We start from the raw sequence: 57,671 nt of genomic DNA, 5'->3' as shown, positions 1-57,671 counted from the left end.
CCACTTTACTTACTTCACCATTCTCGTTAGCTTCGAAACCATTTACTGTTTGGTTTAGAGCTAATTTAATGCCACGCTCTTGCAAGTCGTGTTCTAATACATCTGTAAGTTCTGCATCTAAATATTTATTTAAGATTCTGTCTAATCCATCAATCAAAGTAACATCTTTACCAGATTCAGCAAATGCTTCAACTAATTCAATACCAATATATCCTCCACCAACAATAACAACTTTTTGTTTGTCTTTAGCTTGGCGAATGATTTCGTTGGCTTGATTGTAGTTTTTGCACAATAAGATATTTTTAGAATCGATTCCAGAGATTGGAGGAACGATTGGCCATGAACCTGTCGTATTAACTAGTTTGTCGTAAGATTCTTCAAAAACTTCTCCAGTTTTGATGTTTTCTACAACTACTTTTTTAGCTGCAGTATCAATTTTTGTAACATTATGCTCCATGTGTACTGATGCACCCATTGAAGCTAATTCTTCAGGATTTGAGTAAAACAACCCTGCTGGATCTTTCACAACCCCACCTACATAAAGGGCAATTCCACAAGATAAGAATGACACATTGTCATTACGTTCAAAAACAGTTACTTCTACATTTGGGTTGTCATTTAGAATTGTTTTTACAGCTGATGTTCCAGCATGCGTACAACCTACTACTATTACTTTCATTGTGAATCCTCCTGATGGACCTCATCTTGGTCTAATTTCGGTATTTGATGAATAAAAGTTGTTCTTATTCACAGGTCACAGAATACTACATCTTTCACAAACTTGTCAATGCTTTATTCAGAAGTTCGTGTATTTTTTTTCAAATTTCGATATTTGTATTCTTTTCTAAGCTTGTACATATTGTGAAGATAGCTAATAATAGTTTTGGTCACTGCATAAGTCGGAACAGCTATGATCATTCCCAGCACACCTGATAGATTTCCTGCCACCAATAACAATACGATGATGGTCAGTGGATGGATATCTAAGGATTTCCCTATGATATTAGGTGAAACCAGATTGCTTTCAATTTGTTGAATGACCAATACTACTAGAGCTACTTTCAAAGCTTGAACAGGTGAGATGGTCAGAGCCAAGACAACGGCTGGAGCAGCACCGATAAATGGTCCAAGATAAGGAATGATATTCGTTACGCCGGCAATCAGTCCTAACAGCAATGCATAAGGCTGCCCAACGAGTAAATACCCTAAATAAGTAAAGATACCAATGAATAAACACACTAAAGCTTGTCCACTAATATAAGAAGAAATGGTATTGTTCATCTGTCCCATTAAACCAATCATTTCTGTCCGGTACTCAAAAGGTAAAAACCGAGAGATGGCTTGGGGCAATTTACTGCCATCACGGAACATATAAAATAACATAATCGGTACGGTAACAATAAAAATCGCTGCATTGGTTACGATACCGACTAGAGAGCCCAAACTTGTGGTGACATTTGTGATCAAGAAATTCGAAACACTTCTTATCGTCAATCCAAAAGAATCCACGATTTCAGTAACATCAATTTCCTTAAACCACTCTTGCTCTTCTAATTTGGCTAATTGCATTTCTAAATTATTGACTACTTTTGGCAAGTTCTCCAGTAATTGCCCGATTTGTGTCAGAATGGCTGGAATCAATGTCAAAACCAAAATGATTACAATGCTAATAAAAACCAAGAGTACGATAGGAGTAGCGATTTTTCTTTTGATATTGATTTTTTCCAGTAAAGATACAATCGGAGTCAGCAGGTAATACAGAAATCCAGCAGTTAGAATCGGCATAAACAGTGTAGCTATAAATGTTGTGACGGGGAAAAATAGGAAGTCGATTTTTGTCATAATAAAAATAATGGTGACGACTACCAATAGCCACACTGTCCAGAACATCAACTTAGAATCTTTCATTTTATTCATATTTTGCATTCCTCTTTCGCGAAGGGTCATAAATTTTTTAATTCATTTTTGAGAACAGGTACTTTTCCACTAATTGTTCGGTGGCAACTATCGAGTCATTATGCGTTCTTTCATAGGCGTGGCTAGCATCAATTCCAGCTCCGATCAAGGCATGTCGTACGTCGGCTCCTGCTTTCATAGCTGCTGAAGCATCGCTTCCATAATAAGGATAAATATCTAATTGGTACGGGATTTGATTTTTTTCACACAAGTTAGTCAAGTTTTTTCTAAATTCATAGTGATATGGACCACTCGCATCTTTCACACAAATGGAAACAGAATATTCATCTGTTTGTTGGTCATCGCCCATAGCTCCCATATCAACTGCTAAATACTCCACTACTTTATCTGAAATATTGGAGTTGCCGCCATATCCGATTTCTTCATTGTTCGAGATAAAAAAATGCGTCGTATACGGCAATTTTCTATTGTCTGTCTTTAATTTCTTCAAGAATTGGATCAAGATTGCTACGCTCACTTTGTCATCTAAGTGACGCGACTTGATAAAACCTGTTTCTGTAATTTCGGTACGAGCATCGAAGCTGATAAAGTCTCCGACTGAAATTCCAAGAGCTTTAGTTTCTTCAGCGTTTGTGATTTTTTCGTCTATTCTAACTTCGATGTTGTCTTGGTTCCTTTCTGCTTCTCCGGCATCTTTATACACATGAACGCTCGTTTGGTGCATCAGGATTGTGCCAGAGTAAGTAGTATCATTCGCAGTATGAATAGTGCAGTATTCTCCTTCAATAGCATTGAATCGAAATCCACCAATCAAATCGATTTTCAAACGGCCATCTGGTTTGATGGCGCGGACCATCGCTCCTAATGTATCTACATGAGCAGTGATGAAGCGTTCTTGTTCCTTGGTTTCGCCCTCTACGGTAACAATTAAACTCCCTTTTCGATTAATAGTCGGTTGATACCCTGCTTTTACCAAGGTAGATTGGATTGACGCAATGATTTCGTATGTATTGCCTGTTGGAGAAGGAATCGTAGTTAGTTTTTTAACGACATCAATTGTTTTTTCAGACATTTATTTAACTCCATTCTATGTAATTTTTTATAATTTTAGTATAAGCTAAAGAGTTTGAGAATGAAAGGCAGGTTTTTGTTTTCAAATTTCTTTTCTTTCGCAAAATCAGTTCTGATCATTTTCCATAACCCCTTTTTAAAAACGATAGCAAAAACCCTTCAACATTTGCCGTTGAAGGGTTTCCTTACAAGTTGCTTACTTATTTATCCGCTTTTTCGTACGGTTTAAATGTCAACTTATACTCTTCATTTAGTATCAGAGCAGCTGAAAATAGTTGTCCATTTTTTTTCTTAAATCCTTTTAATAGTGCAGACTCTCTCTGAGACAGCAGCTTTTTGATGGTAGCTTCAGACAACGTTTTTCCTATAAAACGTTTCGGCAAGGTAAATGAACAACCGTTACTGTATCCCTGACAACCATAAAATTTTCCTTTATCCATTATCGATTTCCCGCATACAGGGCATATTCCAACTTCTTTTTTTGCAGAGGTCGAAGCGCTTATCTGGTCAGACCAGTCACTGCTTTCCATCACTTCAGCACTTGAAACGATGGTATGATGAATAAATTTTTGGATATTCGTCAAGAAAGCTTGTTGCGTACCTTCTTCTTTCTTTATTTTCTTTAAATAGGTTTCCCACTTAGCTGTCATCTCAGGGCTGCTTAGTAAGGTGTTTTCCACTGCTTGACAGAGTATGACCCCTTTTGGAGTGATCGTCACATTATTTTTTTGAATATCAATGTAGGTTTGTTTTTTTAGTGTTTCAAGGACGTTCGCCCTTGTCGCCTCTGTGCCTATTCCTTCAGTCGCTTTTAAAATTTCTTTTTCTTCTTCATTTTCCAACTCTTTGCCACACGTCTTCATTGCTGTGATCAAAGTTCCCTCTGTGTATGCTTTTGGCGGAGATGTAAATCCTTCTGTTGTTTTTAATTCAGTATCAACAGATTCTTTTTCTCTCAGCAAAGGCAGCTCTGTATTCTCTTCCTTCTCTGTTTTCTGGCTCATCGAAAATTCCAGTCTTCGCCAGCCTTTATCCAGTACCGTTTTCCCTTTACTGATAAAAGGCACTCCCTTAATATCTACAGTAACAACGGTTTCATCATATTGATAATCTGTTTCGAACATGGCTACTGTTCGTTTCAACACCGTAAAGTAAATTTCTTTTTGAATAGAAGAAAGTTTCGTTAATTCTTTTTGTGTCGGTACTTTTTTTGTGGGAATAATGGCATAGTGTTCTTGTACTTTCGATCCATCAACATAACGCTTGCGTTTGCTTTTATTAGGCTGATCAATAGCGTAGTTTAGTACACTTTGATAGCCTTCCAATCTGTCAAGCAGATAATAGAACTCTGAATCTGTAATATACCGGCAATCACTTCGCGGATAACTCAGTAATTTAGCCTCATAAAGTGACTGTACATGTTTTAACGTATCTGAAGGGCTCACTTTATATTTCTTATTGACAAGACTCTGCAAGTCGCTTAAAGAAAATAAATATGGCGACGGCTGTGAGATTCTTTTTGTTTTTATATCCGTGATCGTACCTGGATTATTAGCTAGTAATAGATGCATTTGTATCAATTCTTGCAATTCTTTTTTTGTTTGAAATTTTTTAGTATATTTGGCTTTAAAGGTTCCATTTTCAGCAGTTACCATAGCGTGTAATTCATAAAAAGGTTGAGGAACAAACGTGTCAATTTCTTTTTGACGATTATAAATCATATACAAGGTTGGTGTTTGAACACGTCCTACACTAAATACCCCTTCGTTAATACCTTTTTTCTGTAGCGATAACGTATACAGGCGAGATAAATTAATGCCCACTAACCAGTCGCTGATTTGTCTAGTTTGTGCTTCAATATAAGCAGAATAAAAGTCTCTCCCTTCTCTTAGAGCATTAAACCCTTTTTGGATTTCATCTGCTTCCAAAGAATTAATCCATAATCGCTTGATTTCTTTATTCTCCACTTTTGCTTGATGGATAATTGATCTCGCAATATTTTCCCCTTCTCGATCGCTATCGGTTGCTATAACAATTTGGTCAGCGTCTTTTAATAACTTTTTTACTACTTGAAATTGCTTGGTTTTTCCTCGGCCTACTTTGAATTTAAATTGTTCTGGGATGATAGGCAATTCTCTCATATCCCATTTTTTCCATTTTTCTTTGTATTCATCAGGAGCAGCCAATTCCACCAGATGCCCAAATCCCCATGTGATAATATCAGTGGATGAGTGCAACACGATATAGCCGTCTTTTTTGGAGTATTTGCCAAATGACTCAGCATAGGCTTGTGCTTGTGAAGGTTTCTCTGCTAAAATAACACGTTTCATACTTTTCACATTCCTTAATTCTCTATTTTAATAAATGATTTTTCCTTCATTTTTTTAGACTTCACTTTACCAACTTGAAAATTCTTTTCTAAGTATATAGTACACTTTTTTTACTTTATTTTTGTAAATTCTATCGACATTTAAAATGAATATCCCTTTTTTCAAAAAAATTGAAAGCAGCTACACTATTTTTTATATAGACCTGTACCAGTTTTTTGAATTGTTCTTTTTTTCTGATTGTGTTACTCTAAATAACAACTAATAAGAAAACGGGGCTGATAAAAATGAAGTTCGAATGGACGACTGATCTTGAATCTATTACATATACGGACGCATTATCCATCCGTAAGAAAGTTTTCGTTGAAGAACAAAAGGTACCAATGGACTTAGAAATTGATGAATTAGAAGATAAGACACTTCATGTTGTGGGCTACTCTAATCACGCTGCAGTTGCTACAGCTCGGATGTATGAAAAATCTCCAAAGACTTATAAAATACAGCGCGTTGCAGTAGACTCAGATTTGCGCGGACAGCAATTAGGCGCTCAATTAATGCACGAAGTAGGACGCTATGCTGCTCAATTGGGTGGAGAAGCTATGGTACTTGATGCACAAGACTATGCTATACCATTTTATGAAAAGATCGGATTCCAAATCACGGACAGTGAAGGTTTTATGGATGCGGGAATTCCCCACCATTCAATGAAAAAAGAACTACACCCATCAGAAATTTAAAGATGACGGGAAATTTTTATATTGTAAAACCACCACAAAGGTCGAGCTACAACAGCTCCACCCTTTGTGGTGGTTTTTAATTAGCGGATCAGAGAAAATTTAAAAAATAAGCGGCAATATTAAAATAAATAAATACACTGGTCAAATCACTTAATGTCGTTATAAACGGACCACTCGCTACTGCCGGATCAAATCCCAACTTATCCATCAATACTGGAATCAGGCTTCCTGCTAGATTGGCGATAGTGATTGCAAACAGCATTGCTACTCCAATAACCAGGCCTAGCACAAAGTTTGATTGCCAAATACCGATCAATAAGAAAACAGTGATTCCGGTCACTAGTCCAGTAATGAGTCCTGAAGAAAGTTCTCCCCAAATCATCCGGCCAATTTTGTTTTGTCGATCTTCTTTTTCAGCCAATCTGCGAACAGCTACAGCCAACGATTGTGTTCCTGCATTCCCTGCAGTCCCAGTAATCAATGAAATAAAAACGGCTAAAATACTTGCTTTGCTGACCATAATCTCATAATTGCTGATAAGCGTTGAAGTTCCCATTCCTAAAAATAATAAGGTCACTAACCATGGCAAGCGTTTAGAAGCTACTATAAAGGGATTTTCTGATTTTTCATCTACGTCTACCCCAGCCAAACCAGAGTAGTCACTGGTTGCTTCTTCATCAATAACATCAATAATATCATCAACCGTGATGATTCCCACTAAGCGATCCACTAAATCGATAACAGGAACCGCTAAGAAGTCATAGTCACGAATAGCGTGTGCTACTTCTTCTTGATGATCTGTTACCGTTACAGATTTCAAGCGAGTTCCCATGACATTTCCAACGAGCTCGTCATCTTTACGCGTAATCAAATCTCTTAAAGAAAGTACTCCAACCAGCTGTCTTTTTGCATTTGTCACATATAAATAATAAATGGTTTCGGCTTCTTCTGCTTGTCGCTTAACCTCTACTAAGGCTTCTTTGATCGTTTGATTTGCTGAAATGGAGACAAATTCAGTCGTCATAATCGATCCAGCTGTATTGTCTTCATAAACTAATAAATCACTGATTTCTTCCGCCTCATCAAGAGGCATCAAGTCTAGAAATTCTTTTTGTTGTTTTTGCTCCAGCTGATTTAGAATATCAACGGCGTTATCCGTGTACATCTCACTTAACATATCCGCAGCATATTGGATATTCATTTCTTGCAAATAATCTTCGATAAACTCTTCATCTTCCTCTATGGTATCAAATAAATCCGCCATTTCCTCAGGAGAAAGAAAATTATACATCCGTTTTCTTTCTTCTTCTTCTAAGGATAAATAAAATTGGCCTTGATCATAAGTATGCAGTGAAAGAAAATACCTTCTAAAATTATTGATATCGCCGTCTGCTAAATACTGTTTTAAAAATTGTAATTTATCCTCTAATCTTTCAGGGGTTTCTTTCACTTTGTTTCTTCCTTTCTACGAGGTGATGCCATGAATCTGTTGTAATCTCCAGTTTTGAATATCTTTAGGGTAGTCTGCTATCAGAACAATTCTTTCTTTTAAGAACGGATGATAAAAAGACAGCTCTCGACAATGCAGAGCTTGCCTTTGAACACACTTATTTTCTTTTCCTCCGTATAATGAATCCCCCATCAATGGAAAACCTACTGAACTAAAATGGACTCTAATTTGATGTGTACGTCCTGTATGCAGTTGGATGTCAACTAAAGTATTTTTTTCAAATTCTTCCTTTACCCAATACTCCGTTAAAGCTGGTTTGCCACTTTCATGGACTCTCCGTGTAATAATAGAATCACTTGTACGGGCGATTGGTGCGTCTATATGTCCATGCTGCTTTTTTAAGTGCCCAGATATGATGGCAGTATATTTTTTTATGACTCGTTTATCTCTCAGCTCTTGATCAATCAGTGCATGAGCGTAGCGATGTTTAGCGAAAAACATCAAACCTGATGTATCGCGATCCAACCGTGAAACGATATGAATCACTTTATTCGGGTATTCTTTTTGATTAAAATATCCTTTTACTCGATTAGCCATGGTATCTTTTGGATGGACGTTCGAAGGAATAGAAGCTACTCCTGCTGGTTTATTGACAATCAAAAAGTGATCGTCTTCAAACGCGATATCTATTGGCAGATCCGAGGGTTCGATATTAGGCGTTCCTTCATCATCCGGAACGGTGATTTGTATATGATCATTAAATGACAGCTTATAAATAGACTTTGTTTCTTTCTGATTGACTTCTATTTTGCCGCCTTGAAATTTCACTTGAGCCAACAAGCCTTTAGAAACACCTTGCTGTTTTAAAAAAGTTTTTACTTGCATCGGTTCTTTTTCTTTGTATTGCCAACTAAACATCATACTTTTGTTTCGCTCCTAAAAATCCTGCTTCTACGCGGTTCCAAAAATGGGTATGGCGGTAGCGTGCAAAATGTATTCTTTCTTCAGCCACACGATAAGACAATTCTACGATGTTTTTCTCTGAAGAGGTGAGGTGATCAATCGTTAACACAAATCCTTCAGAAGTTACTGGTTTTAACGTCAACCATTCATCTGTAGGGATAATCATCGGTGAACTTAATGTGCGAAATACGCGATTGTTTATCGAAGCTATTTCTGCGATTTGGATAGCATTGATTCTGGGATGAATAACAGCTCCCCCAACAGATTTATTGTATCCAGTCGATCCTGTAGGTGTTGAAACACACATTCCGTCACCTCTAAAACGTTCAAAAAATTCATCCTTAATATAAACATCACAGACCATCGTACCATCAACACGCTTAATGGCAGATTCATTCAATGCTAAAAAGTGAGAAGGTTCTTTACGGCTTTGGTAAGTTGCGGACACATCTAGTAAAGGATAGCTCACACTTTCACCTTTATCTCTGATCAAACTTTCCACAAGTTCTTTGATTTCAAAGTCTCGCCAATCCGTATAGAACCCTAAGTGTCCAGTATGCACCCCTACAAATCGAACTTGATTCAACATATGGGCATAGCGGTGAAAAGCAGACAACAATGTCCCATCTCCTCCTACTGTTACGACTACATCTGGATTTTTATTGTCTAATTTCAAACCAGCTTTTAAAGCTAATTCACGAAATTGTTTTACTAATGCAACTGATTTTTCACTCTCATTACTTACAATCCCTATATTCACAGTTGACCTCCTTATGTCCAATTATTTTGTGACTGTCGGTGCTTATCCTATAAGAATTTCAGACACATTTTATCGTATTTCTTCTCTGATTTGCGACATCTCTTCATCCAATCTGAATGCTGCTTCAGCTGCTCTTTCAAGACGAGATCTAAGCTCTTCAGGTAAATCATCTTGGTATTTATAGTTTAACGAATGCTCAATAGTCGCCCAAAAATTCATCGCCAACGTTCGAATTTGGATTTCCACTAAGATGTTTTTTTCCCCATCTATCAACTGAACAGGATACTCTATAATAATATGATACGAGCGGTAGCCGCTATCTTTTTTGTGTAAAATATAATCTTTTTCTTCTATAATCGTCATATCTTTTCGTTTTTGAATCAACGCTACTATATCGTGAATATCGTCTACAAATTGGCACATTATACGCAATCCAGCAATGTCTTGCATTTCATTTTCTAAATTTTCAAACGAAATGTTCCGCAATTCCATTTTACCTAAAATACTGTCAACTGGTTTGACCCTGCCAGTGACAAATTCTATTGGATTATGCATATTTTCTGCATGGTATTGTCTCCGCAATCCTCTTAGTTTCACTTTCAACTCTTCTACAGCTTGTGAATAAGGAGATAAAAATTCAGTCCAATTTTCAATCATAGCAACAACCTTCTTTATCGTTCTTGTCTTTTAAGCTTTCATAAGCTTCCAATAATATTAGTTTACCATATTTTGAATTAAAGAAGAAACTTCGCGTAGCCTTATTCTATGTTAAACTAATTTAGATAGCAAAACCTGACTAGAGATATGAAGGAGAGTTTATAATGAGCGAAGAACTAGAAATTGAATTTAAAAATCTATTGACTGAAACTGAATATTTATCTTTACTCCATTCGCTAGGAGCCAAACAATCCGATTTTTTCACTCAAGAAAATTATTATTTTGATACTCCTACTGAGGCATTGAAAACTTTGAATGCCGGACTTAGAATACGGATTTTACCGTTTGCAGCAGAATTGACGTTAAAGACTCCCTATGGACTTCACTTATTGGAAACCACAGATAACTTAACACTCGCTGAAGCTTCTCATCACATCACCAACCACACGATCAAAGCAGATGGAGCTGTAGGAACTAAGCTTTCTGAATTAGGAGTGGGCGTGAACGATCTCTATTGCTTTGGTTCTTTAAAGACTGTCCGATTTGAAAAAAAAGTTCCTGAAGGATTGATCGTCTTGGACAAAAGTTCGTATGTTGGCAAAACTGACTATGAATTGGAGTATGAAGCACCTGATCATGAAAGCGGAATAGCCTTTTTTAATGCCTTTTTAACCAAGAATCACCTTTCGAGAAGAATCGGAAAAAACAAAATAGCTCGTATGAAAGATGCCTTAAATAATTAATTGTCAAAACTTGTGACTTCATCAAAGCATTGGTATATCGGTACTTTACCAATAATTGTGGCAAGTTTGTTACAAGGCTGACAACTTTTTTCAAAAATCAGTTCAGTCAATTACTATTTTTCTTCTATTTTTGATAAAGTGTCTATGTTGCCACAAAGAGTAGGCACAAACAAAAATATAAAATGTAAGGTGAAGATGAATGCTTACTACAAACCAAGTGATTGAATTTTATTTATTTATTAACCCTATGGACAAAGACAGTTTTGAAAACATCCAAAATATATTAACCTTTACAAAAACGAGACAAGAAAAAGTCAAATTGCACATTTTGCCGCTTTTAAATTTACCAAGTTTTAATCACTTTATGTACAAAAACAATCTATCAGAAAAAGATTTGGATATGAGAAATCAATTATTCTCTCAAACTTACGATATGTGTTTAACTTTTATTGCTGCTTCCATGCAAGGCAAGAAAAAAGGACGCAATTTTTTATTGCATTTACAAGAAGCCCTATTTGACCAAAACCGTTCTTATTCTGAACAATTGATTCTAGAAATTGCAGATCAAACAAAAGTCGATATTCCAATGTTCATTGAAGACAAAGCATCTGACTTTGTAAAAGCAACTTTCTCTTCTGATCAAAAAGTTGCTCGTGAAATGAACGTTGAAACTACTCCTTCTTGTGTGATGTTTAATGATTCTATGTATGAATATGGTTTATTATTAGAAAACAAAGTTTCTTACTCATTATTGAATAACTTATATTCTATTGCTCCAAATCAATTGGATACGGTTATTGAAAAAAATATTTTTCCAACATTAAGAGTGTTAAACTAATCCATTATTCCACTAGAACTGTTTCTTGCTATAATTCTTCGCAGACTTTGATTTAGCCAATCGAAGTCTTTTTTTATTCTTCAAAAAAAGGATTGAGACAAGTATCTCAATCCTTTTTAATATCTATTTTAGTTATCATCAGTAAAAAAACTTATTCCTCATTCTTCAGTTCTTTGACTAATGCTTCTAATTCATTTAAGCGTCTTTCAAAGACGTTCATGGCTTTTTGAATGTATTCTTTTTCTGTCATGTCTACGCCGGCTTTTTTCATCACTTCGATCGGGTAATCACTATTTCCGGATTTTAGATAAGTTAAGTATTTATCTAATGCTCCTTCTTCTCCATGAATGATTTTATCTGCTAAAGCTGTAGCTGCAGAGAAACCAGTAGAATATTGGTAAACATAATAATTGTAGTAGAAATGGGGTATTCTAGACCACTCATAAGCAATTTCCGGATCTTTCTCAACTGCAGGTCCATAATAACGAGCATTTAAATCCCCATAATAATTGGTTAAGAATTCTGCCGTTAAAGGTGTCCCCTTTCTGGCTTCTTCATGGATTGTATGTTCGAATTCAGCAAATTGAGTTTGGCGGAAGACAGTTCCTTTAAAACCATCTAAATAATGGTTTAAAATGTAGATACGGTCTTTAGGATCCGTAACAGTTTGAAGTAAATATTCAGTTAAAATATTTTCATTTGTTGTAGAAGCAATCTCTGCTAAGAAAATAGAGTAATCTCCATAAACATACGGTTGGTTATCTCGCGTAAAGTAGCTGTGAGCACTATGTCCTAACTCATGAACTAATGTGTATAAATTGTTTAACGAATCATGCCAGTTCAATAAGATATATGGATTAGTAGTATATGCTCCCGAAGAGTATGCTCCACTACGTTTTCCGCTATTTTCAACAACATCGATCCAACGATTTTTAAAAGCTTCTTCTAATACAGATTTATACTCTTCTCCTAATGGTTGAAGAGCTTTCATCGTTTCTTCTTTGGCTTCTTCATAGCTGTACTTGATTCCAGCTTCACCAGTAATTGGTGTATACATATCGTACATGTGTAATTTATCTAAACCAAGCAACTCTTTTCTAAGAGCCACATAGCGATGCAGTAATGGCAAGTTTTCTCCTACAACTTCCAATAAGTTATCATGTACCGATTCAGGAATATGATTGTTTGCTAAAGCTGATTCACGTGCTGAACCATAATTGTGTACTTTAGCATTGTAGTTGTGGTATTTCACATTAGATCCTAATGTACTCGCAAAAGTATTTTTTAGTCCTTGGTACACTTCATACAATTTTTTAAATGCTTGCTCACGAACAGAACGATTGGTGCTCTCTAACAATTCTCCAAAGACTCCATGAGATAGCTGCACGTCTTCTCCGTTTTCATCTTTGATCACAGGAAATTGGATATCCGCATTGTTTAAGACGCTAAACGTTTTGCTTGAAGCTCCAAAAATTTCACTTGCACCAGCCAATAATGCTTCTTCATTAGCCGATAGAACATGGGCACGATTGTCTGTCATTTGATTGATAAAGTGACGGTATAACTCTAAGTCTTTGTTCTCATCAAAATAACTAGATAATTGAGCTTCAGGCAGCTCCAACACTTCAGGTTCGAACCAAGCCATCGCTTCCCCTGCTTTTGACGCCAATAAAGATGCTGAATCATACATTCCTTGATATTGAGAATCCGCTGTATCTTGATCATTTTTCAAATGCGCATAAACATAAACAGTCTCCAATTGATTAGAAACAGCTAACAAGGTCTCTATAGCTTGTTGAAAAGTTTCAGCATTCTCTTGCAATCTTCCTTTATAACTGGTGATGTTAGCTAGACTGGACTCTACTTGTTGATAAGCTTTTTCAAATTCAGTATCTGTTTGAAAAATAACCGTTAAATCCCACGTTAATTCCTCAGGTATTTCGTTTCTTTTTGGTAATTTGTTTGTCTCACTCATGACATGACCTCCTAAATTTTCATCACTTTTTAATCTTACCATAATTTTCTTATAAATGAAGTCTCATCATTTAATTTTCATCCTTTTTTAGTTTTCATACCATTCGCTTCAAAGTCAGCACTTCTTTTTTTAAATCCATTTTTTCGAAATCTTCTAGTTTTTCTCTTTCATTCCGATAATAATGAGGTGTTCTAAGAATGATCCATTCCGTTGCCGAAAGAGATGCAAGCAATTTATTTTCCACCAAACAAAACAAATACTGATACAGATAAGCTTCTTTGGCATTATCTAGTAGACAAGGAGAATGGAAAAATTCAATTTCTTTTTGGTGTTTCATCTCATCTATTTTCTCCTCAATGTCTTTTTTTGAAAGGACAGCTCCTACCCCTTTTCCTTCAATCCATTCTAATACGATAAATTTCCAAAAATGCGGAATAGTCCTGATCAGTATTTCATTTTTGATTGGCAGATAAACTTCTCGTGGTAAAGAAATAAGAGATTGTCCATGATAATAAATGTATTTTTGAAATTCTACCATTTTTGGATTTTGATAAATGCGACCTTTGACTAAATATTCATGACTTTTGGTAAAGGAAAAATCACTCTCTTTCTGTTTCTTAAACGGATTTAAATATTTTATGGAATCGTCAAATGAGAAAGTTAGTTTATCTAAGGGTATATTCTGCTTTTGATATCGAGGATACTGACCCGGTTGACATAAAGAAATACGAAAGCAGACTTCAATTCCTCTTTTCTCAACATTCAAGCTTACATAATAGAGACCAAGCAACTGTCTGTATCTCAGGAAAAGTTGTTGGAATGGAGTCAATCTTTTTCTCAACTGGAATTTACTGCCTGTAATCCAGATTACTTCATATCCATTCTTCTGGTACCCTTCAGTTCGCTCAATCATTTTTTCCATTGATAGAGAACTGCATTGAAATTCTATTGCAACAGGGTGTTGACTAGTCGGCCAAATCAGTAAATCAGGTCTTTGTTTCAATTCAGGCAAATAGGCTTCTAACTGGCACGGTATATTCTGTTTTTTAAACCAATCATACAACAATTTCTTCCCTGACAAATGTTCTTCAGTTTCTCCTTCTGAAAAAACCGAACAATTATTTTGGGTATAATGCGCAAAATGAGCTTGCATAAGTTTGCCTTTTTTCAAAAAAACAGCTTCACGACAGCCCGGACAAAAAAAAGCTGCTTCTGTTTCTTTTTCCTTTCCTTTTTCGACTTGATCCGCAGTAACGTGACAATTTTTTGCATCCAATGCTACAAACATACCTATACACTCCTTAGTTGCGACTAGTTTATTTCTTATACTATACGCAAAAAAGAAGAATTTTTTTTAAGGTAAAAAAAAATAAGATAAACTAAAGTAGCTTTGTCTTATTTTTCTCTTTATTCTATTTTCTGTTAATTGAAATAGTAGCGCGTTAATTCTAATGCACTTTTTTCCATGATTCTTTTTCCGTACTCTTCCAAAATACTGCTTGTAACAGTTGTATGTTTAGCAAATTCCAGTACCAATGCTAATTCACGATCTGGGTTTTCAACTGGCATCTCTTCTGTAAAAAACACCAATTCTAGATAATAATGATCCTTGTAGAAATAAACATTTGATACACCATTTTCTAAATACAACATTCTAGACAACCCAATAAAATCTTCAAACTCTTCGAATTCAAATACAAACTCTTTGGTTCGTTTGGTAATATCATTTAGATATGAATCAATTTCATCGATCTCTTCAATCTCATCTATCTCATTTTCTAGATTATCACCCGTTATTTTATTTTGAATGTACTGAGCCATATCCTCTCTGCTGAAACCATCAGCAGTTGATAAATCTAAATGGTCAGTCGATGGATTATCCTTACTGATGTATAGTTCCAGACCGCTTCCTTTTGGCAAAACCTGAAAGGTAATGGCATCAGATTCATGGAACTGTTCATCAATATCCACCTCTTCTAAAATACTATAAAAGAAATGTTCAATTTGTTTACGGTTACCTAACAGATCTAAAAATTTAATTCCTCTTGCTTCCAAATCAGAGTGCTCAATTTCTACTCGTATGGTGTCCTCATCAATTCGTTCCATATCCATAGTCTTACACCTACTTTCTATGCAATTCTAAAGAATTGCTGGCTAAAAAGCTCAATTATCTTATAAATTTATTGTATAGTAAAATATCTAAATGTAAAGTCAAAAATCCGAATTCAGCTTTGAATGGTATAAAAAGAGCCAGCCCAATTAATTTGGCACCAGCTCTTTAAGTTTTTTAATTCGTTATATCTCACGTAAATTTATGGTAGCTAACAGCACGTATTGATCTTCTTCTTTTGAGTCGATCTATTCAAATGCCTGCAATGATTTGAGCTTTTTGCAATTCTAATGCACGAACTTCTCTTGGTAAGAAACGACGAATTTCATCTTCGTTGTATCCAACTTGCAATCTCTTTTCATCTACCATAATCGGACGACGTAATAAACCTGGATTATCTTGGATAAGATTAAATAATTCTTGTAAAGTCATATCTTCTAAATCCACATTTAACTCTTGGAAAGCTTTTGAACGAGTGGAAATGATTTCTTCTGTACCGTCTTCTGTCATACGTAAAATAGATTTTATTTCTGTAATCGTTAATCCTTCAGAAAAAATATTTCTTTCTACATAAGGAATGTCATTTTCTTCTAACCATGCTCTTGCCTTTCTACATGAAGTGCAGCTGGGTGATGTAAATAATGTAACCATATGTATCTCTCCTTTTGCGTTTCTCTATTTTCTTGGTCTGTTCCTCAATTACTACCTTACAACAAATAGTATAACGAACTAAGTTTCTAAAGTCTACCCTTTTTTGACATCTTTTTGTCAAAAATTGTTATTTTTTTTGTGTCTTTTTGGTAAAAATAATTCGTCAGTTCACATTTTTCATTAAAAACCCCTTTAGAATAAGAGTTATACTTTATTTATGTATATTTATAATAATTATAAATAAGTATTAATTTCATTTTAAACTGCTTTATAAGTTTGTATTATTCACTTTAGCAATGTGTTAAAATAAAGGCATTGCTGTCACTAATCGGCAATGGATTAGAACATCATTTTAATTTTACGAGGAGACTTATAATGAACTATTATAAACATCCCCCATTTTTTACCTTATTGGTTTTGATCGTTTGTATCCTACTTCAACCAGTCTTTTATAAAACCATTAGTCTATTGTATACCATCAATTTAACATTTTTATTTTCCGCTTTATTTTTATTTATAGGTTTTTTCTTGGCTATGGTTTCTCTGGGAACTTTTGATTCTACGCAGTTATTGTTCCACCACATCTTTAAACGACGTTTATCTGCTTCCTCGTCTCAATCAACCCAACCAAAACCTGCTCACTATTGGTCACAAAAAGTAGGGAAATCTTATTTGTTTCCATTAAATATAGGCTTTACATTGTTTGTTTTATGTATGTTTTTTTTGGCTATCTATTATTTGTTTTAAAATTTCGAATCATAATTCTATCGAGTTTATGAAAATTTTGCGTTTTTACATAACAAAGTCTGTTTTTTTTGTTATGATATTTAAGAAGTATGAAATGCACATATACAGGGAGTGTACAGAATGACAAAAACTATTTTTTCAGGTATCCAGCCTAGTGGAACACCTACCATAGGAAACTATATTGGAGCGATGAGACAGTTTATTCCGTTACAAGAAGAATTCAATTGCTTCTATTGTATCGTTGATGAACATGCCATCACAGTTCCACAAGACCGTCTAAAATTAAGACAACAAACGAAAAGTTTGGCCGCTCTCTATTTAGCTATTGGATTAAATCCAGAAAAAGCGACTATCTTTATTCAATCTGAAGTATCTGCACATGCAGAAGCTGCTTGGATCGTTCAATGCAACACGACAATTGGAGAATTGGAACGTATGACTCAATTTAAAGATAAATCGGCTAAAAACGGAAAAGCTGGTGTATCAGCTGGACTTCTTACCTACCCGCCACTAATGGTAGCAGACATCATATTGTACCAAGCGGAATTGGTGCCTGTAGGAGAAGATCAGAAACAACACTTAGAATTGACTCGTGATTTTGTTCAACGTTTCAATAACCGTTACGGAAACAACAATGAAATCTTAACTTTCCCAGAAGTTCATATTCCTGAAGCAGGCGGCAGAATCATGAGTTTGCAAGAACCCACTAAAAAAATGAGCAAATCAGATGAGAATCAAAAAGGGTTTATTTCTATGCTGGATGAACCAAAAGTGATTCGTAAAAAAATCAAAAGCGCTGTGACGGATTCAAGCGGAATTATTGAATACGATCCAGAAAACAAACCAGGTGTCTCTAATCTGTTGACTATCTTCTCTTCTTTTACAGATGAGCCAGTGGCTTCCATTGTAGAACGTTATGAAGGTGTAGGATATGGACAGTTTAAAGAAGATCTAGGAGAAGCAGTCGTTGCTGTTTTAGAACCCATCCAACAGCGTCACAATGAGTTGTTAACGTCAGAAGAGTTAGATACGGTTCTGGATAAAGGTGCAGAAGCTGCTCGATTTGTTGCCAATAAAACATTGCGCAAAATGAAAAACGCTGTGGGATTAGGCCGCAAAAGATAAATGAATACAAAAAAACAGTCTGTTTTTTTTGCCAAATCATGGCGTAAAAGAACGGACTGCTTTTTTGCTTAATACATTAAATGAACTAATTCTTCTTTTGTCACATCACCAAAATATTTTTTGATGTCTATATTGTCTAACACTGCCGAAATTTCCTTAGCGTCATATTTAATACCGACTAATTTTTCTTCTACATCAGAAATTTCACCTAGACCAAAGAAGTCTCCATAAATTTTCACTTCTTTGATGACTCCTTTTTCAACGTTTAACTTCACATCTATTGAACCAATAGCAAATCTTTGACCACGTTCGATGTCAAAATCAGGAGATCTTCCATAATTCCATTCCCAATTTCCTGTATATTCTTTTGAGAATTTTTCAATTTTTTTCCAGTCTTTTTCCGTCAATTTGTACTCTTTTGCTTTTTCAACAGAGTCCACATCATAAATATTCAACAACAATTTTTCACGGAATTGTTTTGTATTCATGTACTGATACTCATCCGACATAAACGGTTTGATGTTGGTTACGCGACTTCTAACAGATTTGATTCCTTTAGATTCTAATTTTTCTTTTTTCGGTTTCAATGCTTTTACAACTGCATCAATCTCACTATCAAACATGATGGTTCCATGAGCCGTCATACGTCCGTTTTTAGAATACATCGCATTTCCAGAGAATTTTTGACCATTGATCAGTAAATCATTACGCCCTTTTAATTCTGCACCTTCAACACCAATTTTATGCAATGCGTTGATTACAGGCTCAGTAAACTTGCTGAAATTACGGAAAGAATCTCCGTCATCTTTAGTGATAAAACAAAAAGACAAGTTTCCATAATCATGGTATACAGCTCCACCGCCAGAAAAACGACGGACAACATGAATATTGTTTTGCTCCACATAATCACGGTTTACTTCTTCGTAAGCATTTTGATTTCTACCGATAATAATAGAAGGTTCGTTAATATAGAACAATAGGATTGGTTCGTCTAAATGGACTTCGTTCAATAAATAATATTCAATAGCTAAGTTCAAACGGGGATCTGTCACTTCTACCCCATTGCGTTCGTTTTTAACATAATACACATTGCATTCCTCTTTTCTTTAAGTAACCGCTTGTCTAAAAGCCTCTCCCTTAAAAGTTCTTAAACGAATCATTCGTTTAAATGGTCAGCACTAAATCCTTCTCAGCTAAAATGACTGAATGAGATTCGAACTCTTCCATTGCTTGGGTTTTCAATAGCTCTAAATCTCCATTTTGAGGCAAATGAGTTAAGATCAATTTTTTAACTTGTGCCTGTTTGGCTATTCTCCCTGCTTCAACAGCTGTCATATGCACTCGATGATTTTCCATCCCTCTGAAGAAATTTGTGTCGCATAAAACGACATCGGCTTCAGTTGAAAACGGAATAAAGCTTTCTAAATAGCCTGAATCTGCTGTAAAAACCAATACTTTTCCAGTTTTCACTTCAGTGATCCTAAAAGCAAAACAAGGAACAGGATGCAGTGTTTTCATCGTCTCTACTTCAAATGGTCCCACAGAAAAAGTTTCTCCCTCTTGATAAGGAATTCCTTTAGAGACTCGATCCATTGTTAATCTCTTAAAGTTTTCTTCATCCTCCGTATGTCCATAAATAGGAACAATTGGAGCTCGATTTTCTCCAGTGCCACGTAACTGGCGAGTAAATTGAAAGACTCCTAGATCAGCAATATGATCATAATGATAATGCGAAATCAATACAGCATCGATGTCCATCGGATCTACATGATTTTCTAAAGCAATCAATGATGCACTCCCTGCATCTAACCATAGATGAAAATCCTCAGACTCTACTAAATAAGAAGACGTTCCCTCATTCTTTGAAGGGTATCCTCCCCAATATCCTAATACAGTTAATTTCATACGCAACCTCCTAGTAAAATTATTTTTCAAACAATATAAGCACGAAACATTCATAGAAGTCTTTTATCTCACAATTACTACTTTACAGGATTCAACACTATTTTTAAATAATAAAACACTCAAATACCTCTATTTGAGTGTTTTACAGATACTTTTTATTCTACATTTGTACGTGAGATACAATTTCGTTCTTTTATTGCTTCGACCAATTCGACTCCGATTTCATTTCCTTGTCTAATACATTGGCTAAGACCATAACCTTCTAACCCATTCCCACCTATTAAGACCCCGGGATACTTTTCCTTTAAAAGAGGTCCAACGATTTCTTTCATATTTTTTTCCAAATCAACAGAGAATTGAGGAATAGCATCCGGCCATCGTTTGATGATACGGTAATTCGGCTTTTGGGTTATTCCAAGCATCATTTCTAAATCGTTTAAGATTTTTTCTTCAATTTCTTTATTGCTGAGTGAAACAATCATGTCTTCACCTTTACGTCCAAAATTGACTGCCAGCAAAACTTCTTTTGAAGAATACAAGGTAGGCCATTTTTTCTTGAGAAATACAATAGAGGAAACAAATGAATCATTCCTTCTAGGAGTGAGTATCCCAAATCCAGCAGGATAATTCTTTATTGCTTCTGGGTCAAAACTAAATACTATGTGTCCTACTGAAGCTGCTTTTATTTGAGAAAAATATTTTTTAAGTTCTTTATCTTTAAACAGCTTGCTGTATTCTGTCGTTGGAGTTGCCACACATATTGCACCAACCCTAACTTCTTCTTTAAGATTTATATTGAGAATATAAGTATTTTCTACTCCCGATTTGATTTCAACTACTTTTTTGCTGTATTGAATATGCGGCTTTAAAATTTCCTCTAATTTATTCGTCAAAACAGAAAGCCCTTGTGCAAAGGTCGCATAGTTTCCAGATTGATCTTGCAACTCCGGATGATCCAACAAGGCTTTTTCAATACTGCCATACTCTTGTTCCAAATCAAAAAGAACTTCATTCGTTGCTCTAACACCCATATCGTCTATATCATTTGCATAAACCTTTGAAAAGAAAGGCTCTAACATTAGTTCGACAATTTCATCGCCTAGTCTTCTTTTCAGGAAACTGCTTACTCCTATATCTTCTTCCAGCTCTTCAGGCTGCATGAAACGATCCTTAAAAGTGGCCATTTTACCGTTAAACGAAAGCATTTTATTCTTCCAAATATCTTTTTTATTTATCGGTATGCCTTTATAAGTAGGGTAAGGATTTTGATGTAACTCGTTATAATAAAACAAATCTTGTTTTTCGCCTTCATTAAAAATAAGTTGATCTTCTAAGCCTAACTCTTTAACCAATTCTATTGCTTCCGGATAACGAGTATCAATAGACTCTGCCCCTAAATCTAAGTACTGGTTTTCTACTTTCATACTGTAGATCTTCCCGCCTACTCTAAGAGCACTTTCCAAAATAATCAACTCAAACGGTAAATTTTCAGCTTCAATTTTTTGTTTTATTCGATAAGCAGCTGTGAGTCCTGTAATGCCTCCACCAATAACTGCAATCCTTTTTTTTGCTCGTTCCATAATATCTTCACCTGCCGACAACTTGAATTCTTTAACCAATTAATCCTCCTAAGTCTTTCTTTTTATCCAGCATTCCACCAGATCGTTTAAGAAATAAAGAGTTTTAGTTAAACGATTCTCTATTTTTCTTATAAAATTATCTGTGCTGACTTTTTAGTCAAACTTAATTCTATTTACTGTTTCCCAATCTAATCGTTTAATCACTTCGGTTACTAGTTTGACGGTATTTAAATAATCTTCTTCATGAATGACAGAAGTATGGGAATGCAAGTAGCGTACTGCCACAGTTATCGCTAATGCCGGTATACCATTACGCGATACGTGTTGGCTGCCTGCATCTGTTCCTCCTCCTGTAATCACAGTCAGTTGATAAGGTATTTCCATTTCTTCTGCTATCCCTATGACAAAATCCCGCAATCCTTTATGTGCAACCATTGATGCATCATACAAAATAATTTGCGGACCTTCACCAAGTTTTGAATCCGCTTCTTTTGGCGTCATCCCCGGGGTATCTCCTGCTGTACCTGTATCCAGTGCAAAGGCGATATCTGGATTCACTAAATGAGTAGCTGTTTTTGCTCCACGCAGCCCCACTTCTTCTTGAACATTTCCGACTCCATAGGCTATATTCGGATGCTCAGATTCTTTTAAATTTTCCAATACCTTTAATGTAACAGCTGTGCCGATCCGGTTGTCCCATGCTTTAGCCAAAATAAATTTCGAATCGTTCAATCTTCTGAATTCAGTATAAGGGGTAATCATATCACCAGGTTTAACTCCCCAAGAAAGAACTTCTTCTTTACTTGAAGCCCCTATATCGATAAACATATCTTGAATATCATAAGCCTTCTCGCGAATTTCTTTGGTTAATACATGTGGTGGTTTACAGCCTGTTACTCCATGGATTACTTTATTTGAAGAAGTAGTGATTTCAACTTGTTGAGCTAACATGACATTTGCCCACCAACCACCTAGTGGCGTAAATTTAATAAAACCAGCTTCTGTTATGGAGGTTACCATAAAGCCAACTTCATCCAAATGGCTCGCAAATAGAACTTTAGGACCATTCTGGTCTCCAATCTTTTTGGCAACGATACTGCCCAACCCATCATATGTAATGTTATCTGCTAGAGGATCGGCATATTTATTAAAAACCTTACGAACTTGTCCTTCGTTTCCAGGAACTCCCTTAGCATCCGTCAGTTCTTTTAAAAAATTGAATTCATCTTTCTCCAAATCTACGACCTCCGTCCATTTTTTAAATAGTCCATCTTATTATATCATGGATTTTTTCCTTTTGGTTAAATACTATTCATTTATGTAGTTTTATTTCCATTCTGTTATCATTCTTTTACAGCACAAAAAAATAATCCAAAAAAGGTCTCTCTTGTTACAGAGAACCACCTTTTTGGATCCATAGTTGTTTTATACTTTTTCGGCTTCTTTCATAGTACTGAAGTTCCCTTTTTCTGCACCATCATTAAGAATACGCTCTACCACTAAAAATAAAATCGGTAAGAGGATGTCGTCTGCATAACCTGCTAGAGGAACAAAGTCAGGTATCAAGTCAATTGGGCTGATAATATAGAGTATGATCCCTATAACTGCCAATTTCTTTTTGCCTTTTACATTAGAATTAAACAGCGCCAGACATAGTGACTTGATTTTACCAATCGGTGTTTTTATAGATTTCTTTCTTACTTTCATGATAACATTGTCCTTTGCTCATAGAATTTATAGTAGGCAACAAGAGTGATCGTTGTCTTCTCTACTACATTTTCTAGTATAAAGCTTTTCAACCGATAAACAATCAGACTAAAGGATGAATTTAGCAGACTCGATCATGTGCTCATTCGCCATTGATATCAGCCCATTTATAAGTATATTCTGCGCCGACAGGATGCGAGATGATCCCTTTTACTTTTTCTTTTTGTAAGACAGCTTTATATTCTTGATAAACAGGAGCAATAACCGCTTCTTTCATTAATGCTTCTTCTGCCTGCAGTAATAAATCCCAGCGTTCATTTTCATCTGTCTCGCCGTTTTCTGCCTTTTCGATCAACGAATCATAGTATTCGCTTGAAAACCCAGTTTTATTATTTCCATTGCCAGTTGTAAATAATCCTAAAAAATTGATTGGGTCAGCATAGTCAGCTCCCCATCCTGCTAATTGAATATCGTAGTTTTGTTCTTCATCTGCAACTAAACGGGCATAAAAAGGTTTATTTGAAATCGTGATTTCCAACCCAGGTAAGGCATTCATTAAATTGTTTTGCAAGTAAGCCAATGATTCACGTCCAATTTGCGTATCATCTCCAATAATTTCCAACGAAACACTGTCTACACCTAGTTCTTCTAAACCTGCTTTAAAGTGAGCCGCTGCTTCTTGCATATTATAGGAAAGCAAATGTCCGCTTTCTTTTCTAAAATCTGTCCCGTCTTCAGGATTAAACGCAAATCCTTCTGGTACTAGACCATCAGCCTCGATCGAACCATTTTGCAGCACTTCATCCACAAATCCAGTCTTATCAATGGCTTTAGCGATTGCCTGACGGATATTCTCGTTTGTAAGAGGAGTAGGTTCACCATTCTTTTCTTGATTAAACTTCAAGTAATACACAGATGATGTTGGGATATAGGCTAGCTCAGAATGATTTTTTTCCAACTCAATAAATTCGCCAGTCAACATGATTTGATCTACTAAATCGTTGTTGTATAAATTTATAGCCGTATACGTTTCTTTTATCACATCCACATTAATCGTATTCAAAGGAACAGCATTTTTGTCCCAATATTGTTCGTTCTTTTGATAGATCCAACTTAATCCTGTACCATCCCATTCAGTTAGTGTAAACGGACCATTATACAGTAAGGTTTCACTAGAAGTTGCATAATCATATCCCATCTCCGTAACGAATTGCTCGTTTTGAGGAAAAAAGACAGGAAGTGTCAGCAAGTTACTAAAATAAGTGATCGGTTTTACCAATTGAACTTCCAATGTTTTATCATCTAGAGCTGTTACACCTAGTTCTTCGGGATTTAACTCACCTGCTAAGATCTCACTTGCATTCTGGACGATATCTTCAATCAAATGAGTTCCCAATGCGTTTGTTTCAGGATCGACCAATCGTCGCCATGAAAAAACAAAGTCTTTCGCGGTAACTGGATCGCCATTAGACCAAAGCGCATTTTCTCTTATTGTGAATGTATAAGTCAGTCCATCCTCACTAACTATTGGCTCTTCAGACGCCATACCTAAAACAATTTTGCCTTCTTCAGCTTGACGATACAATCCTTCAAACACATTGTTCATCACATTCCCGCTGACCATATCTCTTTGCAACACCGAATCCATAGTCGGTATCTCAGAAGTCTCTGTCAAATTTAAAACATTCTGACTACTTTGTCTTTCTGTATATTCTTCTGTCAAATAAGGGTTTCCAGCTTCGTTCTGGCAAGCTCCTAAGAAAAATAGTGTCGTTAATAATGCTCCAGCTAATTTTATGGTGTGCTTTTTATGTTTCATTTCTTAATCTCCCTGATTTTTAAAGCCATTTTAGTGTTTCTTCTTATTTGATATTAGCATCAAATTTTTATGCTTACAATGATTTATTGACTAGAACAACCTTTTCATGAAAGAATTCTCTTTTATCAAGTCAAAATTCTTATACAAATTTAGATCTAATAAAAAATAAGCACTACAATATTTGGCGTTGATAAGTAGAAAATACATTTCTTCACCAATGCTAGAAAATGAAGAACAAAAAAAGCACCCTCAATTAAGAAGATGCTTTAAGTATCTATAATTATTTGTTCAATGCTGTTTTAGCTTGTTCAGTCAAAGCAGTGAATGCTGCTGCATCGTGAATAGCGATATCTGATAACATTTTACGGTTGATATCAATACCAGCAACTTTAAGTCCGTGCATCAATGTGCTGTAGCTCATGTTGTTCATACGAGCAGCTGCGTTGATACGAGCGATCCATAATTTACGGAAGTCACGTTTCTTTTGACGACGGTCTCTGTAAGCATATTGGTAAGATTTCATTACTTGTTGGTTAGCTACTTTGAACAAAGTATTTTTTGAACCATAGTAACCTTTTGCTAATTTTAAAACTTTTTTACGGCGTTGGCGCGTAACTGATCCACCTTTTACACGTGGCATAATAATTTCCTCCTCTAAGCAAATTCCTTTAGAAATTGCTTAACAAAATTGTAAGTTAGTTGTTTTTCTTTCGACTGAAAAACATAGTCTCTTTAAAAAAAGAATTATTTCATTTGTGAAACCATTTGACGAATACGTTTGAAATCGCCTTTTGAAACCATTGCTGATTTACGTAATTTACGTTTTTGTTTCTTAGTTTTGTGAGCAAACATATGGCTCGTTTTTGCGTGATGACGTTTTAAACCGCCATTACCTGTTCTTTTGAACCGTTTTGCAGAACCACGGTGTGTTTTTTGTTTTGGCATGTGTATATCCTCCTAAAATCTTCTTACTTTTCTGTAGTTTTTGGTGCCACCATCATAAACATGCTGCGGCCTTCCATTTTAGCTGCTGTCTCAAGAACAGCGATATCAGCTACTTCTTTATAGAAACGGTCAAGAACTTCTTTACCGATTTCTTTATGTGTAATAGCACGTCCTTTGAAACGGATAGAAGCTTTTACTTTATCCCCTTTTTCTAAGAACTTGCGTGCGTTACGAAGTTTCGTGTTAAAGTCACCAATATCGATTGTTGGACTCAAACGAACTTCTTTTACACTGATTGTTTTTTGATTCTTACGAGCTTCGCGTTCTCTTTTTTGTTGTTCGTATTGGTATTTACCATGATCCATGATACGAGCAACAGGTGGTTTCGCGTTTGGAGACACTAAAACTAAATCTAGGTTTGCGTCTTCGGCAATCTTTAATGCTTCACTTTTTGACTTCACACCAATTTGTTCACCATCACTACCGATAACTCGCAATTCGCGTGCACGAATGCCGTCATTTACCATACTATCTTTTGCTATGGTCATTCACCTCCGTAAAATTTGAGAGAAAGATCAGCAGAAAAATAGACGAGTTCATCATGAACCCGCCTATAAATAAATACGTACTTACGCCGTGCGTAAGACATCTTCGTTTATATCCAGCCCAGAGACTTTACGTCAGCTAAGGCGAGAAGCGGGTGCTCCTGCTTTGTTTTCTCAACTTCTATATCTTACCATTTTCTCAGTTTCTTGTCAACAAGTTATTATTCTTTTTTGAAAGCACCTGTTCCGCTTCATGTTTGACTTTTTGCATGAAACGGATGGTATCTTCCTCAAATGGATGACGAATACCGCAACCCGGCGACAAGATTAAGTTTTTGCCTTCCGACTCTAGAATACTGCAGTAAATCTGATGACGCAATTCGTTGCGATTATTGTGAGTGATGTCCATTCGCGCAATACCGCCTAACACGCATTTTTGCGTAAAGTCGATACCTTCTTGTACAGCAGGAAGAGTTTCCCAAGCATGCAAGTTAAAGACTTCTACTGGGTAATCTTTCAATACATCAAACATAATATTCTCTCCATGAGCATGAAGGGCGTTGAACCAACCGTCTTTAGCTCCTTCCAGAACCTTTAAATCATAAGGAACACCATATTGCTTATATACCGCTTCAGACAATTTGTCATAAGAGCTCATTTGACTGGCTAAATAAATGCCTGCTGCCCCCATTTCAACAGCTCTTTCTGCTAACTTTGCAGTCGCTGCCGTAATTTTTTCTAGCGCTTGATGGATCAAACCATCTTGGTCTTGTTTTAAATAGTCGCTGATTTTACCTTGCGCTAATTTGTCAGCGGTTGTCAATGGACTGAAAATAGTCATGACAACTGGAGCTTCACCATTCATTTTTTCTACTAATTTTTCCAAATGATCTAGTTCACGTTTTAAAACTCCTTCGTCAATAGACAATTCAGGTATTTTACTCCAATCGCTGTAGCAACGAACAGGAGTTTCAATCACTTCCGCCACTCCACCTTCAGCTACCTCAGAAAAATCAATAGTCGTACCATAATCTTCTACGGCATACATGCCATTGTTCATTGTTTTGATAAAATCTAAGTTGTACTCTTTATATAGTTGATAAGTGGCTTCGGCAATTTTCTCCGGGTCTCGATCAATTTTTGGCATATGTGTCCAAAACGAAAAAGGTACTTCAGGAAGCTGCTCCCCTTTAATTGCTCGTTGAATTTTTTCTACTTTATGCACTACTGCTGCCCCTTTCTGCTTAACGCGCTCTTCCTACCTGTAACCGTTTCTCGATACGGTTGAAAACAACTAATAACACGCCGCATATGAGCCAATACACGAGAGCGGCTGCAACATATGATTCCAAATAACGTGAACTTAATGCAGCTGCGTAACGCGATTGCGCCATAATGTCTACAGCTCCTACAGTAAAAGCCAAGGATAGAGCTTTAATGATTTTTAAAAAAGCATTTAAGAACATCGGCAATGCTACTGCCAAAGCTTGTGGCACGATAACTCTTTTTAAATTTTGCTGCCGTGTAAAACCTATCGACATTCCGGCTTCAATTTGCATGGGGTCAATAGACTGGAATGCCCCACGGATGTTCTCGGATTCAATAGCAGCCTCTAAAAAGACGTACGTAAACAACACTATAATCAGACTGGGGAATTCGTGTGGTTCCATCTGAATCCCTGCATAGCCTAATAAAGTACTTATCCCATCCGGCAAACTGGCGTTGATCACAAATAAATGCACAATCAACGGTACTCCACGCGTATAGGAAATAAATACATTGATGATTTGAGTCAACACCGGCACACGTTTCATCTTCACGAAAGCCAATATCCCACCAAATACAATTCCTAAGACCAATATGATGAACGCGATGAACATTGTACGAGGGACTACTCGAAAGACAATGAAGATGGTTTCAATCATAGTTTGGACATCAAAATTCATAAAAGTCCCTCCTTAACGCACAAATTTTCTAGTTTTCTTTTCTAATAGACGCATGACTTGCTCCAAAACAACCGATAAAGCCCAATAAATCAGTGCTACTGCTACGTACACTTCCAGTTGGTAAACACCCAGCGTATTGGCGATGATAATGTCTGCTTGCCCCATAATATCCACCAATCCGATGAGAAACAATAAAGACGTATCCTTTAGTAAATCAATCAATGCGTTCCCCAAACTTGGTAATGCAATCGGCAATACCTGCGGAAAAATAATCCGTGTCAGTTTTTGCCAATTGGTCATTCCGACACTGATAGCTGCTTCATGTTGAGCTTTGGGTATAGCCAAATAACTTGGGCGCAAAATTTCAGAAACAAATGCGCCATTATAAAGAACTAATGCAACAATAGAAAAAGTGACTCTGCTGATAACATTGATGTTGATTCCAATGCTCGCAAATAAAACTGGCAAACCATAATACACAATAAAAATGTGAATCAACCCAGGTGTACTTCTCATAAATGATGTATACATATTCAGCAATTGACTGATAACAGGCATCTTTTTAATCCGCAATGCTGTCACAACTACTGCCAATAAAAAGCCTAAAACAGCTGTCACGCTAACAATGTAAATAGTTAATGGTAATGTTTCGATTAATGACGGGAAAATATTCGTGATGAATTCCAGATCCATCGTATCCCTCCTCGTTAGGAAAAATTCTATGGTGATTTCAGCGTACAAACTATAATACCTCCTTTGTTGACTAACAAATGGAGGCATTATAGGATGCATTTACTTAATAAAGGTCTTATCTTATTCTGTAATTTCGTATTGGAACATATCTTCTCCGTACCATTTTTCAGATAGAGCAGCTAATTCTCCATTTTCACGAAGTTCGCTGATTGCTTTATCCAACTCTGTTTTTAACTCTGCTTGATCTTGAGCCATCATCAAGTAAGTTGGATTGACTTGAACGGGTTCTTCTACATGCGATACATTTAAATTCAATTCTGTAATGATCTCTTCTGCTCCAAGATTAGACGGCATAACTACAGCGTCAGAAACTCCATCATTCAACGCTTGGAATCTTTGTGCAAAGTTGCCACTTTCACCTAATTGGATGTCAATTTGAGCCTCTGGATGAGCTTCGTTGTAGTCTGTCAGCAAATTAAAAATCCCACCATTAGGAGTGACCGGATGAACGGTTTTTCCTACTAAGTCATCCAGTGTTTGGATTGAATCATCATCGGCTCTTGTATAGATTCGAATAATACTGACTCCCGTATACTCGTCAGGGAAAAGATACATTTCTTCTCTCTCTGGATTTTTAAATAATCCTCCACCAATAAATGCATATTTCCCTGTATCCACACCAACTTGTGCTGCTTCCGCGTCTACACTTTCGATGTTAAATTCATAAGAATCAATAGCTTCATCAAGCATATTGATCAATTCTACTTCATAACCGTCTAATTCTCCACTTTCATTTGTAAAACTCAAAGGATTAGAAGCATTTTCAACCGCTACCGTAACTGTTGTCGCACTTCCATCAGCTGGTGATTCATTACCAGTATCTTCGTTTCCGCATGCTGCTAAGACTAATGCGGTAGACATAATCGCTAAACCTGTTAATTTTTTAAACATCTTGTCCACTCCTTTTTTAATGAATGATTCTGTTACACCTGTTCAGAAAAGGGGTTTTCCAATTCTTGAACAAATTGTTTAGTTCTCTCTTCTGTCGGATGGCTGAAAATTTTCTCTGGTGGTCCTTCTTCTACAACATAGCCGTTTTCCATAAAGACAACATGATTGGACACATACTTGGCAAAGTCCATTTCATGAGTAGCAATTACCATAGTCATACCTGTCTTGGCTACTTTCTGCAACACTTTTAAAACCTCTAGAGATCTTTCAGGGTCTAATGAGGAAGTTGGTTCGTCCAGCAGCATAACTTTTGGATGCAATGCCATGGCTCGAGCAATTCCGATCCGCTGCTGCTGTCCTCCAGAAAGTTCGACTGGATATTGATCTACTTTATCGAGTAAGCCTACACGTTCAATTTCCTGACGTGCAATTTTTTTAGCTTCTTCTTTCGACTTCTTCTGAACCACTACGAGCCCTTCCATCACATTTTCCAATATCGTTTTGTTGCGAAACAAGTTGTAATTTTGGAAAACCATGGCCGTTTGTCTTCTCATTTGAATGATATCTTTTTCCGACACTTGCTCATTATCAATGGTCAACTCATCAATTGTAATAGACCCTTTATCTGCTTTTTCTAAAAAATTGATGGTTCGCAATAGTGTGGTTTTCCCCGTTCCGCTTGGTCCGATTAAAGCGACTACTTCACCTGATTTAATCTCAAGGTCGATGCCTTTTAACACTTTGTTTCCATCAAATGATTTCTCAATGCCTCTCAGATTGATCATGCATTTCCTCCTAAAATCCCAGTTTTATGGGTGCCTATTTCTACTGTTGATCCAAAAAAGACCTAAACTAAGTGATAAAAAAAAAACGCCAAGCACTCTTCGTTGTGCAAGGACGATTTATTTACGCTGTTCCACCTTGGTTTTCAGTTAGTTTTTTTCCAACCGAATGAGTATTGTCTCCAATACCCCAGCACAATAACGGATGCTATGACCGTGCCGATCTAAGGTTTTCCCCTCTCAATCAACCAGTTCAAAGGTGCACTTCAATATAAAAGGGGTTATCTGCTCTCAGCATCTCAGATTTTCTGTACACGTCTTTTATATTTACTATCCTTCTCGTCACTTTATTTATTCAATTTCCGAACCATCATTTGTCTACACAATTTTTGATCAGCACTACCTATTTAAAATAGTTTAGCAAGTTTCATAATGCAAAAGCAATACTAAACTCCTTCTAAAAAGTAAGTTAATTATTTCACTTACTTTTCTTATAGCTGCTTCTTAACTATCTTATAGTTGAAAAATGAGCTCTTCATCTTCTAGCATTGGTAAAGAAATTTCCTCCGACCTATGAGGTTCCTTATGGAAAGCCATGGGAGGTAGCGACCTCAAAAAGTTAGAGTAAAAATCTAGTTTTTTGGTGGGCATTTTTTTTACGGCAAAGTATAGTGAAGTGAAGATAGGATTTGAACATCAAGAGTAAACTTGCCTTGATGAAGAATGAGGTTTGAACATCAAGGGTAAAACTGCCTTGATGAAGAATGCGGTTTGAACATCAAAGTTAAACTCACCTTGATGAAGAATGAGGTTTAAACATCAAGAGTAAAACTGCCTTGATGAAGAATGCGGTTTGAACATCAAGAGTAAACTTGCCTTGATGAAGAATGAGGTTTGAACATCAAGGATAAAACTGCCTTGATGAAGAATGAGGTTTAAACATCAAGGGTAAATTCGCCTTGATGAAGAATGAGGTTTAAACATCAAGGGTAAATTCGCCTTGATGAAGAATGAGGTTTAAACATCAAGAGTAAAACTGTCTTGATGAAGAATGCGGTTTGAACATCAAGGGTAAGCTGAGCTTGATGAAGAATGAGGTTTAAACATCAAGGGTAAATTCGCCTTGATGAAGAATGCGGTTTGAACATCAAGAGTAAACTCGCCTTGATGAAGAATGAGGTTTGAACATCAAGAGTAAGCTCACCTTGATGAAGAATGAGGTTTAAACATCAAGGGTAAATTCGCCTTGATGAAGAATGAGGTTTGAACATCAAGAGTAAATTCGCCTTGATGAAGAATAAGGTATGAACATCAAGAGTAAAACTCGCCTTGATGAAGAAATGGGTTTGAACATCAAGAGTAAATTCGCCTTGATGAAGAAAGAGGTTTAAACATCAAGAGTAAATTCGCCTTGATAAAGAATAACCTAAGCAGTCCCATATCCCTCCAGGAATTTCTAAGAATGAGTTTCTAAAAGATTCTATTTAAAAAGACAGTAGTTTTTACTTACCAACGTCAAATGTTGTAGAATCGAAAAATGGAAAAAGAAGTTCTTGAAAAAACTCCAAGAACTTCTTTTTCCATTTTCTATCTATATAACTTATTTTGTATGTTTCCCAAATGTTTTGATTTCATCATTTACCATTTGTAAGAAAGCTTCCAGACTTTGAACATGAGTTTCTTTATTTCCGTATCTGCGAATAGTTACAGATTCGTCTTTTACTTCATTATCTCCTACAACGATTTGGTAAGGGATTTTTTGTGTTTGTGACGCACGGATCTTGTAACCCATTTTTTCGTTGCGATCATCCAACTCTACTCTCATGCCTAATTGTTGCATACGTTCTTTGATTTCAGAAGCATATCCTGTATGCAAGTCTAAGTTTACAGGAATAATTGTTGCTTGTACTGGCGCTAACCATGTCGGAAAAGCTCCTTTGTATTCTTCAATCAAGTAAGCAACAAAACGTTCCATTGTAGATACGATTCCACGGTGGATAACAACTGGACGGTGGTTATTTTCGCCATCTTCCCCAACATAAGTTAAGTCAAAACGTTCTGGAAGCAAGAAGTCTAATTGGATCGTTGAAAGAGTTTCTTCGATTCCGATAGCTGTTTTTACTAAAACATCTAATTTAGGACCGTAAAATGCTGCTTCTCCTTCTGCTTCGAAGTAATCCAGTTCCATATCATCCATAGCGGCTTTAAGCATTGTTTGAGCTCTGTTCCACATCTCATCATCATCAAAATATTTATCTGTATTATTAGGATCACGGTAACTTAACCGGAAACGGAAATCAGTGATCTCAAAGTCATCATATACAGCCAACATCAATTCTAAAGTGCGTTTGAATTCGTCTTGGATTTGATCAGGACGTACAAATGTATGTCCATCATTCAATGTCATTTCACGTACACGTTGCAATCCTGATAAAGCTCCACTCTTTTCATAGCGGTGCATTTGACCAAGTTCAGCAATACGGATCGGTAACTCACGGTAACTATGAATATCATTTTTGTATACCATCATGTGGTGTGGACAGTTCATTGGACGCAAGACAAGCATTTCTCCATCACCCATGTCCATTGGCGGGAACATGTCTTCATGGTAGTGATCCCAGTGCCCTGAAGTTTTGTACAAATTCACATCAGCCATAATAGGTGTGTAAACGTGTTGATAGCCTAAGCTGATCTCACGGTCAGTGATGTAGCGTTCAATCGTACGACGGATGGTCGCACCTTTTGGCAACCAGAAAGGAAGTCCTGATCCAACTTCTGGGGAAATCATAAACAAGTCTAATTCTTTCCCTAATTTACGGTGGTCACGTTGTTTCGCTTCTTCGCGCATTTGTAAAAATTCTTTCAAATCTTTTTTATCAATGAATGCTGTTCCGTAAATCCGTTGCATCATTTTATTATCAGAGTTTCCTCTCCAATAGGCTCCCGCAAGTGACAATAATTTAAAGACTTGAATACGACCAGTTGAAGGAACATGAACTCCGCGACACAAGTCAACAAAATCGCCTTGGTCATAAACTGTAATCACATCATCTTCAGGAAGTGCTGTAATCAATTCTACTTTATAAGGATCATCTTTAAACAAGTCCAAAGCTTCTTCGCGTGAAACTTGTTTGCGCACGATTGGGTTGTTTTCTTTCACGATTTTCATCATTTCAGCTTCGATTTTTGGCAAATCTTCTTCTGTGATGGCTTGTTCCGTATCTGTATCATAATAAAAACCTGTAGAAATAGCTGGACCCACACCAAATTTAATATCTGGGTATAAGCGACGCAATGCGTTTGCCATCAAATGAGCTGTTGAGTGACGCAAAATTTGTAATGCATCTTCGTGATCTGGTGTCACGATCTCAATATTTCCATTTACTTCCAAAGGACGTTTGTAGTCTACTAACTCCCCATTGAATTTCCCAGCTAAGCCTTTTTTAGAAAGACTCTTGCTGATACTTGCCGCGATTTCTTCTGTTGTTACACCTGATTCAAACTCTTTTACTGCTCCATCAGGGAATGTTACTTTAATACTGTCTGACATGATAATTCCTCCAATAAATAAATTTAAGTACATTAAAAATATCAAAAAAAACAAAAAGCCCCATTTATGATCGAAAAAGGATCATAAATGGGACGTCAAATTACGTGGTTCCACCCAAGTTCAGCACACAACTAATCTGTGCTCTCTGGGCTCTATAACGTTAGCTAAACGGCAAGATGCTACTCACTCATTATTTATGCGTTCGCATCTGCTCTCGAAAGTGGTCAATACAAGTCCATTTTAGGAAATTCTCAGCAATCTTTCCCTCTCTTTAAAACGTGCCGCTTCTATTGGTGTCTTTCTCAAAGATTTTTATATCATAACTATTAAAACACGTTTATCGTTTTGGTGCAAGTTTTTTCAACATTTTATTCTTCATATTGTTGTTGGCGTCTATTGACACCTTGCATGGTAATTTCTTTCGCTAAGAAACGGATACGTTCCATAATTCGCTGAGCTTTCAACGGCTCATCTTCCCCACGTTGAGTGAACGTCAAATGTTCTTCCAACTGTTTCATATCAAGATTGGAAGAAAAGAAAGTCGGCAGCTGTTCTTGCATTCGATATTGCAAAATAACCCCTAAAACATCATCTCGAATCCAGCTGGACATGGAGTCTGCTCCGATATCATCCAACATTAAGATAGGCGCCCGCTTAACGGCTTCGATTTTTTCACCTGTCGTATTTTGACCTATGGATTGTTTCATTTCTACCGCAAAAGAAGGGAAATGCATTAAGGTAGATGAATAGCCGCTTTTTGCTAGTTCATGGGCAATCGCACCAAGTAAATAGGTCTTTCCTACACCGAATGAACCTTGTAAATATAGCCCTCGGTGAAACTTCTTCGGTTCATTCAGATATGCTTCCACAAAATCAAAAGCTTCTATCTTTGCTTGAAGTCGTTCATTCGTAGTTTGAAACTCCTTGAGTGTTGCTTCACGAATACCTTTTGGCATATCCATCGAATGAATCAAATTCTTAATACTTTTCTCCCTTTGTTTTGCCACTAATTCAGATGTTGGCACATAAGTCACATCAATATAGTGGTGATTCATAATCAATTTGGGTTGATATCCAGGAGCCAATTGATTGTCTTTATTATTCTGGTATTTTTTCTTTTCATTGACAAATTCGTACAATTTAGCTGCGCTTTTTTCGATAGCTGCTCGATCCAGTTCCTCATTGTGCTCTTGGATAAACTGTACGACATCTGTATCATTCATAACGTCTTGCATCAAGTTGTTGAACTCTTCGTTCCATTTTCTCTCTTTGATGATTTTTGTCAGGCTTTTTCCTACATCATCCATGATTACTCACCTTCTTTTTGCATATTCTGAATACGTGCCAGTCTTTCTTGAAGTTGTTTTTCCGCTTCTGGACTAATCGAAGTTTCTTTAGGTGTTTGGTACCCTTCTTTTGCCCAATCTGGCAGCTTCTCTTTGCGAACAACGTTTTTATTCCGTGAATAGTTATTATTTGACCGCGCAGCCGAAGTATTTTGCTTCCGGTCTTGATTCTTTTGGTATTTCTCTGCGTTTTCTTGGTACAGGTCACGTACTTTCTTCAAAGCAGCTTCTGGTGTTTTGATCTCATTTTGAGCCCAATCATTCGATATCGTATAAGCCAGTCCCTTTTCAAAAACGACTTTTCCTTGGACGACCAAAATGTAATGGATCAAGATATTGATCACCGGATTCGATAAATGAGATTTTTTTACAATGTCTTCCAATGTCCATTCTTCTGGTTTAGAGATGTACCCATTTTTCTGTTCTTTGATATCGTTCATAAATTCAGCCGGAGAATACTGCTTGCTGGCTTCGATCACTAGAATATCAGAGTCTGAAAAACCTTGGTGTTTCAAATCTTGTTCCCTTTGTGATTGAGTGGCCGTAGTGACTTCTAGTTCTTGTTGCACAACATCCTGCAACTGTATTTTCTCTTTATTTTCGCGGTGGAAATCATCAACAATATTTTTCTTCAATTTGCGTGCATCAATAACGCCTGTATCCATATCTGATGCTTCCAAAATATAATGCTGCATCGACAATTCATTAATAGCATACATATGGTGCAACGTCAGAATCGTTTCACGAATATCCGCTGTAATCGCCGAACGATTTACATAGTGCTGATTTAATCCATTGTAAAAGAAGTTCCAATCAAATGTGTCAGCATTCAAAGTGACTGCAGATTCCGCTGCATCCCCAATCAGTGAACGAGAGGATTTGAATAAGGTCTCATGTTGTTTCAACTGATCTGTATTCATATGATAGACATCCAAAAAAGACTTCGTAATTTCAGCATATTGATCTTTATTTATGGGCTGGACTGAAAATCGATTGCGCAATTGCTTGAATTTTCGTTCACCCACTCGCTCCAATAACAATAAACTAAATAAATCTTCTTCAAAAAAAGCTTTACTCGTTTGAGGTTTTTGGAGTTCATAGACATACAGCTTTTCGGGCTCGGTTTGGACAAAAGTTTTCAATAAGCCGATAGCTTCCAGTCGAATTCTGGCTTGATACACTTCTGGCATTCCGAGATTCAATAACGACAACAATTCTGCGTGAAGAATCCCTTCACTCCAAAATGTATCTTTCTCTGTTTCTGTCCACAACGTCATATATAAACTGTAGGCTGCAGAACCAATTAAAGGTTGATACAAAAAGGTCAGAATCTGTTGGTCGATATCCGAAAGCAATGCACTCTGTTTGACCATAAATCCATCTTTAGGACTCAGGTTTTTCCAAGGATACGACATACTTGGCTACTCCTTTCGTATCACTTATTTCTTTTCGGTTTTCTTCCGTTCCAATTCTTTCATTTCTTCCATAAAAACTCCAATGTCTTTAAACTGACGGTACACACTAGCAAAGCGAATATACGCTACATCATCGACCTCTGCTAATTTTTCCATCACGTGTTCTCCAATAACCGTTGAAGACACTTCATTTTCTCCTAAACTACGGATATCATTTTCAATTTCATTCACAATTTTTTCCATTTGATCCATCGGAACAGGTCTCTTCTCACAGGACCGGATTACACCCCTAAGGATCTTTTCACGGTTAAATTCTTCGCGATCGCCATTCTTTTTCACTACTAATAGTGGAACACGTTCAATTCTTTCAAATGTTGTAAAACGGTATCGACACGATTCGCATTCTCTTCTACGACGAATAGCTCGTCCTTCATCTGCTGGACGGCTGTCGATGACCCTAGTTCCATTGTGTTGACAGCGAGGGCATTGCACTGTTCATCATCCTTTTTTTAAAAGTATTTTTTTGTATAATCATCCTATTGTACTTTGTTATATAGCCTATTATAACACAGATAGGAATTCTAAAAAACAGCTTATTCCTTATCAGAACAGGTTTTCCTTTTCCAAACCCTTTTTACAAGAACTGAAAAAAGCTAACGAAATCAGATAAATTCTGATGATTTCGTTAGCGTGTTGTTGCATCCAGGTTATTTACGAAGATCTTGCTTATCAAGCCAATACAACACTTGGTGTTGAGTGTTTTCTTTGGAGCCGTTGTTATCGATCACAAAATCGGCTTTCATGATTTTTTCAGTAATGGATTGTTGAGCAGCTATCTTTTGTTGAGCAGCTTTGACATCAATTTGATCTCGCTGCATCAGCCTCTCCAATTGTATACTGGGTGTAGTGGCTACCACCATTACTTTTTCTACATCCTGATCATATCCACTCTCAAATAGTAAAGGAATATCCAACACTATTAGTGGAGCTCCTTGATCAATGTACTTTTCTTTTTCAGTCTGAATCCAGACAGCTATCAAATCACCCAGTATATGATTTAATTTTTTTAATTCCGCTTTGTTTTGAAAGACAATTTTTCCCAATGCTTTGCGGTCTAAATTCCCGCTGGTCATTACGACCTCTTTCCCAAATGCAGCTTCTATCCGTTTTAACCCTTCTGTTCCTGGCTTTACTACTTCGCGGGCACCGACATCAGCATCTACTACAGGTACGCCAGCTTGTTTAAAAACATTGCTTACAGTTGACTTTCCAGTAGCAATACTGCCGGTCAGACCTAAAACAAAAGACATTTGAGTCCCCCCATCCTTAGCTCTCGCTCTTGACTTCATCCGATACTACAGGCAAGACATTTTTTTCAGTCCATTTTTGACAGTGTGCACAGTAATGCGTGCCCCGTTGAGCAACTTTCATTTTTTGAATCGGTCTTCCACAATTGATACACGGTTGTCCTGTACGTCCATAAACGGTTAGTTTTTGTTGAAATTGCCCGGCTTCCCCTAATGCGTTAAGGTAAGATCGTATCGTAGTTCCTCCCGCTTTGATGGCATTCCCCAACACTTGGATAATGGCTTGATGCAGCTTTTTAACTTCTGCCGGCTTCAAAGAATTGCCGGGTCTTATGGGGTGTATCTTAGCTTTAAATAAAGCTTCATCTACATAAATATTTCCTAATCCCGTTACCAATCCTTGATCCAACAATGCTGGTTTTATGGCTTTTTTAACGCGGCTTAACTTAGATTGAAACGGTTCTAGCAAAAACACCTCTGTAAAAGGCTCGGGCCCCAATCGCTGAATTCCAGCAACCGTTTCTTCCTCTCCCAGAGAGACCAGTTCCATCCGTCCAAACTTACGAACGTCCAAGTACCGAATATCTCTGCCGTCTGTCAGATGAAAAACGACATGTGTATGTTTTTTTAATTCATCTTCAGAAGGAACCACTTCATATTTCCCTTCCATGCGCAAATGTGAAATCAAGGTATAGTGATCAAAATCCAGCAACAAAAATTTTCCTCTGCGCCTAAATTTCCGCAAGGTTTCCCCCAATAATAATTCTTTAAAAGCTGCACTCGATATCGCTCCCGCAATAATCCTATCCCAATACACAGAGACATTTTGAATCGTCACCTGATTTACTGTCGCCTCAAGACCTTTGCGGACAGTTTCAACTTCTGGTAATTCCGGCAAACTTTATTTCCTCCATTCCAACACTTTACTTCGCTTCGTACCAGCTTTGGCCGAAGTTGCTGTCTACTTTCAACGGCACGCTCAAATCGACGGCATGCTCCATTACATCTTCCACCATTTTCTGCAAAGCCGGGATTTCTTCTTCTGGTGCTTCAAAAATCAACTCATCATGCACTTGCAATAACATCGTCGCTTTCAGATCAGATTCTTTTAACGCTTGAGCAATTTTAATCATCGCTACTTTCAGAATATCTGCAGCACTACCTTGAATAGGCGTATTAATAGCTGTTCTCTCGGCAAATGAACGCAAGTTAAAGTTGCGTGAATTAATGTCTGCCAAATAACGGCGACGATTGAACAACGTCTCCACAAAGCCCTTTTCTTTTGCTTCTCTGACGACATCTTCCATATAAGCTTCAATACCAGGATATTTTTCGAAGTACGTATCAATAAATTGCTGTGCTTCTTTACGTGTAATTCCTAAGTTTTGAGACAATCCATAATCACTGATACCATAGACGATTCCAAAGTTAACAGCTTTCGCACGTCGGCGAATGTTAGCTGTCACGTCTTCTGGTTTATCAATACCAAATACACGCATAGCAGTACTGGAATGAATATCCTGCTCTTCTATGAAAGCTTCTTTCATATGTTCATCATTGGAGATGTGAGCCAATACACGCAATTCGATTTGTGAGTAATCTGAGGCAAAAATCTTCCAACCAGCTTTTCTAGGTACAAACGCTTGGCGTATTTTACGACCTTCTTCCAGACGAATCGGAATGTTTTGCAAGTTAGGATCAACCGAACTCAAGCGACCTGTACGAGCAATAGTTTGCATATAGCGCGTATGCACTTTACCAGTATCCGGACGCACAACTTTTAATAATCCTTCTACATAAGTAGATTGGATCTTCGCAATTTGCCGGTAGTTTAAAATAAATTCCACGATTGGAGCTTGATCCTGCAATTGTTCTAGAACCCCTACAGCTGTTGAATAGCCTGTTTTGGTCTTTTTGATTACTGGATAACCCATTTTTTCAAATAAAATAACGCCTAATTGTTTCGGTGAATTAATATTGAACTCTTCACCAGCTTCTGCGTAGATTTTTTGTTCGATTTCTTTTAACTGAATCGCAAATTCATCTCTCATTTCTTCCAATCGTTTACCATTTACGGTGATTCCTTGGATTTCCATATCAGCAAGAATGATCGCTAATGGCAACTCGATATCTGAAAACAACTCTTTTTGATCGTTGGCAACCAATTTTTCCATCAAGGCAGGTCCCAAAGTAGCAATAGCTTTTACCTTTCGAGCCAAGTGCGTGTGCATAACAGAAATATCTTCAGGAACTTTGATTTTAGCTCCTTTTCCATAGACACTTTCGTCTCCAGCAACATCATGGTAATCGTACTCTTCTGCAATGGCTGCTAAATCATTGGAGTTGTCTTTCACATCCAGCAAATAAGCTTCTAACAATACATCATATTGAATAGCAGATAACTTAATGCCGTAACGATCCAAAGCCACATAGACTTGTTTAGCATCAAACGCAGCTTTTGAAAGAGACTCATCTTCTGCCCATTTTTTGAATACTGGAGAGGTTAAAATAGTATCTGCTTCTCCTACATAGATCCGTTCTGCATTTCCCCAACTGATGCCTACGATCTCCGCTGTGTGGTAGTTGTCGTTCAACATTTGTACATAGAGAGCCATGTCTTTTTCAAACATGTCTTCGGTAACTTCTGTCACGACTTCATACGTAATCTCTGTACGATTGGCTTCTTTTTCAGCATCTAATTCTGTAGTATCCAGATTGCTTAAATGAGATTTGAAATCCATCTCTTTATAGAATTCCGTTAATTTCTTCAAATCTGCTCCATGATACTCTAAATCGTCTATCGTAATTTCAAGAGGTGAATCGGTATCGATAGTAGCCAAGCGTTTACTCATCAGCGCAATATCTTTTTCATTGATCAAGTTTTCCTTGCGTTTGCTTTGCTTCATAGCACCGATATTTGCATAGACACCTTCAACCGAACCATATTCTTGCAATAACTTCAACGCTGTTTTATCGCCAATCTTGGTAACACCTGGAATATTATCGGAACTGTCCCCTGCTAACCCTTTCATGTCGATAATTTGTAAAGGGGAAATCCCCATTTCTTCTTTGATCGATTCAACTGTATACGGTTTGAGATCAGAAACACCTTTTTTTGTAATATCTACACGAACATTTTCTTTAGCCAACTGAGTCAAATCACGGTCACCAGAAATGACCACTACATCAAATTCTTCCGGATCCACTTTGACAGATAAGGTTCCTATAATATCATCAGCCTCATAGTTCACCAACTCATAATGCGCAATCCCAAATCCTTTTAACAAATCACGCAAATAAGGCATTTGCTCTGTAAATTCACCAGGCGTTTTAGAACGTCCAGCCTTGTACTCCGGAAAATATTCTGTTCTAAAAGTCGTATTTCCTGCATCAAAAGCCACTAAAATATGAGTGGGGTCTTCTGCTTTCAGCACACTTTGAATCATATTATGGAATCCATATAAAGCATTGGTGTGCAGGCCATAATGATTTTTAAATTTTTCCAATTGAGCGTGTAAGCCAAAGAAAGCACGAAAAGCTACGCTACTTCCATCGATCAGCACTAATTTCTTTTTTTTAGTCATTTTATGTCTCCTCATAACCATTATTTAGCTGGTTTTCAGCTCCAAGCTAACAAAGTTTTCTCTTTACTATTCTAACAAAAAAGCAAGTAGATAGCGAGAATCGAAGAAGCCTCTTTTCAAAACAACATCGAGCAATTTTATACAGGGTCTCCTTTAATTAAAGAAAACTCCTGATTTTTTATTTCCCAAACTTGGTCAGCTGCTTGATCCACAAAATATTGATCATGAGAAGTAAAAATAACTGTACCTGGATAACCTCTCATAAACTTTTCTAAAGATTTGATCGTTTGGATGTCAATAAAGTTAGTTGGTTCATCCAATATCAATACATTAGACGGTTTAATAAACAGCAAGGCCATGGAAATCCGTGTGGCTTCTCCACCACTTAACGATTTGAGTGGTTTCCTAATTTCCATTTGTGAAAAACCTAGATTATTCAATACAGAACGCACAATTTTTTCTGAAAAATCAGTTTGTTTCATCAAATAATCCAGTAGTGAAGAGGAATCAGTTAACTTGTACGCCATTTGTCGATACGTGCCGAAAACTACTTTCGGAGAAAGAGTGACGCCTTCTCCATCTGATAAAATAGATTTTAATAAAGTCGATTTTCCACTTCCGTTTTCTCCAATAATAGCGATTCGTTTTCCAAGAGGAAATTGAAAGTTTGCTTTTTTCAAAAGCAGCTTATTTCCTCCGTATAAATCGATATCACTGCCTCTAATTGGGAATCGGTTGTGTATCGCTAATTCTTCGCTAGCAGGAAATCGAATTTCTTTCGTTTCTTGAAAAGCTTCAACCTTTCCCAGTTGTTCAATTCGTTTTTCCATCGCTTTAGCTGTTTTTTGAACATTCTTTTGAACAGTATCTTTTTGTTTGGAGGAAGACAATCGATCGGGACGAATCGCACGTTTCTTTTGTTTTTCATTGACTTGACTTATTTTTTGAGCTTGTTGCTTTTTTTGTTCTACTGCTTGTTCCAAGCGTTTTTTTTCTTTCGATACTTTTTCAAACTCTCTTTGCTGTTCGCTTTTTTCTTGTTCTTTCTGTCGCACATAAGCTGAATAATTCCCTGCATATTCTTGAACAGTCCCCTTGTCTACCTCCCATATTTTGGTTACTAACTGATCTAGAAAATAACGATCATGGCTTACTACAATCAATGTTCCATAATAATATCTTAGTTCTTCAATTAAAAATTGGACGCTTTCTCGATCCAAATGGGTTGTTGGTTCATCCAACAATAACCCCATTTGATATAGAGACAGTGTCTGAGCCAGTCTAAATTTGGTCTCTTCTCCTCCACTCAATGTTTCGATGGCATTATTCGGCACTTTGAGTCGCCCCATAATGTGAGAATCCAACTCTGCAGCTTGTTTTGTTTCATCCATCTCTTCCACCTGATGAAAATAATTAAATACTACCTGACGATTAATCGTTCCGGAATTTGGTTGCAACTCTCCACTTATCACATTCAATAAGGTGCTTTTTCCTTGTCCATTTTTACCTACCACTCCAATACGCTCATTTTGATAAGCTGTGAGCTGTTCAATCCATAAGACCTCTTTGTTTTGAAAACTGACTTCCATATTTTTTAGCTCAATAGATAATTCTTCCATTATATTTGCACTCCTTTATTATAGTCCATGCAAATCAACAGTTTTTAGGTACGCAAAAAAGAGATAGATCCCCCTATCTCTTTTTTCGACATTTATCTCAATAGTTTTTTAAGGATTTGAAAATGGGTAGACTGCTCCCTAATATCTGTCAATATAACAGGACCTTTTAAATAGTTATTTAATTAACGATTTAAAAAGTTAGTGCGCAATCTCATTGATGCTGTCATTTTCAAATCCTCCATTCCGTTTTTAGTTCTCTCATTGTACCACATTTTTCTACTGTATTAAACAGCTTATTGATTACTCAATGAAGTTTGGCTTAATAACGTTTCATAAGCTTTTTCAAATTTTTGAACATCACCAGCACCCATAAAGATCACAACTGCATCGTGGTGGTTCAATAATGGAGAAACATTGTCTTCCGTTAAAATCGGAGCTCCACCGTCAATTTTAGCCGCTAAATCATCGATTTTTACAGAGCCTTGCTCTTCTCTGGCTGAACCAAAAATATCACACAAGTAGACACTATCTGCTAGATTTAGGGAATCAGCAAATTCACTCAATAACGCTACTGTACGTGTAAAGGTATGAGGTTGGAAAACCGCAATGATTTCTTTGTTTGGGTATTTCTGACGAGCAGCATCCACTGTGGCACGGATTTCTGAAGGATGATGAGCATAATCATCAATGATCGTCATATCTTCCATTTTCTTTTCCGTAAAACGACGTTTGACACCTTTAAATGTCATTAAGTTTTCTTTCACTTTTTCAATATCAATGTTTTCATATTGGCATATCGCAATGACAGATAAAGCGTTCAAGACATTGTGTTTACCAAATGTAGGAATTTCAAAATGTCCAAAATATTCCTCTCTCATATACATATCAAATTCAGAACCTGTTGTAGAACGCGTTAGATTTTTAGCTTGGAAATCATTATTTTCTTCAAATCCATAATACAAAATAGGTACATTGGCTTGAAGTTGTTGCAATTGTTCATCGTCTCCGCACGCAACGATCGCTTTTTTTACTTGATGAGCCATCGTTTGGAAAGCATCAAAAACATCTTCTACGCTGGTAAAGTAATCGGGATGATCAAAATCTACATTTGTGATGATGGCATAATCCGGCTCGTACGCCAAGAAATGACGGCGATATTCACAAGCTTCCAATACAAAGAAATCTGCGTCAGGAACTCCATGACCGGTTCCATCTCCAATTAAATAGCTGGTATCTTCAATATTCCCCATAACATGTGCCAAAAGACCTGTTGTACTGGTTTTTCCATGTGAACCTGTAATCGCAATACTGGTATAATTATTGATCAAAGCACCAAGGAATTTATGGTAACGAACCACTTCAAGTCCAAGTTCATTTGCCGCTACAATTTCGTCATGCGTATCTGGAAAAGCATTCCCTGCAATAATAATTTGCCCTTTTTTTATGTTGTCTTTATTAAAAGTCATCATTGGAATATGAGCTTCTTCAAGACTTTTTTGGGTAAAGAAATATTTTTCTATGTCAGAACCTTGTACCTTAAAGCCTTTATCATGCATGATCAATGCTAAAGCACTCATTCCAGAACCTTTAATCCCTACAAAGTGATAAACTAATTCTTCATTCATATTTTTATTTCCTCCATATAGTCATTCAAGCGTCACGAGTCTACACGCCTTAACCCAACGCCGTTTTTTAGATTCAATGTTTTTTTTCAACAAAAAATAAATCAACTTTTTCTATCTCAAAGTTAATTTTAGTCTCAATAGAGCTCCAGCTTGTTTACATGCTCAGAACGGATTCAGTATACCACGATTTAATTTAGACGGAAACTCAAAAATGTCAAAAAACTTATTGTTGTAAAGACTTCATAATAATAAACCGCCTTCATGACAGATCTTTAACATAAATAAGGCTTTTCATTGAACAACCCCCTTCTTTTTTACTATTAAAATAGAGTAGGATAATGAAATTTTATATTTACTGCACTAATTCTACTGGTACACAACTGAATCGTGTTGTCTCCTAACTTATGAGTAAAATAGTAGCGAAAACCATTTCATTGCGGTAAAGTAAGTGTGTTAACTAATTATCCAGAGGAGGATTCATAAATGGCTCAAAAGAACACGTTTATTTTTCACAATGGTGTAGAAATTCCGCATATTGGTTTTGGTACTTGGCAGATTCCTAATGATGAGGTTTACAAACCAGTCAAGATTGCCTTACAAAATGGCTACCGTCACATCGATACTGCTGCAGCCTATCAAAACGAAGAAAATGTAGGAAAAGCGATCAAAGATTTTGGTTTAGAACGTGAAGAAGTATTTATTACCAGCAAATTGCGTGCCAGTATCAAAGGCTACGATTCTACTATAGAAGAGTTTGAAAAAACGATCGCTGAATTAGGGGTAGATTATCTAGACCTGTATTTGATCCACGCTCCATGGCCTTGGGAAGAAAAAGGAAAAGATTGTACTGAAGGAAATATACAATCTTGGAAAGCTATGGAAAAATTGTACAGTGACGGAAAAATCAAAGCCATCGGTGTTTCCAATTTTGAAATATCCGACATTCGGGCGATTATTGATCAATGCGATATCGTTCCAATGGTCAATCAAATTCCTTTCTACATCGGTCGTTACCAAGCGCAAAAAGAATTGGTTGAGTTTTGCCATGAACACAATATTGTTGTGGAAGCATACTCTCCTCTTGCAACTGGAGAATTGTTAAACGGTAAAGAAATTACTGAAATGGCCAAAAAATATGACGTAACACCTGCTCAAGTCTGCTTACGTTATTGTTTAGAAAAGAATACATTGCCTTTACCAAAATCCACTCATGAAGGACGTATTATTGAAAATACGCAAATAGACTTTGAATTATCTGCTGAAGATGTAGCTTTATTGGATACCGTCAAAGACGTTCGCAACTAAACTGCGGCATCTAAGCAATGGAAATTTTTTCCGTTGCTTTTTTGTTTAGAAAAATAGTTGTCAGATCAAAGGCTGAGTGCTAAAGTAAATGCAACGGTTTTCAAATCGTGTATATGGATTTAAAAGGAGATTTAATCATTGAATAAACTACATTCTATACCAGAAAATGAATTAAACGAACTAACAAAAATCATTTCAGATACTGATCGTCTTTTTGTGGGCGAAGCAATCCCCGAAGATTATATCTATGATGAATACGCTGGAGAAACAGGGGCTATTTATGCGGTCGCTTTACCAGTGACAAAATCAGAAGTTATTCAATTGGTCAAATTTGCTAATCATGTCGACATCCCGATCATTGCTCGCGGTGCTGGTACTGGCTTGTCTGGAGCTACTGCACCTGTTAAAGGTGAACTGATCATTGATGTTCATTTGATGAATAAGATCATCGGCTTGGATGAAGAAACGATGACGTTAACAGTTGAACCTGGTGTTTTACTAGGCGAGATCCAAGAATTCATCGAGAAAAAAGGCTTCTTTTATCCACCAGATCCAGGTTCAAAACATTCTTCTATTGGCGGTAATGTAGCCACAAACGCCGGTGGAATGCGTGCAGTTAAATACGGTGTTACGCGTGATTATGTCAGAGAACTAGACGTGGTTTTAGCTTCTGGTGAAGAAATGACTTTGGGTTCATTGAATATCAAAAGCAGTTCGGGCTATGATTTAAAAGACCTCTTTATTGGTTCTGAAGGAACACTTGGTATTACTACTCTGATCAAGCTGAAAGTAATTCCCGTTCCAAAAGCCAGCTTGTCAGCTATCGTCGCTTTTTCAACTTTACAAGATGCAACTAAGGCTGTGTTGGACATTTTAAAACATGGCGTTGATCCTACTGCATTGGAGTTTTTCGAAAAAGACGGAATCGCGATCAGTGAAAAAGAAAACAACTTGCCCTTCCCTGTTCAAAACGGACAAGCCTTTTTATTGCTGACTTTAGATGGCGACAGCAGCGAGTCAATTGAACGCCGTATGGTCTTGCTTGAAGAAACTGTTAAACAACACCATTTAGTAGAACTATTGCCATTGACAGATCCTGCTGCTGAAAAGACAGCCTGGTTCTTACGAGACACACTACTGACTGCAGTTGTGAATTATACCGAACAAGTAACACTGGACGAAGTTGTTCCGATCAATCAGCTGGCCACTTTGTACCAATACACAAAAGAATTGGAAGCAGAAAGCGGCTTGAGTATGATCAGTTTTGGTCATGCTGGAGATGGAAATCTTCACACTTGTGTGGCTCGAGGCGAAGTTCAAGATCAAGCAGAATGGGAAACCAAACGAGACGAGGTTTTGCATAAACTATATGCAAAAATTGGCGAACTAGGTGGATTACCTTCCGCAGAACACGGTATTGGAGTCATAAAAAAAGAATATTTTGCTGCTCTGACAGCCAACATCAACATTGATATGATGCGCAAAGTCAAAGCTGTCTTTGATCCTGATAATCGATTAAACCCCACAAAAGTATTTTAATTTTTTATTTTTAAAAACAGTTATTCTTTCATCTATCTTAAGATATTAAGCAGGCTTGCTGATATAAAAGAAAACGAAAAGGCATGACCAAGTCCATACGTTAGGTCATGTCTTTTGTGCTAGTTTTTATTTAGTGCTCTTGTTTTTCGTTTAACTCTAATGCTGGTAATTTTTTGTCTTTAGTTAGAAGAACTATGTGATTTCTCAAATCCTTTAGTTAGGAATAATTTTTTAGCTCCATTCTCGATAATGGACTTGAATGAAATAATAAATAGTGCTGTGCAAATAAAATCTGTTGATTTCGCTATAAAGAAATCAACAGATTTTATCTTTTCTAACACATAAGTAATTAGATTAAACCAATTTTTTGTAACTATATTGTTTTTTATTCTTCTCCGTTTTCTTCAATATCTTCAATCAGTTTCTTCATTTCTGCAATTTCTTTTTCTTGGGTTTCAATAATTTCATCTCTTAATTGTTGAGCACGAGGATCTGAAATATTTGCCCGTTCACTGGTTAAAATAGCAATCGAATGATGAGGTATCATTGCTCTCATCCATGAAGTATCGTCTACTGTACTTTGACTTCTCACTAGCCAGAAAGAAAGACCGAAAGTAACAATAGAAATCCCTAATATAATGTAATTTAATTTCTTTTTCTTATACATATTCCACATAAACAACAACATAATTACAGCCATTACAGATCCCATCATTATAGCCATGTACACACGAGTCTCACTAAAAGTAAAATGGTCCAACTCAAAGATATTAAAAAACATCAAAAAGTACATGAACACTGTCGAAGTCAATATCATTAATCCAAAACGAATATAACTCTTCATACTTAATCCCTCCATAAAAAATGTCTAACAAAGTTTATGTAATTGTCCGAATAACGTATACGATATACTAACATTTATATTTATTGTTTGTAAAATAATCAGCTTTAATTTTCTTTTCAATCAATAAGCGACACAAATCTCAAGTTATAAATGAACTGAAATTTATTGCAAAATAAGATAATTGATGATGCATACCACTCAACCTATGCCTCTATGAGTAACCCAAATAGACCTAAATATTTTTGCGGAATCAAAAAGAGCTTATTGAAAGACTTCAATAAAATAAGTTGATGAGCACTATGCCCCTAGGAACACAAAATGATTTCAGGTTCCAAATAAAAAACAAAAAATTTTCCTGTCTAATGTATCCTATAAATCTTATCAAACAAAATCAAAAAGAGATCTTCTATACAATCAGAAAATCTCTTTTTCTATTATAAAAACTTTTCTTCGTAATCGCTGCGTGTTAAAAAGACATCTCTGGGTTTTGAACCTTTATTTTCTGAAATCAAATTTTCACTTTCCAATGTATCGATCAAGTTAGACGCGCGGTTGAAACCAATTCTAAATTTGCGCTGCAATGAGGAGGCAGAAACAGTGCCTTCATCAATAATGAATGGCAGTACTTCGTCAAATAAGTCATCTTTCCCTTCCAAAGCTTCAGCTTTAGCTAGAAGAGATTCAGATTGGAACAAATAGTTTGGTTCTTGTTGTTCTTTGATAAAATCAACAATATCCTCTATTTCTTCTTCTACATAGGTCCCTTGAATTCGCGTTGGCTGGTTGACTCCATTTCCTTGGAATAACATGTCTCCTCTTCCAAGAAGCTTTTCAGCTCCACCTGTATCGATAATGGTACGTGAGTCCACTTGACTGGAAACCATAAATGCCACTCTGGTTGGAATATTGTTTTTGATCGTACCTGTTACCACATCCACACTAGGACGTTGGGTAGCGACTATCAAATGGATTCCAGCAGCTCGTGCTTTTTGCGTGATCCGTGCAATAGAATCTTGGACCTCATTGCTGGCAACCATCATCAAATCAGCCAACTCATCAATAATAATGACAATATAAGGTATTTTCAAGGCGAAATCGCCACCGGCTGCTACCTTTTTATTGAAGTGGTCAATATTTCGCACTCCACCGGCAGCTAATTTTTGGTATCGTTCTTCCATTTCATTTACAGCCCATTTTAAAGCTTCATTAGCTGCTTTCGGTTCTGAAATGACTGGGGATAATAGATGCGGCAAATCATTATATGGAGCTAATTCTACTGCTTTAGGGTCAATTAATATTAATTTCACTTCATTCGGAGTGGCCTTGTACAACAAACTCACTAAAAGTGAATTGATAAATACACTTTTTCCTGAACCAGTAGCTCCAGCAATCAATCCATGAGGCATTTTATCCAGTGTTGTGACAACTGCTTCACCTGATAAATTCACACCCATTGCGATCGTTAACGGAGATTCGCTATTTTTGAACGTTTGGCTTCCGATTACTTCTGCAATCATGACAGGACGAGATTTTTTGTTCGGAATTTCTACACCAACTGTACTTTTCCCTGGTATAGGTGCTTCGATTCGAATGTCTTTAGCGGCTAAAGACAATTTCAAGTCATCAGATAGATTTGTGATTTTATTTACCTTGACACCTCGACCCAATTGCAATTCAAATTGAGTGATAGCAGGACCAATCGTCCAACCGACAACTTGGGCTTCAACATTAAATGCCTCTAGTGTCTCGTTTAAAATTTCCGCTTGTTCCAATACCCAATCGTCTATGGCATTAGGCTCAAAAGTAACAGGTTCTTGTAAAAGGTCTAAAGAGGGATATTGGTAATGCAATACTTGTTTTTCGGCACTGTAACTCTCATCTGGTTTCCATCCTTCAGAATCCTCTTCTTCTTGAGTGTCGTTGATTTCACTGACTGCTTCTACGTGAATTTCTTCCGAAGTTTCTTCATCATCAATCCACATGTCGGTTTCTGCCGGTTCCTCGGGGAATTCACCTGTTTCTTCAATGACCTCTTCAAAAGAGATAGTTTCAGGTTCCATCTGTTCATCCAAAGCCATCCCATCCTCTAAAATAGGGTCTTTTAGAGCTGGTTTTTCACTTTTTATGAAAGATTCTTCATCAATAACCTGTTTCTCTGGTGGAGTATTTTCCAGTACATCACTCATCAATGTTGGATGGACATCTATCACTTCTATATTAGCTGCTTGACCTGCTTCTGAAGCAGCCTCCTCCTCTACGAGAACCGCATTTTTCAGTCTAGGAGCCGTGTCTTCTAAAAGTTTTTCCAGTTCATTTGACTGTTCTTCTCCTTGCATAGCCCTAGCCAAAAGTTCCGTAATGGTTGCTGGCTGAGACGAAAATTCTTCGAATGCAGCATCCTGTTCTTGAATTTTTTCTTCACTATCCACAGGCTCTTCTACGGTATTCTTTTCTTCCGTCACTGGAGTCTCATGATTTGAATCAGTGTCTTCCACCACAAGAGGACCAGCTTCAATGATTTCTTCCGGTTCATCTAAAGACTCTTCTTGTTGAGTTCTATCTGCAAGTTCCGATAATTCTGCTGATGGAGATGCTTCTTCTGCTGCCAATTCTTCTATTTCAGTATAATCTGCTTCAACTATGAACGGCTCTTTTGAAATCAGTTCATTTTCTTCAACAGTAGTCGCCTCTATATAAGGCTGTTCGTCTTCGAAAAGTGATTCTAGTTCCTCTACTTGTTTACCTTGCTTAGCTCTAGCCAAAAGCTCTGAAATGGTGGCCGCTTGTGCTGCAGGTTCATCTTCTGTTTCTCCAAAGTAACGCGCGATGTTTCTTCCTTTGTTTAACCGTTCGTCTTGTTCGTCACGAATCATACCTGCTAGAGAACGAGATAATCCGCGTTTCTTAGTTTCTTTCACGATTGAGTCAACATCTGCTTCATCAAGTACTTCAGCAGAACCAACACTTTCTTCCGGAAGAATGATTGCAGGTAGCCTTTCTTGAACCAGATAATCAGTCTCTTGGGCTGTTTCATCATGGATGTTCGAAGTTTCATTCACCTCTTGATTTAAGTCTTTTTCAGTTTCTTTTTGACTTGAACTCATAGGTTCATGTAAATCCTCTAAAACAGGAAGATTATCGGTTTCAACAATCACTTTTTGTGGGGTGTGATCTATTTGCTGCTGATTTTCCTGTTGTTCCAGCACTTCCAAAAACTCTGTTTCTTCCGTTCTATCTTCTGACTTCAAGACTTGTTCTTCGCCTAATTCAGATAAATACTCATCAAATAATAAAAAATCTGCTGGTTGTTTGGATAAGTTCTCATAAATAAAAGCATAATTGACGCTTTCTTTTTTCTCTTCTCTTCTTTCTTTATAACCATAAAAAGGAGACGGCACTTGTTTTACTTTAAATGGAGTTGAACTGCGGTCTTCTTGATAAGACGTTACTTTATGCTTTAATCCTTTTGAGGACAACAGTGGTTCCTCTGACTGTTTAGTTTCATGTTGTTTATAAAATGGGACATCGTTTTTATCGGATTGTGTTGGTTTTATTTTGACTTCATGAGGAGATGCTGTTTGCTTTTTTCTCTCTGATTGAAGTTGTCTATGAAAGACAGGACCTTGGTATTTGGCCATAATTTGGTCTCCTCCCCTCTTATTGGTACCTAAGCCATTTTATCACAAATCCATATCCGATAGTAGCGTTCCCTGGAAGATGTATCAAATGAAACCATTTATAATTTCCGTTATTTAGACAAAAAAGAAGCTGTCTCATGTTGAGGCAGCTTCTTTCTTGATTAGAAGCGACAGGTCTCTAGCCTTTAAACACTTCTCCTATAACAGCCGTTTCTGGCAATACTAGGATACCTTTTTCGTTTGGAGCATTTTTAAGCTCCAATTCACGTGCCGAACAAATCATTCCGTGACTAGGTTCTCCTCTTAATTCTCCATCCCAAATGACCATTCCATTGGGCATCATTGCACCAACTTTGGCAACAACTACTTTTTGTCCTTGAGCAATGTTAGATGCACCGCAGACAATTTGCACAACTTCACCGTTGTCGATTTCTGTTTGAGTGATATTCAAGTGGTCCGAGTCAGGATGCGGAACACATTCTTTTACATACCCTACAACAAATTTAGGTCGGCTATCCGCTTCTAACGCATCTTCAAATCCAGCAGCTGATAAAGCTTGATTCAATGAATCAATTTCTTCAGCAGATAAAACGACTTGACCATTACCAGCAATTTTTACGATTTCAGAAACGTCAAAAAAGTTGTATCCTACTGTTTCATTTGTTGATTCGTTAAAGATACGAGCAACGTTATCTTTTCTTTCAAAGCTTTGTTCTACTTTTTCGCTGTTTTTCAGCATGACGATCAATGTATCGCCAACACCATTCTTATTATAACTACTTACAATCATTCTTATTCCTCATTTTCCAATTCATTTTTGACAATTAAAACATCACATGGTGCTGTACGCAAAATGTGTTCACTCACACTACCAATCATCCAACGTTCCACTGCATTAAGACCTGTTTGACCTACGATGATCAAATCTACTTCATAGCGCTTCGGAATATCCTCGGCTAATAACGTTCTTGGGTGTCCTTTAGCCATTTCAATAGTAACATTTGTTACACCGTGGGCTTCTGCTTCTGATTTATAACCAGCCAGTTGGTCTTTCATGTCATCCGATTCTGTAATGATTCCTTCTGTATATAAAGCAGGCATTCCCATACTGTATGTTCGGGTATCTACGACATGAGCAATCACCAAATCACTATGATTTCGTACAGCAATTTTAACGGCTTTCTTGTATGCATACTCGGCTGAAGCACTTCCGTCCACTGCGACCATAATTCTTTTGTATTCTTGAATATCTTTTGCCATGATAATCCCTCCAAATTAGTTTCTATCTAACATCTAAAGTGTGGAAATAAATTTTTCGACCTCTTCTTGAGTCTTACGGTCTTTATTCACGAATCGACCAATTTCTTCGCCTTTTTCGAAAGCTACAAAACTTGGAATACCGAAAATAGACAATTCACCGCATAAATCGATAAATTGATCGCGATCGACTTCGACAAATGTTATTTCAGGATGATGCTCAACAATTTCGGGCATCACTGGTTTGATGAAAGAACAATCTCCACACCAATCGGCAGTAAAGAAAAAGATTGTTTTGCCTTCCGCAGTTAACGTTTTAAATTCTTCCATTGTGGTTAATACTTTCATTTACTTCGCTCTTTTCGCTTAGTTATTTTTCAAAATCGTTTCCAGTGTGCTACGGTCTAATGTACGAACGATATGCATCAACATCTCTTTTGCTGCTGCATAATCGTCCATATGGAACACCGTTTGATGCGTATGGATGTAGCGCGCACATACTCCGATAACTGCACTTGGAACGCCATTATTCATCACTTGGGCTGCTCCAGCATCTGTACCGCCTTTAGAAATAAAATATTGATATGGGATATTATGTGTTTCAGCCGTATCCAATAAAAATTCACGCATTCCTTTTAGCGTGATCATACCAGGATCTTGCAAGCGTAGTAAGAAGCCTTCTCCCAGATGACCAAATTTAGTTTTATCGCCTGTTAAATCATCTGCTGCAGAACAATCGACAGCGAAGAATAGATCCGGTTTTAACATATGCACCGCACCTTTAGTCCCACGCAAACCAACTTCTTCTTGAACATTTGCTCCAGCGATCAACGTATTCGGTAATTCTTCTCCAGCTAATTCTTTTAACAACTCAATGACCACTGTCGTTCCATAACGATTATCCCAAGCTTTAGAAAGAATTTTCTTCCCATTCGCCATTTTGACGGTTTCAGCAAACGGTACAATAGCATCTCCCGGGCGAACACCATAAGATTCGGCTTCTTCTTTCGAATCAAATCCAGCATCAAATAAAATATCTGCTACATCTGGTGCGCTTCCTTTTCCATTTGTACCTCTTAGTAAGTGAGGTGGTACAGAAGAAGATACACAAGGATAATCTCCTTTAGCTGTTTGCAAAGTAAATCGTTGCGCTGAAACAACATAAGGATTCCAGCCGCCTAGAGGAACAACTCTGAATAACCCTTCTTTAGTAATATTGGCAATCATAAAACCCACTTCGTCCATATGGGCTGCAACCATAATTCTGGGAGCGTCCTCGGTTTTGCTTTTGCGGATTCCAAAAATCCCCCCTAAACCGTCTTGCTTGATCTCATCTACATAAGGAGTGATTTCTTTGCGCAGTTCTTTACGAACGCGGTGTTCAAATCCACTGGTCCCTTGCAGCTCGGTCATTTTCTTAATTAAATCAAATGTAGTTTGTTCCATTCTGTGCAGTCACATTATCTACTAATAGAAACTGTGCCGCTTCCCCCTTTCATGTGTTGGGATTTCTCTTTCCATTTAATTATAACTGATATTCCCTTTAATTTTAAGGTAGAACTCTCTAATTTCTTTTTTCACTCGAAATAAGCTATACTGTATGTGTAGAAAAATAGAGTCAGGAGGTATGAGTATGACATGTAAAAATAACCTTACAACCACTCTGAGCATATGTGGCGGTGTTTTATTTGGCGCAGGAGTAGTCGGCGGGTATTGCTTAAATAATTATGTGAAAAAAAATAAACCCTTGAATGGCGATAAAATTCTGAAACGAGTGAAAAAAGCTTTTTTAGAAGAAGGCCCTATTGAAGGTTCGTGGATCGAACTCACAAAAGTTCCTATGCAAAAATTCGCTTTAAAAACGAAAGTTTACTATGGCGGTATTTCTCGTATAGAAGAAAATGATTTAGTGCAATACGAATTTCTAGCCGATGCTTATACAGGTACTATTTTAGATATTTATCGTCTTTGATCAGAATGAACTAAAAAATCAGCAGCAGAATATATTCTGCTGCTGATTTTTTTCACTTTAAGCTAGGAAATTTGTATAAAATTGGGTTGTTTCATTTTTGAGCAATTTTTTAAGCTCTGAATTGGGCTTCTACTCTGTAGATACGGTTTCCTTTATTGGAGAATTTCTCTTCGTATTCAGTCATTACATTGCCTTCAAAGCTGCTGTTGTGCAAATCCAACCAGACTTGTTTTAGGATCATGCCATACTGTGAAAAACTGGCTAATGAATATTCAAATAAGCCTTGGTTGTCTGTTTTGAAGTGTATCTCTCCATTTGGCACCAAAATTTCTTCATAACCAGCAAGGAATGTTTTATAGGTCAAACGTCTTTTTTCGTGTTTATTCTTTGGCCACGGATCTGAAAAATTCAAGTAAACTCGATCGATCTCATTTGCTTCAAAATATTGAGTAAGCTCTCCACCGTTTACATGAAGCAATTGAAGATTCGGCAATTCAGCTTCGATTAATTTGTCCAATGCTGTTACAATCACACTCACTTGAAGTTCAATTCCGATGTAATTGATTTCTGGATGTAATTTAGCCATCTCATAAATAAAACGGCCTTTTCCTGTTCCTACTTCAATATGGATAGGATGGTTGTTGTCAAAACGTGATGACCAGTTCCCTTTCAATTCTTCTGGATTTTCAGGAATAAATTGTGGATAGCCGGCAATTTTTTCAGGTGCTTCTGGCTTATTTCTCAAACGCATATCATTTTCTCCTCTTCTATCAGTTCTTCCATTTTTAATTCAAGGAAAAGGGAGCAGGACATATTGTCTTGGCTCCCTGATCGATGATTGATTTCAATATAAGTTCTAAAACAAATAATAGATATAGTCAGTTGATCGTAACCAACTCTTGTAATCGAATAATGTCTTGATTCATTTTATAGAATCGAGCTTTTTTATGGTGTTGTTTAATTTGAATCAGATAATTCATTGCTGCATACCATACCATTTTTTCGGTCAGTTCTTCTGTCAGCTCTATCCCATAATGAGATAACCAGGATTTCCAATCATCTTTTTCAATGTATTGGCACAGCAAAACGCCTAAATCTCTGGCTGGATCGCACAGCATTGCAGAGTCCCAGTCCACTAAGTACAGTCGGTTTTCATCTGATAATAACCAGTTTTTACGATACACATCACCGTGACAGACTCTTAAGCTAGAGGATTCTACTGCTGGCATGGTATCTAACAATTGATGAAATACATCTCTTAAAAATGAATGTTTTTTTAAATCTAACGGAAGATCGGTTTGGTAATCACTCAGTAGATCAGTTGGTCTAACTTCTTGTCCTCCAACTCTTGTCAGCATTCTTCTTAAGTTTTCAGAATTATGAATACGACTTAGCAAATGCGCCACGTCTAAAGATGACATTTCATCTTTTTTCAAGGTACGTCCATTCAACCACTCTTGGGCTGTTAAAACATCTCCATTACCAATTCGTTTCGTCCAAATCAATCTTGGAGTGATTCCTTCAACAGAAAGTGCAGCCAAAAAAGGTGAAGAATTCCGCTTTAAAAAAAGCTTTTCCTCAGCCTTAGTTCCCATATAAGCTTGTCCAGTGTCACCACCGATTGGATGCAACTTCCATCCAGAATTATATTCTAAGTCCATACCAAAATCATTCCTTGCTATAAATTAAAAAGCAAATTATTTACCCTTTGGACAAAAAAAGACAG

The 57,671-nt window shown here is 36.9% G+C and carries 51 protein-coding genes and 1 other annotated feature (1 of these 52 only partly in view); of the genes, 8 read left to right on the top strand and 43 right to left on the bottom strand.

Translation table 11 applies throughout. The features are described 5' to 3' along the window. The 4 genes from ACEN36_RS00505 to ACEN36_RS00490 all read right to left on the bottom strand — a co-directional run. On the bottom strand, positions 1–679 hold the 5' end (the start) of the coding sequence (locus ACEN36_RS00505; RefSeq protein ID WP_407125751.1) for an FAD-dependent oxidoreductase. The gene continues 689 nt to the left of window position 1, outside the view; 679 of the gene's 1,368 nt are visible here — the first part of the coding sequence; it begins with the start codon at positions 677–679; its stop codon lies off the left edge, out of view. A gap of 113 nt (positions 680–792) precedes the next feature. Then, positions 793–1,917, bottom strand: coding sequence for an AI-2E family transporter (locus ACEN36_RS00500; protein ID WP_407095776.1), 1,125 nt, complete (start codon positions 1,915–1,917; stop codon positions 793–795). Positions 1,918–1,954: 37 nt separating this feature from the next. Then, the gene (locus ACEN36_RS00495; protein ID WP_407125750.1) at positions 1,955–2,989 is read right to left on the bottom strand and encodes a M42 family metallopeptidase; all 1,035 of its coding nucleotides are present in this window, start codon (positions 2,987–2,989) and stop codon (positions 1,955–1,957) included. Positions 2,990–3,188: 199 nt separating this feature from the next. Next, the gene (locus ACEN36_RS00490) at positions 3,189–5,318 is read right to left on the bottom strand and encodes a DNA topoisomerase 3 (RefSeq protein WP_407095774.1); all 2,130 of its coding nucleotides are present in this window, start codon (positions 5,316–5,318) and stop codon (positions 3,189–3,191) included. Positions 5,319–5,602: 284 nt separating this feature from the next. Between ACEN36_RS00490 and ACEN36_RS00485 the strand changes: the two genes are divergently transcribed. Next, a complete protein-coding gene (locus ACEN36_RS00485) occupies positions 5,603–6,052 on the top strand; it encodes a GNAT family N-acetyltransferase (protein WP_407095773.1) in 450 nt (149 codons plus the stop codon). An 88-nt stretch (positions 6,053–6,140) separates the two neighbouring features. On the opposite strand, the gene mgtE is transcribed toward ACEN36_RS00485, so the two are convergent. The 4 genes from mgtE to ACEN36_RS00465 form a co-directional block, all read right to left on the bottom strand. Continuing rightward, entirely contained in the window at positions 6,141–7,502 is a 1,362-nt protein-coding gene (gene mgtE, locus ACEN36_RS00480) for a magnesium transporter (protein WP_407102501.1), read from the bottom strand. 15 nt (positions 7,503–7,517) lie between these two features. Then, the gene (locus ACEN36_RS00475) at positions 7,518–8,423 is read right to left on the bottom strand and encodes an RluA family pseudouridine synthase (RefSeq protein ID WP_407102502.1); all 906 of its coding nucleotides are present in this window, start codon (positions 8,421–8,423) and stop codon (positions 7,518–7,520) included. After that, a complete protein-coding gene (locus tag ACEN36_RS00470) occupies positions 8,413–9,225 on the bottom strand; it encodes an NAD kinase (RefSeq protein WP_407095770.1) in 813 nt (270 codons plus the stop codon). The genes ACEN36_RS00475 and ACEN36_RS00470 overlap by 11 nt, the downstream gene beginning before the upstream one ends. A gap of 69 nt (positions 9,226–9,294) precedes the next feature. Further along, entirely contained in the window at positions 9,295–9,882 is a 588-nt protein-coding gene (locus ACEN36_RS00465) for a GTP pyrophosphokinase family protein (protein WP_407095769.1), read from the bottom strand. 164 nt (positions 9,883–10,046) lie between these two features. Between ACEN36_RS00465 and ACEN36_RS00460 the strand changes: the two genes are divergently transcribed. Together ACEN36_RS00460 and ACEN36_RS00455 are read left to right on the top strand one after the other, a co-directional pair. After that, a complete protein-coding gene (locus tag ACEN36_RS00460) occupies positions 10,047–10,625 on the top strand; it encodes a CYTH domain-containing protein (RefSeq protein ID WP_407095768.1) in 579 nt (192 codons plus the stop codon). A gap of 199 nt (positions 10,626–10,824) precedes the next feature. Next, positions 10,825–11,463: a DsbA family protein gene (locus tag ACEN36_RS00455; RefSeq protein WP_407125749.1), complete on the top strand. Its 639-nt coding sequence runs from the start codon at positions 10,825–10,827 to the stop codon at positions 11,461–11,463. 151 nt (positions 11,464–11,614) lie between these two features. On the opposite strand, the gene pepF is transcribed toward ACEN36_RS00455, so the two are convergent. The 4 genes from pepF to spxA all read right to left on the bottom strand — a co-directional run bounded on the left by pepF (position 11,615) and on the right by spxA (position 16,199). Continuing rightward, on the bottom strand, positions 11,615–13,438 hold the full coding sequence (gene pepF, locus ACEN36_RS00450; RefSeq protein ID WP_407102503.1) for an oligoendopeptidase F: 1,824 nt from the start codon (positions 13,436–13,438) through the stop codon (positions 11,615–11,617). Positions 13,439–13,532: 94 nt separating this feature from the next. Next, positions 13,533–14,726 (bottom strand): competence protein CoiA, encoded by a 1,194-nt coding sequence (locus ACEN36_RS00445; protein ID WP_407095765.1) that lies wholly within the window; start codon positions 14,724–14,726, stop codon positions 13,533–13,535. A gap of 134 nt (positions 14,727–14,860) precedes the next feature. Continuing rightward, positions 14,861–15,550 (bottom strand): adaptor protein MecA, encoded by a 690-nt coding sequence (locus ACEN36_RS00440; RefSeq protein WP_407095764.1) that lies wholly within the window; start codon positions 15,548–15,550, stop codon positions 14,861–14,863. 250 nt (positions 15,551–15,800) lie between these two features. Continuing rightward, complete coding sequence (spxA, locus tag ACEN36_RS00435) at positions 15,801–16,199, bottom strand: transcriptional regulator SpxA (RefSeq protein ID WP_407095763.1); 399 nt, start codon at positions 16,197–16,199, stop codon at positions 15,801–15,803. 375 nt (positions 16,200–16,574) lie between these two features. Here spxA and ACEN36_RS00430 point away from each other — a divergent pair, with 375 nt between their 5' ends. Further along, positions 16,575–16,946: a DUF3899 domain-containing protein gene (locus ACEN36_RS00430; protein WP_407102504.1), complete on the top strand. Its 372-nt coding sequence runs from the start codon at positions 16,575–16,577 to the stop codon at positions 16,944–16,946. Positions 16,947–17,066: 120 nt separating this feature from the next. Next, positions 17,067–18,071, top strand: a complete 1,005-nt coding sequence (trpS, locus tag ACEN36_RS00425; protein ID WP_407095761.1) for a tryptophan--tRNA ligase — start codon at positions 17,067–17,069, stop codon at positions 18,069–18,071. A 68-nt stretch (positions 18,072–18,139) separates the two neighbouring features. Here the strand turns inward: trpS and ACEN36_RS00420 are convergent, their stop codons facing one another. The 23 genes from ACEN36_RS00420 to murC all read right to left on the bottom strand — a co-directional run bounded on the left by ACEN36_RS00420 (position 18,140) and on the right by murC (position 45,390). Next, positions 18,140–19,159, bottom strand: coding sequence for a lipoate--protein ligase (locus tag ACEN36_RS00420; RefSeq protein WP_407102505.1), 1,020 nt, complete (start codon positions 19,157–19,159; stop codon positions 18,140–18,142). A 76-nt stretch (positions 19,160–19,235) separates the two neighbouring features. Further along, positions 19,236–19,976 carry an MBL fold metallo-hydrolase gene (locus ACEN36_RS00415; RefSeq protein WP_407095759.1) on the bottom strand — a complete coding sequence of 247 codons (741 nt, stop codon included), beginning with the start codon at positions 19,974–19,976 and terminating at the stop codon, positions 19,236–19,238. A gap of 155 nt (positions 19,977–20,131) precedes the next feature. Then, the gene (gene hemG / locus ACEN36_RS00410; RefSeq protein WP_407125748.1) at positions 20,132–21,595 is read right to left on the bottom strand and encodes a protoporphyrinogen oxidase; all 1,464 of its coding nucleotides are present in this window, start codon (positions 21,593–21,595) and stop codon (positions 20,132–20,134) included. A 114-nt stretch (positions 21,596–21,709) separates the two neighbouring features. After that, positions 21,710–22,792 carry a M42 family metallopeptidase gene (locus ACEN36_RS00405; RefSeq protein WP_407095757.1) on the bottom strand — a complete coding sequence of 361 codons (1,083 nt, stop codon included), beginning with the start codon at positions 22,790–22,792 and terminating at the stop codon, positions 21,710–21,712. A gap of 189 nt (positions 22,793–22,981) precedes the next feature. Next, positions 22,982–23,263 (bottom strand): YkvA family protein, encoded by a 282-nt coding sequence (locus ACEN36_RS00400; RefSeq protein WP_407095756.1) that lies wholly within the window; start codon positions 23,261–23,263, stop codon positions 22,982–22,984. Between the two features lie 142 nt (positions 23,264–23,405). Beyond that, a complete protein-coding gene (locus tag ACEN36_RS00395) occupies positions 23,406–25,082 on the bottom strand; it encodes a peptide ABC transporter substrate-binding protein (RefSeq protein ID WP_407102509.1) in 1,677 nt (558 codons plus the stop codon). Between the two features lie 280 nt (positions 25,083–25,362). After that, on the bottom strand, positions 25,363–25,722 hold the full coding sequence (gene rplT, locus ACEN36_RS00390; protein ID WP_407102510.1) for a 50S ribosomal protein L20: 360 nt from the start codon (positions 25,720–25,722) through the stop codon (positions 25,363–25,365). Positions 25,723–25,826: 104 nt separating this feature from the next. Further along, positions 25,827–26,027 carry a 50S ribosomal protein L35 gene (rpmI, locus tag ACEN36_RS00385; protein ID WP_407095753.1) on the bottom strand — a complete coding sequence of 67 codons (201 nt, stop codon included), beginning with the start codon at positions 26,025–26,027 and terminating at the stop codon, positions 25,827–25,829. 23 nt (positions 26,028–26,050) lie between these two features. Beyond that, entirely contained in the window at positions 26,051–26,575 is a 525-nt protein-coding gene (gene infC / locus ACEN36_RS00380; RefSeq protein ID WP_407095752.1) for a translation initiation factor IF-3, read from the bottom strand. Between the two features lie 28 nt (positions 26,576–26,603). Further along, positions 26,604–26,745 (bottom strand) — a sequence feature (ribosomal protein L20 leader region). 26 nt (positions 26,746–26,771) lie between these two features. Further along, positions 26,772–27,797 carry a uroporphyrinogen decarboxylase family protein gene (locus tag ACEN36_RS00375; protein ID WP_407125747.1) on the bottom strand — a complete coding sequence of 342 codons (1,026 nt, stop codon included), beginning with the start codon at positions 27,795–27,797 and terminating at the stop codon, positions 26,772–26,774. A gap of 19 nt (positions 27,798–27,816) precedes the next feature. Then, complete coding sequence (locus tag ACEN36_RS00370; RefSeq protein WP_407125746.1) at positions 27,817–28,518, bottom strand: amino acid ABC transporter permease; 702 nt, start codon at positions 28,516–28,518, stop codon at positions 27,817–27,819. Between the two features lie 12 nt (positions 28,519–28,530). Next, entirely contained in the window at positions 28,531–29,211 is a 681-nt protein-coding gene (locus ACEN36_RS00365) for an amino acid ABC transporter permease (RefSeq protein WP_407095749.1), read from the bottom strand. A gap of 120 nt (positions 29,212–29,331) precedes the next feature. After that, a complete protein-coding gene (locus ACEN36_RS00360; RefSeq protein ID WP_407102513.1) occupies positions 29,332–30,162 on the bottom strand; it encodes a transporter substrate-binding domain-containing protein in 831 nt (276 codons plus the stop codon). Between the two features lie 32 nt (positions 30,163–30,194). After that, on the bottom strand, positions 30,195–30,947 hold the full coding sequence (locus ACEN36_RS00355; RefSeq protein WP_407095747.1) for an amino acid ABC transporter ATP-binding protein: 753 nt from the start codon (positions 30,945–30,947) through the stop codon (positions 30,195–30,197). Positions 30,948–32,544: 1,597 nt separating this feature from the next. Then, entirely contained in the window at positions 32,545–34,494 is a 1,950-nt protein-coding gene (gene thrS / locus ACEN36_RS00350) for a threonine--tRNA ligase (RefSeq protein ID WP_407125745.1), read from the bottom strand. A 368-nt stretch (positions 34,495–34,862) separates the two neighbouring features. Next, on the bottom strand, positions 34,863–35,801 hold the full coding sequence (gene dnaI, locus ACEN36_RS00345; protein ID WP_407095745.1) for a primosomal protein DnaI: 939 nt from the start codon (positions 35,799–35,801) through the stop codon (positions 34,863–34,865). 2 nt (positions 35,802–35,803) lie between these two features. Further along, positions 35,804–37,255 carry a replication initiation and membrane attachment family protein gene (locus ACEN36_RS00340; protein WP_407102252.1) on the bottom strand — a complete coding sequence of 484 codons (1,452 nt, stop codon included), beginning with the start codon at positions 37,253–37,255 and terminating at the stop codon, positions 35,804–35,806. 24 nt (positions 37,256–37,279) lie between these two features. Continuing rightward, positions 37,280–37,747, bottom strand: coding sequence for a transcriptional regulator NrdR (gene nrdR / locus ACEN36_RS00335; protein WP_407095743.1), 468 nt, complete (start codon positions 37,745–37,747; stop codon positions 37,280–37,282). A gap of 215 nt (positions 37,748–37,962) precedes the next feature. Next, entirely contained in the window at positions 37,963–38,565 is a 603-nt protein-coding gene (gene coaE / locus ACEN36_RS00330; protein ID WP_407102251.1) for a dephospho-CoA kinase, read from the bottom strand. 16 nt (positions 38,566–38,581) lie between these two features. After that, a complete protein-coding gene (gene mutM, locus ACEN36_RS00325; protein WP_407102250.1) occupies positions 38,582–39,460 on the bottom strand; it encodes a DNA-formamidopyrimidine glycosylase in 879 nt (292 codons plus the stop codon). Between the two features lie 25 nt (positions 39,461–39,485). Continuing rightward, on the bottom strand, positions 39,486–42,146 hold the full coding sequence (gene polA / locus ACEN36_RS00320; protein ID WP_407125744.1) for a DNA polymerase I: 2,661 nt from the start codon (positions 42,144–42,146) through the stop codon (positions 39,486–39,488). A gap of 137 nt (positions 42,147–42,283) precedes the next feature. Continuing rightward, the gene (locus tag ACEN36_RS00315) at positions 42,284–43,765 is read right to left on the bottom strand and encodes an Msr family ABC-F type ribosomal protection protein (RefSeq protein WP_407095739.1); all 1,482 of its coding nucleotides are present in this window, start codon (positions 43,763–43,765) and stop codon (positions 42,284–42,286) included. A 293-nt stretch (positions 43,766–44,058) separates the two neighbouring features. Beyond that, positions 44,059–45,390, bottom strand: a complete 1,332-nt coding sequence (gene murC / locus ACEN36_RS00310) for a UDP-N-acetylmuramate--L-alanine ligase (protein ID WP_407125743.1) — start codon at positions 45,388–45,390, stop codon at positions 44,059–44,061. 483 nt (positions 45,391–45,873) lie between these two features. Here murC and ACEN36_RS00305 point away from each other — a divergent pair, with 483 nt between their 5' ends. Both ACEN36_RS00305 and ACEN36_RS00300 read left to right on the top strand, forming a co-directional pair. Continuing rightward, positions 45,874–46,695: an aldo/keto reductase gene (locus ACEN36_RS00305; RefSeq protein WP_407095737.1), complete on the top strand. Its 822-nt coding sequence runs from the start codon at positions 45,874–45,876 to the stop codon at positions 46,693–46,695. A 138-nt stretch (positions 46,696–46,833) separates the two neighbouring features. Continuing rightward, positions 46,834–48,234: an FAD-binding oxidoreductase gene (locus ACEN36_RS00300; RefSeq protein ID WP_407095736.1), complete on the top strand. Its 1,401-nt coding sequence runs from the start codon at positions 46,834–46,836 to the stop codon at positions 48,232–48,234. Positions 48,235–48,619: 385 nt separating this feature from the next. Here ACEN36_RS00300 and ACEN36_RS00295 read toward each other — a convergent pair whose 3' ends face one another. The 6 genes from ACEN36_RS00295 to pepA form a co-directional block, all read right to left on the bottom strand. Then, positions 48,620–49,078, bottom strand: coding sequence for a DUF305 domain-containing protein (locus ACEN36_RS00295; protein ID WP_407095735.1), 459 nt, complete (start codon positions 49,076–49,078; stop codon positions 48,620–48,622). A 434-nt stretch (positions 49,079–49,512) separates the two neighbouring features. Next, a complete protein-coding gene (locus tag ACEN36_RS00290) occupies positions 49,513–52,716 on the bottom strand; it encodes a DNA translocase FtsK (protein ID WP_407125742.1) in 3,204 nt (1,067 codons plus the stop codon). A gap of 178 nt (positions 52,717–52,894) precedes the next feature. Then, a complete protein-coding gene (ytpR, locus tag ACEN36_RS00285) occupies positions 52,895–53,503 on the bottom strand; it encodes a YtpR family tRNA-binding protein (RefSeq protein ID WP_407095785.1) in 609 nt (202 codons plus the stop codon). Positions 53,504–53,508: 5 nt separating this feature from the next. After that, positions 53,509–53,976: a universal stress protein gene (locus ACEN36_RS00280; protein ID WP_407095733.1), complete on the bottom strand. Its 468-nt coding sequence runs from the start codon at positions 53,974–53,976 to the stop codon at positions 53,509–53,511. Positions 53,977–54,009: 33 nt separating this feature from the next. Then, positions 54,010–54,321 (bottom strand): thioredoxin family protein, encoded by a 312-nt coding sequence (locus ACEN36_RS00275; RefSeq protein ID WP_407095732.1) that lies wholly within the window; start codon positions 54,319–54,321, stop codon positions 54,010–54,012. A gap of 18 nt (positions 54,322–54,339) precedes the next feature. Continuing rightward, positions 54,340–55,419: a glutamyl aminopeptidase gene (gene pepA, locus ACEN36_RS00270; protein WP_407095731.1), complete on the bottom strand. Its 1,080-nt coding sequence runs from the start codon at positions 55,417–55,419 to the stop codon at positions 54,340–54,342. A gap of 187 nt (positions 55,420–55,606) precedes the next feature. Between pepA and ACEN36_RS00265 the strand changes: the two genes are divergently transcribed. Beyond that, a complete protein-coding gene (locus ACEN36_RS00265) occupies positions 55,607–55,945 on the top strand; it encodes a PepSY domain-containing protein (protein WP_407102242.1) in 339 nt (112 codons plus the stop codon). A gap of 109 nt (positions 55,946–56,054) precedes the next feature. On the opposite strand, the gene trmB is transcribed toward ACEN36_RS00265, so the two are convergent. Together trmB and ACEN36_RS00255 are read right to left on the bottom strand one after the other, a co-directional pair. Then, a complete protein-coding gene (gene trmB / locus ACEN36_RS00260) occupies positions 56,055–56,696 on the bottom strand; it encodes a tRNA (guanosine(46)-N7)-methyltransferase TrmB (protein WP_407125741.1) in 642 nt (213 codons plus the stop codon). 127 nt (positions 56,697–56,823) lie between these two features. Next, positions 56,824–57,606: a phosphotransferase family protein gene (locus tag ACEN36_RS00255; protein ID WP_407095728.1), complete on the bottom strand. Its 783-nt coding sequence runs from the start codon at positions 57,604–57,606 to the stop codon at positions 56,824–56,826. Between the last annotated feature and the right edge of the window lie 65 nt (positions 57,607–57,671).

The sequence above is a fragment of the Desemzia sp. FAM 23989 genome (assembly GCF_045528345.1).
Taxonomy (GTDB): Bacteria; Bacillota; Bacilli; order Lactobacillales; family Carnobacteriaceae; genus Desemzia.
The sequence above is the reverse complement of the archived record's forward strand: the minus strand, read 5'-3'. Positions and strand labels throughout refer to the sequence as shown.

Bases quoted from the DNA above. Each gene is read 5' to 3' on its own strand.
- ACEN36_RS00500 (WP_407095776.1), bottom strand. From the start codon at position 1,917: ATGAATAAAATGAAAGATTCTAAGTTGATGTTCTGGACAGTGTGGCTA.
- ACEN36_RS00495 (WP_407125750.1), bottom strand. From the start codon at position 2,989: ATGTCTGAAAAAACAATTGATGTCGTTAAAAAACTAACTACGATTCCT.
- ACEN36_RS00490 (WP_407095774.1), bottom strand. From the start codon at position 5,318: ATGAAACGTGTTATTTTAGCAGAGAAACCTTCACAAGCACAAGCCTAT.
- ACEN36_RS00485 (WP_407095773.1), top strand. From the start codon at position 5,603: ATGAAGTTCGAATGGACGACTGATCTTGAATCTATTACATATACGGAC.
- ACEN36_RS00475 (WP_407102502.1), bottom strand. From the start codon at position 8,423: ATGATGTTTAGTTGGCAATACAAAGAAAAAGAACCGATGCAAGTAAAA.
- ACEN36_RS00465 (WP_407095769.1), bottom strand. From the start codon at position 9,882: ATGATTGAAAATTGGACTGAATTTTTATCTCCTTATTCACAAGCTGTA.
- ACEN36_RS00460 (WP_407095768.1), top strand. From the start codon at position 10,047: ATGAGCGAAGAACTAGAAATTGAATTTAAAAATCTATTGACTGAAACT.
- ACEN36_RS00455 (WP_407125749.1), top strand. From the start codon at position 10,825: ATGCTTACTACAAACCAAGTGATTGAATTTTATTTATTTATTAACCCT.
- pepF (WP_407102503.1), bottom strand. From the start codon at position 13,438: ATGAGTGAGACAAACAAATTACCAAAAAGAAACGAAATACCTGAGGAA.
- ACEN36_RS00445 (WP_407095765.1), bottom strand. From the start codon at position 14,726: ATGTTTGTAGCATTGGATGCAAAAAATTGTCACGTTACTGCGGATCAA.
- ACEN36_RS00440 (WP_407095764.1), bottom strand. From the start codon at position 15,550: ATGGATATGGAACGAATTGATGAGGACACCATACGAGTAGAAATTGAG.
- spxA (WP_407095763.1), bottom strand. From the start codon at position 16,199: ATGGTTACATTATTTACATCACCCAGCTGCACTTCATGTAGAAAGGCA.
- ACEN36_RS00430 (WP_407102504.1), top strand. From the start codon at position 16,575: ATGAACTATTATAAACATCCCCCATTTTTTACCTTATTGGTTTTGATC.
- trpS (WP_407095761.1), top strand. From the start codon at position 17,067: ATGACAAAAACTATTTTTTCAGGTATCCAGCCTAGTGGAACACCTACC.
- ACEN36_RS00415 (WP_407095759.1), bottom strand. From the start codon at position 19,976: ATGAAATTAACTGTATTAGGATATTGGGGAGGATACCCTTCAAAGAAT.
- ACEN36_RS00400 (WP_407095756.1), bottom strand. From the start codon at position 23,263: ATGAAAGTAAGAAAGAAATCTATAAAAACACCGATTGGTAAAATCAAG.
- ACEN36_RS00395 (WP_407102509.1), bottom strand. From the start codon at position 25,082: ATGAAACATAAAAAGCACACCATAAAATTAGCTGGAGCATTATTAACG.
- rplT (WP_407102510.1), bottom strand. From the start codon at position 25,722: ATGCCACGTGTAAAAGGTGGATCAGTTACGCGCCAACGCCGTAAAAAA.
- rpmI (WP_407095753.1), bottom strand. From the start codon at position 26,027: ATGCCAAAACAAAAAACACACCGTGGTTCTGCAAAACGGTTCAAAAGA.
- infC (WP_407095752.1), bottom strand. From the start codon at position 26,575: ATGACCATAGCAAAAGATAGTATGGTAAATGACGGCATTCGTGCACGC.
- ACEN36_RS00370 (WP_407125746.1), bottom strand. From the start codon at position 28,518: ATGAATTTTGATGTCCAAACTATGATTGAAACCATCTTCATTGTCTTT.
- ACEN36_RS00365 (WP_407095749.1), bottom strand. From the start codon at position 29,211: ATGGATCTGGAATTCATCACGAATATTTTCCCGTCATTAATCGAAACA.
- ACEN36_RS00360 (WP_407102513.1), bottom strand. From the start codon at position 30,162: ATGTTTAAAAAATTAACAGGTTTAGCGATTATGTCTACCGCATTAGTC.
- ACEN36_RS00355 (WP_407095747.1), bottom strand. From the start codon at position 30,947: ATGATCAATCTGAGAGGCATTGAGAAATCATTTGATGGAAACAAAGTG.
- thrS (WP_407125745.1), bottom strand. From the start codon at position 34,494: ATGTCAGACAGTATTAAAGTAACATTCCCTGATGGAGCAGTAAAAGAG.
- dnaI (WP_407095745.1), bottom strand. From the start codon at position 35,801: ATGGATGATGTAGGAAAAAGCCTGACAAAAATCATCAAAGAGAGAAAA.
- ACEN36_RS00340 (WP_407102252.1), bottom strand. From the start codon at position 37,255: ATGTCGTATCCTTGGAAAAACCTGAGTCCTAAAGATGGATTTATGGTC.
- coaE (WP_407102251.1), bottom strand. From the start codon at position 38,565: ATGTCTTTTGTTTTAGGTCTGACCGGCAGTATTGCTACTGGAAAGTCA.
- polA (WP_407125744.1), bottom strand. From the start codon at position 42,146: ATGACTAAAAAAAAGAAATTAGTGCTGATCGATGGAAGTAGCGTAGCT.
- ACEN36_RS00315 (WP_407095739.1), bottom strand. From the start codon at position 43,765: ATGGAAGAATTATCTATTGAGCTAAAAAATATGGAAGTCAGTTTTCAA.
- murC (WP_407125743.1), bottom strand. From the start codon at position 45,390: ATGAATGAAGAATTAGTTTATCACTTTGTAGGGATTAAAGGTTCTGGA.
- ACEN36_RS00305 (WP_407095737.1), top strand. From the start codon at position 45,874: ATGGCTCAAAAGAACACGTTTATTTTTCACAATGGTGTAGAAATTCCG.
- ACEN36_RS00295 (WP_407095735.1), bottom strand. From the start codon at position 49,078: ATGAAGAGTTATATTCGTTTTGGATTAATGATATTGACTTCGACAGTG.
- ACEN36_RS00290 (WP_407125742.1), bottom strand. From the start codon at position 52,716: ATGGCCAAATACCAAGGTCCTGTCTTTCATAGACAACTTCAATCAGAG.
- ACEN36_RS00280 (WP_407095733.1), bottom strand. From the start codon at position 53,976: ATGGCAAAAGATATTCAAGAATACAAAAGAATTATGGTCGCAGTGGAC.
- ACEN36_RS00275 (WP_407095732.1), bottom strand. From the start codon at position 54,321: ATGAAAGTATTAACCACAATGGAAGAATTTAAAACGTTAACTGCGGAA.
- pepA (WP_407095731.1), bottom strand. From the start codon at position 55,419: ATGGAACAAACTACATTTGATTTAATTAAGAAAATGACCGAGCTGCAA.
- ACEN36_RS00265 (WP_407102242.1), top strand. From the start codon at position 55,607: ATGACATGTAAAAATAACCTTACAACCACTCTGAGCATATGTGGCGGT.
- trmB (WP_407125741.1), bottom strand. From the start codon at position 56,696: ATGCGTTTGAGAAATAAGCCAGAAGCACCTGAAAAAATTGCCGGCTAT.
- ACEN36_RS00255 (WP_407095728.1), bottom strand. From the start codon at position 57,606: ATGGACTTAGAATATAATTCTGGATGGAAGTTGCATCCAATCGGTGGT.